Genomic DNA, 56,212 nt, shown 5'->3' on the forward strand with positions numbered 1-56,212 from the left:
GGGGGTGGGAAAGGGTGGGGCCAGGAGATAGCATAGGGCATTTTTCCATTCCTTAGCGGAGTAGCGCCTCGGGCGGAATTTTGGTTAGCAACTGGAGCAGAGCATCCCGCTTGGCGGGGTCACGTAAATCGGAGAGCATATCGGTCCCTATTTCATCGGCCAGATGTTCCAAAAGCCCCGGAGTATTGGGCCGCATAGGGCACCTCACCTCTTCCTTATGAAAAAAGTTCTGGTATTAGTTGATTACTCTACTATAATGTCTAAAAAATATAATGTCAAGTTTATAAATAAACTACAAAACGATTCTTATTTCTCTTGGGTTAAGGATATGATACCCCTGATAGGAAATGAGAGGAGGCACACAGATGCAGGTGGATTATGGCACCATAGGAGGCCGGGTCGCCAAGCGGAGAAAGGAGCTGCGTCTGACCCAATCCCAGGTGGCGGAACGGTGTGAGATCAGCGATCAATATCTTTCCAACATCGAGCGGGCAGTGTCCATCCCCTCCACAGAAGTGGTGATGCGCCTGGCCATGGCGCTGGATACCACCCCAGATGAATTTTTGGTAGGTGCGGTCCGCTCCTCCGACGAGAGCTGGAAGAGTGTGGCGGAGGGGCTGCGGGGCCTGAATGACAAGCAGCTGGAGCTGGTGCATCGCTTTATTACTTGGGTGGCCGAGCAGACGATCGGATAGTGCCCCACTCCATGCTATGAGGCAGGCAGGAAGATTGCTCCTGAGGCCTGGCCGTTGACAGGGCGGAGCGGGATAGCTATACTGGTCAGGACGAACAAGGAGGGGACGGGATGACCAAAAAAGAGCTGCTGGACCGCTGTGCCCGCAGCGGGGAGGAACGGGTGCTGTTGGCCCGGGTATTGGACAAGCTGGAGCAGGCCCAGAGCCGGGGCATTCCCGCCCATACGCCCTTTCTTTCCGCGGGAGAAGGGGCGGCGGTGACCGGCCTGCTGGCGGCCTGGGGCCATCCCCGCCACTGCTTTTGGGGCGGGTACCCGGAGGCGGAGCGGCGGATCTGCGCCTTTCTGCCCGACTGGCAGGAGGAAGAGGACCTGATGAACGACCCGGAGGGGCCGTTGGCGGCGGTGGAGGCTGTGTTTCCAGCCAGCGCATCTCTGGGCCACCGGGACATCCTTGGCTCCCTGATGGGTCTGGGACTGACCCGAGAGAAGCTGGGGGACATTCTGTTGCCCCAGGAGGGGCGGTGCCAGGTGGTGGCACTGCGTTCGGCGGTACCCATTCTGCTGTCCCAGTGGGGGCAGGCGGGGCGCTGGGAGCTGTCGGTGAAGGAGCTGCCCCTGTCCCAGCTGGAGGTCCGGCCCGCCCAGGTGAAGACCATCCGGGACACCGTGGCCACCCCGCGGCTGGACGCGGTGCTGGCGGCGGGCTTTTCTCTGTCCCGGTCCAAAGCGGCTGGTTATATCTCTGCGGGGAAGGTGGCCCTCAACCACCTGGAGTGCCTGAAGGGGGACAAGCTGGTGGAGGAGGGCGACGTCCTTACCTGCCGGGGCCTGGGGAAATGCGTGGTAAAGGAGGTCCCTGGCCAGTCCAAAAAGGGCCGGACCATGCTGGTGTTGGAGCGGTATATTTAAGTAGAAGTACAAAAAGAAAGGGGGCAGACCCTGTGCTGGAATACGATTTTGTCTCCCTGGACACCGACTGGGGAACAGGCTACAGCCTATTTGGCGGGGTGCGCATTGACACCAATGGCCACCGGGAGGTCATCGCCCAGCGGGCGGCAGAGGGGTGGCGGTATGTGGGCTGGCTGCCTACCACCCAGCGGGCCACTGGCCAAATCGACCGGATCGACTTGATTTTTGAGCGGGAGGTTAAGAGAGGATGACCCAGGAAAAAATTGACCGCATCAATGCCCTGGCCAAGAAGGCCAAGAGCCCGGAGGGGCTGACTGCGGAGGAGACGGCGGAGCGGGACGCCCTGCGCCGGGAGTACATTGAGGCCTATAAGCGCAGCCTCACCGCCCAGCTGGACAACACCTACATCCAGTACCCCGACGGAACCCGGCGAAAGCTCAAGCAGCGGTAAGGGCTTCCGGTTGACAACCAACCTTCTTTCTGGGATAATAACAAGGATTAGGCGACAAGTTCAATATCCGCCCACCACATAAGGAGGACGACATGGCACATATTAAATTTTCCACCGATTCCGCCTCAGATATCCCTGTTTCTCTACGGGAGGAACTGGGGATTCAGGTGCTGCCCTTCCCCATTGCCATGGGGGATCGGGAGCTGGCTGACGGAGTGGATTTTACTCCTCAGGAGTTTTACGACATGCTGCTGGCTGCTCCCCAGATTCCCACCCACGCCCAGCTCAACCCCTATCTGTTTTCCCAGTGCTTTGAACAGGCGTGGAAGGAGGGGTATACCGATCTGATCCACACCTCCATCAACTCCAAGGGGTCAGCGACCTATCAAAACGCCATCCAGGCCCGGGAGGAGTTTTATGAGGATCATCCCCAGGCCAAAGAGAGCTTCCATATCCACATCATTGACTCCCGTAACTACACCATGAGCTACGGCTGGGCTGTGGTGGAGGGTGCCAAGATGGCTGCCGCCGGCGCCCAGGCCCAGGAGATTGTAGACTATATCCAGGACTGGATGGACCATGTGCGGGTGGTGTTTGCCCCGCTGGACCTGCGCTTTGCAAAAAAGTCGGGTCGGGTATCCGCCGCAGCGGCCTTTGTGGGGGAGGCGCTGGGCCTGAAGCCCATTATGACCTTTGAGAACGGGGACTCCAAAATCCTTGCCAAGGTGCGGGGGGAGAAAAACGTGCTGTCCACCCTGGTGGATTTGTGCCGGAAGGAGCGACAGCCGGGCAGTCCCTATCTGTTGATTCGGGCGGGAAACGCCGAACAGGCGGATAAGCTGGAGGAGGCCTGCTGCCAGGCGCTGGGGGAGAAGCCCGCAGCGGAATGTTACATCGGAGGGGTCATTGCCATCAATGCCGGCCCCAACCTGGTGGGGCTGATTTACCGGTCCTGACAAAAGAAGAAAACCGCCGTCCTGGAAAAAACAGGACGGCGGTTTTAATTTTAACAGAATATTTACCTATTTTGTGCTATCCTAGTCTACAATAACAAAAAACCAAGGAAGGCGGAACACATGATGCTCCCTGAACAACTTACCTGGAAGGAACGGGGCTGGCTGTGGCTGCGGCTGGGGATCCGACTGGTGCTGTTTCTTCTGGCAGCCTGGATTTTGGTCCGGTTTGGCCCCCCGCTGTTGTCGCTGTTTGCCCCCTTTTTGGCGGCATTGATCGCTGCTGCCCTTCTCAACCCTATGGTCAAATGGCTACAGCGCCGAGTGGGATGGTCCCGGCAGGGCATTACCCTGCTGTTGCTGGTACTGCTGTTGCTGCTGCTGGGCGGTGCTCTGGCTTGGCTGGTTCGGGCTGTCGCACTGGAGTTGGTGAGCCTGGTCAACAACTGGGATGCCCTGGTCCAGGCGGGAATGGAACTGATGGAGCAGCTGGATGGGATGTTCCGACAGCTAGTGGATAGGCTGCCCATCTCCATTGCGGCGCCCAACCAGGGACTGCTGGATTGGCTGGTGGGCCTGCTGCCTACCGCCGCGCCCGATTTGAGTATTCTGACCAGCTATGCCGGGGACAAGGTGGTCTCCATCTCCTCCTTCCTGCTGGGCGTACTCTTTTTTGTCATGGCCACCTATTTTCTCACCGCCGATTACCCCTACCTGCGCACCCGGGCCATCCAGAACCTGGATGAGAGTGTGCTCTCCTTCCTGGGGCAGCTGCGGTCCACCGCCCTGGGGGCCTTTGGAGGTTATTTGAAGGCGGAGCTGCTGTTGTCCGTGGGGGTATTTTTTATCCTGTTGGTGGGTTTCTTTGTGGTCCACCAGCCCTATGGTTTGCTGCTGGCCCTGGTGCTTTCCATTATGGACTTCATCCCCATCATTGGAGCGGGAACGGTCATGGTCCCCTGGGCGGTGATCGCCCTGTTTACCCGGGACTACTCCACCGCCATCGAAATGATGGTGATCTGGGGCATTATCGCCATGTTCCGCCGGGTGATGGAGCCAAAATTCGTGGGAGACCAGACGGGATTGTCCCCCATTTTGTCTCTGGTGAGCATCTATGTGGGAATGCGGCTGGCCGGAGTGCTGGGAATGATTCTAGGTCCCATTGTGCTGCTGGTGCTGCTGAATCTGGCGGGAATGGGGCTGTTCCGCGGCGTCCGTATGGATGTGATGGCGGCAGTGGGAGACCTGGCATCCATTCTCTCCCAGCGGCTGGGGCCTAAAAACCATGGTCAAAAATAGTTTCGGGAATGTTTAAAATTAAGACCCGATTTCTTCATGCTTTTTTCATAATTTCGCGTTATCATATCGTCAGTTCAAGGGAACAAGAACAAAAGAACGTGTTTGAAGGGAGCATGGACCATCATGGATGACTTCAATTTTTATAACAGTGAGAATGACGGATACCGGGGCGGTTTCGGAGATTACACCGATCCCATCCCTACCACCGGCGGCCCTGTCCAGCCGGATAAGAAGCCGAAAGGCCATAGAAACGGCAAACGCATTGCCGCGCTGCTGCTGGCCTGTGTGATCGTGGGCGGCGGCGCCGGTGTAGGAGGCGCAGCCCTCTATGCCCGGGCGACCCAGCCTGAGACCGTGATCTACGAGGGGGAGCGCCCCCAGGTGGATACCATGGTCAATTCCAACAGCGGCCAGCCCATGACGGCTGAGCAGCTCTATGCGGCCAATCTGGCCTCCTGCGTGGGCATCACGGTGAACACCGAGGTGAACATTTTCGGCCAGGTCACGACCTCTGCTGCCAGTGGTTCCGGTTTTGTCCTCACCTCGGATGGCTACATCGTCACCAATTACCACGTGATCGAGGACGCGGCGAAGGACTCCTCCGTCACCATTGACGTCTCCTTCGCCAACGGCGACAAGTATACCGCCAAGCTGGTGGGCGGGGAGCCGGAAAATGACGTAGCCGTCATCAAGATCGACGCCACCGGCCTGCAGCCCGTTACGCTGGGCGACAGCGACCAGCTGGTGGTGGGCGAGACCGTCTACACCATCGGCAACCCCCTGGGCGAGCTGACCTATTCTCTGACTGACGGCCTCATTTCCGCTCTGGACCGGCTGATCACCACCTCCAGCACCAATGAGAATGGCCAGACCGAGACGGTGACCCTGAACGTGCTGCAAACCAACTGCGCCATCAACCCGGGCAACTCCGGCGGCCCCCTCTTTGACAGCTACGGCAACGTGGTGGGCATCGTCTCCGCCAAGTATACCCAGTCCTCCTCCGGCGTGTCCGCCGAGGGCCTGGGCTTCGCCCTCCCCATCAACGACGTGAAGAACATCATCTCCGATCTCATTGAGCACGGCTACGTCACCGGCAAGCCCTATATGGGCGTTCAGGTGAAGAGCGTCTCCGACGAGGCCCAGAGCTACGGCATCTCCGCCGGGGCCGTGGTGTCCTATGTGGCGGAGGGCTCCTGCGCCCAGAAGGCGGGGCTGCAGATCAACGATATCATCACCGCCATTGACGATACCGCCATCGACTCCTCCACCGCTCTCACCGCGGCCTTGTCCAGAGACTACAAGGCCGGGGACACCGCCACCCTCACCGTGATCCGGCAGCAGGAGGAGATAAAGCTGACCATTACCTTTGACGAGAAGAACGAGCAGACCGAAGCGGCCAACCAGCCCCAGCAGGAGTCCAACCAGCAACAGCAGTCCGGCCAGGGCAACAGCGGCTATTACTACCAGTGGCCCTTCGGCAGCTTCTTCTGGTAATTTGAGTTTACACCAACCTTTTTCTCTCTTCTTTTCTCATTTGGTCCCTCCGACCACACAAGCGGGACCGGTCCGTTCCGGACCGGTCCCATTCCTTTTTGCGGGGCGGGAAGGGGATGGACAAACGGGAAGAAATGGGTATAATATAACATGGAGTAATATGGAAGAGGGCCAAAGCCCTCTTGAGATTCGGGGCCGCGTCGGGGAAAACGGCGTTCCAGACATCATCTGTGTCGATTGTGGGGCCTTGGATCACAGGGACGCAGAGAGAAAGAAGGAACGAACATGGAAATTAACGGACAGACGGTAAATGACCAGGCCCGCTATGACCAGCTGGGGCTCTCCCCCCAGGTGATGCGGGCCATTGAGAAAAAGGGCTATGTCCAGGCCACCCCCATTCAGACCGGGGCCATCCCCTATTTTATGGACTGGCAGGATGTCATTGCCAAGGCGCCCACCGGCACCGGGAAGACCTTTGCCTTTGGCATCCCCATGGTGGAGCATGTGGACCCGGAGGTAGGGGAGATCCAGGGACTGGTGCTGGCCCCCACCCGGGAGCTGGCCATCCAGATTCAGGATGAGCTGCGGGACCTGTGCGCCTTCAAGGAAGGGGTGCGGGTGGTGTGCCTGTATGGGGGACAGCCCATCGACAAGCAAATCACCCAGCTGAAAAAGAATCCCCAGATCGTGGTGGCCACTCCCGGCCGTCTGATGGACCATATGAAGCGGCGCACCGTCCGCCTGGACAAGGTGCAGACGGTGGTGCTGGACGAGGCAGACCGCATGCTGGACATGGGCTTTGTCCAGGATGTGACCCACATTCTGGATAAAATGCCCCACCGGCGGAATCTGGGTATGTTTTCCGCCACCATCTCCCGGGAGGTGCTGGACATCTCCTGGGTGTACCAGCGCACTCCGGTGGAGATCACCGTCCATGCCGACCAGGAGAACCGGCCGGACATCGCCCAGTACCGCCTGGACGTGGACCGGGGCGAGAAGGCGGACACGGTGGCCCGGCTGCTGGACATGGGGGGCTATGAGCGGGTGATCGCCTTCTGCAACACCAAGAACATGACCGACCGCCTGGTGGGCCTGCTGCAAATGCGGGGCATCTCCTGCCAGGCCATCCACGGGGATATCCAGCAGTCGGTGCGGGAGAAGACCCTACAGAAATTCCGGGATGGAAAGATGCGGGTGTTGGTGGCCACCGACGTGGCCGCCCGGGGCCTGGATATCGACGATGTGGACGCGGTATTCAACTACGACGTCCCCGACGAAAATGAGTATTATATCCACCGCATCGGCCGAACCGGAAGAGCCAAGCGCCACGGCGTGGCCTTCTCTCTGGTGTCCTCCGTGACAGAGAGCGTGCGGCTGGATGAGATTATCAAGCTCACCGGCAGCCAGATTCGGTCTGTCCACTTCAATGAGAAGGGGGACCTGGTGGCCGCGGTGGAGCGGAAGTAAGGACCGGAGTCCTTTCAGGGAATTTTAATCTTCTTTCCATGGATTTTTGGCGGGAAGAAGCGTATGCTGAACATAGAGAGCAGTTCTCCTTCCCGCCAGGGATGTTCTGAAACAGGAGGGACTATATATGGGAAAAAAGAGACTGTACCGGACCGAGGGCCCCTATAAGATGCTGTGCGGCGTGTGCGGCGGGCTGGCAGAGTATTTTGATGTGGACCCCACCTTGGTGCGGGTAGGCTGGGTCATTGCCAGCTTCGTCACCTTCTCGGTGGGATTTTGGGCCTATGTAGCCTGTGCCATCATCATGCCCACCAAGAGTACCATTTATCCGGACTATTAAGCAGCAGGCCCCCGCGGGAAGCGGGGGCCGCTTGTCATATGGGCGTTTTGGCCCAACGGGAAAGGAAGTGGAGTAACATGGAGACCATCCGCGTCTCAACCCCCGAGGATATTTCCGCCCAGCGGGAATTGTGGTCGCTGTGCTTTGGGGATGACGGAGCCTATGTGGATAACTTTTACCGTACCTATTACCGCCCGGACCGGGTACTGGTGCTGGAGGAGGGGGGCCAGGTGCGGGCCATGACCGCCTGGTTTGACACCCGATTTGTGATCCCCGGCCAAGCCAGTGTCCCCACCGCCTATCTGTATGCGGTGGCCACCCACCCTCGGTGCCAGGGACGGGGACTGGCGGGGGCTCTGCTGGCCTGGGCGGATCAGCACCTGGGCGAATTGGGCATGGAGGCGGTATCCACCGTGCCGGCCCAGCCCAGCCTCCACCGATTTTTCGCCCGAAACGGGTTCCAGGAGTGCTTTACCCACAGCCAGCGCACGGTTGTACCCAGAGAGGATGGGCCGGGGGCCGGAGGGCTGTCCCTGGTGCCCCTCTCCCCCCGGCAGTACGCTGCCCTTCGGGAGGAGCGGCTGAAGGGGAGGGCCCATATTACCCTGGACGAGGAGGCTCTGGCCTATCAGGCGGGAGCCAGCGCCCTGTGTCCGGGCGGAGGGCTGTATGCCCTGACCACCCCCTGTGGTCCTGCCGCGGTATGTACGGAGGGAATGGAGAACGGACAGCTACTGGTGAAAGAGTTTCTGGCCCCGCCGGGGGTGGAGGAACAGGGGGAGCAGGCCCTGTTTCCCCTGTTGCCCCGGTGGTCCGGAATCCTCCGCTGTCCGGGGGATGCAGTCCTTTTTGGGATGGTGAAATGGCTCTCCCCCAAGGGACAGGCCGGTTGGGACGGGAGCCAAACCGCCTATCTGGGCCTGGCCTTTGACTGATTTCTTGCGTTGTATACAAAAACAGCCGTTTTCTTTTGTGAGAACGGCTGTTTTTTGTTTTTGACAGGGGAAAAATAGAGGCGATTTTTTCCACCACAACTATTTGATTGTGGCAGCCCCCACAAAAATTCTGATTTACTCTTTCAGTTTTTGTGGTATGCTATACATATAAAGCGACACAGCCGGATGATTCCGGAAAAAACGGCACTACCCCCAGAAAATGAAGGCAATCCGTCAAAACGTGTTCCAATAATCCATACAACAGGAGGAAAAACGTCATGAACAAGTACATCGAGAGAGTCTTGGCTGAGACCAAGGCGAAGAACGCCAACGAGCCCGAGTTCCTGCAGACTGTGGAGGAGGTTCTGTCCTCTCTGGAACCTGTCATCAATGCCCATCCCGAGTACGAGGCGGCTTGCCTGCTGGAGCGTATGGTGGAGCCTGAGCGCACCATCGAGTTCCGTGTGACCTGGGAAGATGACAACCACGTCTGGCATGTCAACCGTGGCTACCGCGTGCAGTACAACGCGGCCTTGGGCCCCTACAAGGGCGGCATCCGCTTCGACCCCTCCGTCAACCTGTCCATCATCAAGTTCCTGGGCTTCGAGCAGGTCTTTAAGGACGCCATGACCGGCCTGCCCATCGGCGGTGCCAAGGGCGGTTCCGACTTCGATCCTCGCGGCAAGAGCGACGCTGAGGTCATGCGTTTCTGCCAGGCCTTTATCAGCGAGCTGTACCGCCACATCGGCCAGGACATCGACTGCCCCGCCGGCGACCTGGGCTGCGGTGGCCGTGAGATCGGCTATATGTATGGTCAGTATCGCCGTCTGGTGGGCGCTGCTGAGTTTGGCGCTCTGTCCGGCAAGGCCGTGTGCACCGGCGGTTCCATCCTGCGTCCCGAGGCTACCGGCTACGGCGCTGTCTACTATCTGGTAGAGGCCCTGAAGCACGACGGCGAGGACATCAAGGGCAAGCGCATCGCCATGTCCGGCTACGGCAACGTGGGCTGGGGCATCATGAAGAAGGCCGCTGAGCTGGGCGCCAAGGTCACCTACTTTGCCGGCCCCGACGGCTACATCCACGATCCCGATGGCGTGAACACCGAGGAGAAGCTCAACTACATCCTGGAGATGCGCGCCAAGGATCCGATGCACTGCCAGCCCTACGCCGAGAAGTTCGGCTGCGAGTTCGTGCCCGGTCAGAAGTGCTGGGGCGTCAAGGACGTGGACATCTACATGCCCGCCGCTACCCAGAACGACGTCAACTTGGATTGGGCCAAGAAGATTGCCGAGTCCGGCGTGAAGTACTACATCGAAGTGGCCAACATGCCCACCACCAACGAGGCTCTGGAGTTCCTGAAGAAGCAGCCCAACATGGTGGTTGCCCCCTCCAAGGCTGTCAACGCCGGCGGCGTGTCCGTGTCCGAGCTGGAGATGGCCCAGAACGCCGAGCGCCTGTACTGGACCGCTGAGGAAGTGGATGCCAAGCTGAAGGGCATCATGAAGAACATCTATCACTCCTCCGTGGAAGTGGCCGAGCGCTATGGTCTGGGCTACGATCTGGTGGCTGGTGCCAACATCGTGGGCTTCCAGAAGGTGGCCGACGCCATGATGGCTCAGGGCATTTTCTAAGCCGAAACCGAACCTGAAAGGATATCGATAAAAAAGGAGCCCCGCAGATGCGGGGCTCCTTTTTTGTGCCTATAAGCCGTATTTCGTTCGCATCCGCTCCAGCTGTTCCAGCAGAGGGGGGCCGCCTGCCCAAAGGAAAAAGGCGGTTCCAGCCCCGTGGACCAGGTCCATGGGGAAACCCAGAGTCCAGGAGGCGACGATCATGGAGAGGGTGGGGTGGGGCTGAAACATCAATAGGGAGGCGGGGTTGAGCAGTCCCCCGTAGAGGAGAATGACGGAGAGGAAGCCATATAGGGCCAGGGAGAAGCGGCTGCGTCCCACCCAGCGGCTCAGCCAGCCGGCCAGCAGGCCCACCAGGCCCATGGCGGCCATCTGCCACGGGGTCCACGCTCCCTGAACATAGAAAAAGTTGGAGAGCAACATGGACAAGGCTCCCACCAAGAATCCCGCCTGCCCGCCAAAGGCCACCCCCGCCACAATGGCGATGGCAGCCCCCGGCTTGAACTGGGGCAGCATGAAAAAGGCGGCGCGTCCCGCTGCCGCCAGAGCGGCCAGGGCGGACAGGAGCACCAGCATCCTGGCCTGTGGACGGGAGCCCTCCAGGGACAAAAACACAGGAGCCAGGGCCTCCAAAAGAACCAGAAGGGAGATAAAGTAATACTTCCGGTCCTGGAGGAGGTATACCCCTGCCAGGAGGGTAAGGGGGATCAGGACCAGCAGGCACACCCCAGTGAGCAGGAGTGTAGAGCGGCGGGGCCTGCCTGGAGAGCGGGGAAGGCGCTGGAGGGGGAGACGGCCCAGGCCCAGCAGCCACAGGCCGCCGGCGGCCGTGAGTAGCCACAGCAGGGAGGACAGCCAGCTCCCCCCTGCCAAACCGGCCAGCCAAGGCACGCCCTGCCAGGCCAGCAGCCCGGCAGCCAGACACAGCCCAATGAGAAGCAGCCCCAGCCACCGGGGCGGGGAGGAGGTAGAAGAAGCGGCGGGTTCCCGTTCCGGGTGCCGGGAGACGGAGGGCTGAACATAGGAGAATGGGGTAAGCTGAGGCTCCCGGCCGCAGCAGCAGCCAATCAACTCCTGAGAGGTGATGGCCTGAGGGATCAGGTCCCGGGCCATGCGGCTGGCGGCGGTGGTGTAAAACCGGTTTTGGGAGAAGAAGGAGTGGGGTTCCCCCTGGGCGGTGAGAATGCCGCCGAACAGGAGGGCACAGTGGGTGGCGTGGCTGGCACAAAACTCAATGTCATGGCTGACCAGGACCACCGTGATGCCCCGGGCGCTGAGCGCTTCCAACAAAGCGGCAAATTCCTCCTGGAAGGGCAAGTCCATGCCCTTGGTAGGCTCGTCCAGGAGAAGGACCTGGGGCTGGGCCAGCAGCACCTTGGCCAAGGCGGCCCGCTGCTGCTCCCCTCCGGACAGATCGTAGGGGTGGCGGCCCAGCAGCCCCTCCAGATGGCACAGGGTGATGACCTCCTTCAGACGGTCAGGAGGGGGGGCGGCAAGGGATAGCTCCTCCTCCACAGACCGGGCGGAGAAGAGGGCCTTTGGGTTTTGAGGCAGTACCGCCAGTCCGCCCTGGTAAAGCTCCTCCTTCCCCCATTGGGATAGGGGACGGCCCAGGAGGGAGACGGACCCCCGCAGGGGGCGGTTCCCACCACCGAGTAGGGAGAGAAGGGTGCTTTTGCCCGCCCCGTTTCCACCCAAAATGGCAAAGCGGCTGCCCCTGGGGATGGACACCGACAGCCCCTTGAGAACGTCCTCTCCCTCCTTCTGATACCGGAACCAGAGCTCCCGGGCCTCCAGGGCGGCAGGAGCGGGGGGAGGAGAGGAGACCAGGGGCAGAGGGGAGAGCGGATGACGCTGGGCAAAGGAGCCCAGCCACTGCCGGCCCTCGCTCACCGTCACCGGGCAGTCCCCCTGTTCCCCCACCGACATCCACACCCGCATGGGGGTGGGCATAGCCTGGACCATGGGATGCTCTTGCTGGCGCAGAAAGCGGCCCAGCTCCTGGGGGGAGCCTAAAAAGCGCAGCTGGCCGTCCTCTAAAAAAAGGCAGCGGTGGGAGAGGGGGAGGGCCTGCTCCAGCCGGTGCTCCGAGAGCACGATGGTGGTGCCCAGCTCCCGGTTAATTCGGCTCAGACAATCCAAAAAGGTCTGGGCCGCAATGGGGTCCAGCTGACTGGTGGGCTCATCCAGCAGCAGCACCTGGGGGTCCATGGCCATGATGGCGGCCAGATTCAGCAGCTGCTTCTGTCCCCCCGACAGGGAGGCGGTGTCCCGGTCAAACCAGTCCTCCAGACCAAAGAAGCTGGCCATCTCCGCCACCCGGGCCCGGATGACCTCCCGGGGCAGCCCCAGGCTCTCCAGGCCGAAGGCCAGCTCATGCCAGACCTTGTCCGTGACGATCTGATCCTCCGGAGATTGGAGGACAAATCCAATTTGGCTGGCCTGCTGGGCGGGGGAGAGCTGCTCCAGGGGCTGGCCCAGAAAGAGAATGTGTCCCCGGCGGCTGCCGTGGGGGGTGAGGGCGGGCTTGAGCTGGCGCAGCAAGGTGGTCTTTCCGCAGCCTGAGGCCCCCAGAAGGGTGAGCCACTCTCCGGGATGAATGTCCAGCTGGATGGAGGACAGGGCGGGCTGGTCCTGACCGGGGTAGGAGAAGGTCAGTCCTTGCAGTTGATACAGTTCCAAGTCCGTTCCTCCTTCCAGGCCAAAATCAGGGGCAGAGCGCACAGAACCGCCCAGTCCAGCCAGGCGGTCAGAAACCACAGGTCCAGGGGGATCCACTTCACCGTGGGGTAGTAGCGCCAGGAGAGGCTGCCCCGCAGGAGCATGAGAAATAAATAGCTTCCCTGGGCGGCCAGCAGGACCAGCAGCTGGCGGTCCCGGCGGTCCAGGGTGTAATTGGTGTAGGCGGTCCGTCCGGGCAGACCGTACCCCCGGCTCTCCATAGAGTCGGCGGTGGTCAAGGCCTCCTCCAGGGACCAGGAGGTGAGAATGGACAGCAGGCGCACCCCCTGCCTGGCCCGCCCCAGAATCCCGTGGCCGCTTAGCCCCACCTGTCGCTGGGCCAGCCGGGCCTGAGACAGCCGGGCGGAAAAGCGGGGCAGGGCACGCAGGGACATGGAGAGCAGCAGGGATAAAACGGGAAAGGATTTGCCCAGCAAGCACATCCATTTGTCCGCGGTGAGCACCCGGCAGGCGCAGCGCAGCAGGGCCGTGGCGGCCAGCAGCATCAGACCGGCTCCCAGTCCAAAGAGAATGGATTCCAGGGTGAGAGGGTTGCCGTTGGGGAAGTAGGCCAGCACGGTGGCCCCCGCGTGGGTGAAGAGGGGGTTGCAGAGGGCGGCGGTGAGAAAGAGAATCAGCAGCACGCCCACTCCCCACCGGGTACCCAGACGGAAGCCCCAGAACAGGGCGCAGACCAGGGCGGTGAGCAGAAGCAGGGGGTGAAAGGAGGTGACGGTGACCGCTAGCACCAGGGCAAACCAGAGGGCGTTGACCGCCGGGTGACAGGAGGAAAAGGCGTCTCTCATTGGGCCGCCCCCACATCCTGGCCCAGATCGCAGGTGTAGAGCCACTCCACCCGGTCCCCGTCCGACAGGACGTATTGGGAGCTGGAGTAGCCGGGCGAGGAGCCGTTGACCCGGTAGAGCCATCCGGACTGCTGTCCGCAGTCAAATTCATAGAGGTTGTCGATGCCCTCCACGTAGCTGGAGTTGTAGCCCGGGGTGAAGGAGGCCTCCATGTGGATGCCCTCTTGCCGGGTCAGACGCTGGAGGAGGTCAAAGACAGTCTCCCCCTCCTGGAAGGAGGCCTGAGTCTCAGCCAGGATCACCCCGTCAGCGGGGATGAGCTCCGCTTTGTCCGGGTCCAACCAGTCCATGTGCTCCAAAACCGGGTCACAGCGGATGGAAATGGTGCAGGTGAGAGAGACGGGCTCTGGGTCCGTCTCCTGGGGGACGGAGCTGTCCCCGGAGGAGAGAGAGGCGGAGGGGGAGGAGGACGAAGCGGGAGGCGTGTCTGCCTTGGGGTCCTCCGGGGCCTGGGGGGCGGAGGCAGAGGCGTCGGTCTCCGGAGAGGACTGAGAAGGGGACTGGTCAGGTGCAGGGAAATCCAGAGAAGAGGTGTCCGGCTGGGTGGAGGCACTTTCCAGGTCAGCCAGCGAGGAACCCGATGAGCAAGGGCCCGAGGAGGCGGCCGACTGGGAGGGAGAGGAAATCTGCCAGCCCTGCAAACCGGGGGCGTTTCCGCCATACCAGAAGGCGGCGGCCAGCACTACCACCACAGCGGCCAGGGTTAGGATCTTTTTCTTTGGAGTCATACCATCACCTCACCGGTTAGGGCTGGCCCAAGCCCAGCACACAGCGGGGGATGAGGGCCAGGGCGGAGGGGAGGAGAAGGGCCAGGGCGTCCATGGAGGGGAGGGAGGAGGCGGGTTCCCCGCCGCCCATGGAGTAAAGAGGGGATTGACCGGCCTCCCACCGGGTCAGGGACACCAGGGCGCACAGGGCCTGTTCGGTGGCCATTCCGTCCACAGAACCGTCCGAAAGATGGCGGAAGCCGCCGTTTGGCAGCCGATAGGAGAAGAATCCCTCCTGCAGGCGGTCGCTGGGCTGGCGCTGCAAGGTACAAAGGGTGATGATCGCCTGGGCGTAGCTCTCCAGCGTGGTAAAGGAGCCCTGCTCCAGCATGGCGTCCAGGTCGGCCAGCCCCCGGTCAATGGCCTCGCCGGCCTGGGAGGAGTAGGGGGCCAGAGCCTGAAGAGCCTGGGCAGTAATGTCCGGGTCGGAGCGCTCTCCGGCCAGGGCCCAGCCGCCGTCGGGGAGTTGGGCGGCCATCAGATAGGCCAAATACTGCTCCCGCACCCCTTCCGAAACGGCATAGTTTCCGCTGTCCAGGGCGATCAGGGCGTAGATGGCCCCGTTGACCCCCTGGCGGACAGTGGCTTCCACATCCTCCAAAGGGGCTAAAAGGTCATACCCCGCCACGGTTCGGGGGTCTTTCCCCAGGGCGGTGAGGGCCAAAACCACCCGGGCGTACTCGGTGTATTTCCGGGTGGACAGCACCCCTTGCTGCTGGACGGTAAAGGAGGTCAGGTTGGTGTAGTAGGTGTCATACCAGCTCTGGGGCACCTCCAGACCGCTGCGGGCCAGACCGATGACCGCCCATTCCCCGCCCACCGAGGCCACCTGGGGGTCGGTGACGGTGGTTTGGACATACTGGGCCGTCTGATCCAGGGCCTGCTTGGGCTCCAGGGCCCAGGCGGGGAGAACGGTGGAGGCGGCCAAAAGAAGAAAAGCAAGGAACATGGACATAGAACGCTTCATGGAAAACTCCTTTCTGGGGAAGACAGACGGCCGCGGCAGCTCAGGCTGCCGCGGCCGTTTCCCGCGTGACCAAAGACCCCGTCCGGAAGGAGGGGCTGTGTAGCTCCAAGCAGGTCTTCTGACTTGCGGGGCGGGCCAAGAAAAGCCCGGACAGGTCCTGCCTTCTCAGGTTTCCCCAATGACCGGCTTTCACCGAAAGGGCCTATCCATCCCCCGCTTACAGCGGCGGTACCGTCCGGGAATCCCACCCGGTTTCCTATTCTCTCCCCGGGGCTGCGGGCCAGGGGGAGCACTTGGAGCAATCATTCAATTGTAGTTCAAATATTACGGGAAAACCCCGGCCTTGTCAACCATATCCTGTTGCCCCATTCCCTCTCTTTACAAGGAGAATGGGCCCGATTATAATGGATTTTGTCGAATCATAAGCCCCAAACCATTCCAAACCAGAGAGGGTGGTACCATGCATTCCTTTTTGCGCTGGAAGCTGCTGATTGGTTTGAGCCTTGCCGTCTGTCTGACTGGCTGCGGCGCTGGGCAGCCCGAGACCTCCTCCTCCCAGGAAGTACGGGAAGAGGACCAATCCACGGCCCCAGTGGTAGAGGTCATAGAGCCCCAGGAGGAGACGGGGCCTAAGCTCACCCAGAATGACATCAATGAGGCCCTGGCCCAGGTCTTGGAGGGATACTCCGCCGTAGGGGTGTCGGTAGCTGCCATTGAGCACGGCCAGCCCAGCGCATCGGGCGCCTGGGGCTGGGCGGAGAAGGGCCAGCGGGAGATGACGGCGGATACCAAGGTCCGCATCGCCTCCATCAGCAAGGTGGTGGTGGGACTGTGCGCCCTGGCCATGGAGGAGGACGGCCTGGTGGACCTGGACGCCCCGCTGAGTACCTATTGGGGAGAGGGCGTGCGCAATCCCTACAGCAGCGGCCAGCCCTCTGCCCGGACTCTGATGACCCACACCTCCTCCCTGAAAGACCTGGAGATCAGCCGGGGGCTGTCCAAGCTGACCGGAATGCTGAGCCAGTCCTCTGCCTGGCGGGACATGGAGCCGGGAAACGGGGGATACTGGTATTACAGTAACTTTGGCTTTTGCGTGCTGGGCACCACCCTGGAACTGGCTTCCAACCAGCTGCTGGACAGCTATGCCCAAGGGCGTTTTTTTGAGCCGCTGGGAATGGAAGCCTCCTTCTGCTCCGGAAATTTCCCGGAGGAGGAACTGGCTACCCTATATACGCCCCAGGGAGTGGGGCGCAGCGCCGCCTCCTGTGCCGCCCAGCCGGTGCCGGATGAGATCGGAAAAGGAGCCTCCTTCTACCCTGGCGGGCTGACCATCAGTGCCCGGGACATGGCCAAGCTGGTGGGTGTCCTGGCAGGCGACGGGACCTGTGAGGGGCGGCAGTACCTCAAACCGGAGACGGTGGCGGACATGGAGACCCCCCGCTTCTCCGTAGACCCGGAGGAGGGGACCCCCTTTGACCAGTGCCTGGTGCTGCGCCGGCAGGAAAATCTGTTGGGACAGTCCCAGCTGTACTACCATACTGGAAGCTCCTACGGGGTCTATTCCCTGATGAGCTACAATCCCGATACGGGCAACGGTGTGGTGGTCATCACCACCGGAAGCCCCCGCCAGACCGACGAATACGGCCTGTATGCCCTGTGCGCGGAGCTGTCGGAAGATCTATATGAGAGAATGGAGAATGCAGTTTGAGAGCTTATCTGGCCTTGTTGTTGTCCCTGGTCCTGGTCCTCACAGGCTGTTCCCCCGCCGCTCCGGTGGAGGAGCAGGAACAATCCTCCCAGCCCCCGGCCCAGTCCCAGCCGGAGCAGGAGCCGGAACCGGAGCCCGAGCCGGTGGTGTCCCATCTCATGGTGGCCGGGGATGTGATGAGCCACATGCCCATCACCAAGGACGCCTATGTGGCCCAGACGGGGGAGTATGACTACAGCCACATGCTCCAGTTTGCCGCCCAGCAGCTGGAGGGGGCGGACTATGCCGTGGCCAACCTGGAGACGGTGCTGGCCGGGGGCCCCAACTACTCCGGTTTTCCCGCCTTCAACTCCCCCGACGCCCTGGCCCGGGACGTGAAGGCGGCGGGCTTTGACCTGTTGTCCACCGCCAACAACCACAGCCGGGACCAGGGGCTGGACGGCATCTACCGCACCCTGGACGTGCTGGACCAGGTGGGGCTGGCCCATGTGGGGACCCAGCGCTCCCAGGAGGAGCTGGAGGAGAACCGGGGAATCCATGTGGCCGATGTGGGGGGCATCTCGGTGGCCTTTTTGTCCTACACATACGGCCTGAATGGTTTCCGTCTGGACTCGGACAAGATGTTTGCCGTCAACCTATTTAACCTGGACTACTACACCACCCTGGCAAACCCCGACTACGACCGGCTCCGGTCCGACCTGGAGGCGGCCCGGGAGCTGGACACCGACCTGATCGCCGTGATGATCCACTGGGGGGTGGAGTATCGAAACGCCCCCAACGCCCACCAGACCGATCTGGCCCAGTTCCTGGTGGAGCAGGGGGCGGACCTGGTGCTGGGCGGACACCCCCATGTGCTGCAGCCCTATGAGACCATCACCGTCACCGGCTGGGACGGGGCGGAGCGGGAGGGCTTTGTGTGTTACTCCCTGGGCAACTTCATCTCCAACCAGTACGACCCGGCCCCTGCCACCATGACCACTGCCGTGCTGGACCTGGAATTGACCCGGGACCCGGTCACCGGAGAGACTGCCGTCACCCAGGTGGGCTACCAGCCCTACTATATGCTCCACCGGGACAGCGCCCCGGTGGGGGAGAAGCGGTATCTGGTGAACATCCACCAGGCCATGGCGGAGTATGAGGCGGGGGAGAGCACCCTGGTGGACGCCGCCTCTTACCGGGAGCTGGAGGAGGCCCTGGAGCACTGCCACGCTATTTTGGGGCCAGAGGGGGACTTGGGAGGGGAAGATACCCTGTCCCAGGCCGCCTGAGGCAGAAAATGGGGCCTTTCCCCTTGCGGCGGGCCGGGCCCTGTGGTAGAATAATTTGATTAGCATTCTATCAAATTTGCAAGGGAGTGGACCCTTTTGTCACAGTATGAAGCGGAAATCAAGCGGAGAAGGACCTTTGCCATCATCTCCCACCCAGACGCGGGCAAGACGACCCTGACAGAGAAGTTCCTGCTCTACGGCGGAGCCATCGCCCAGGCCGGCCAGGTAAAGGGAAAAAAGAACACCCGGGCGGCCACCTCCGACTGGATGGAAATTGAGAAGCAGCGCGGCATCTCGGTGACCTCCTCGGTGATGCAGTTCCAGTATGAGGGATTCTGCATCAACATCCTGGACACCCCGGGCCACCAGGACTTCTCGGAGGACACCTACCGCACCCTCATGGCGGCCGACTCCGCCGTCATGGTCATCGACGCGGCCAAGGGCGTGGAGGCCCAGACCCGGAAGCTGTTCAAGGTGTGCGCCATGCGGGATATCCCCATCTTCACCTTTATCAACAAGATGGACCGGGAGGCCCGGGACCCCTTTGAGCTGTGTGAGGAGCTGGAGAAGGAGCTGGGGATCGACACCTACGCCATGAACTGGCCCATCGGCTGCGGCAAGGAGTTCAAGGGCGTGTATGACCGGCAGAACCGGAAGGTCATCCACTTTACCTCCAACACCAACGCCAAGGCGGCCACCGCCACTGTCATCGAGCCCGACGACCCCGCCCTGGCCGACCTCATCGGCCAGGCCAAGCGGGACCAGCTGGTGGACGAGATCGAGCTGCTGGACGGAGCCAGCTGCGACTTTGATCTGGACCGGGTGCGCCACGGCAAGCTGTCCCCCGTGTTCTTCGGCTCCGCCCTCACCAACTTTGGTGTGGAGCCCTTTCTGGAGGAGTTTTTGCGCATGACCACCGCCCCCCTGCCCCGGAAGGCGGGAGAGGAGATCATCGACTCCTTCGACGACAATTTCTCCGCCTTTGTCTTCAAAATCCAGGCCAACATGAACAAGGCCCACCGGGACCGCATCGCCTTTATGCGGGTGGTGTCGGGCAAATTTGAGGCGGACCGGGAGGTCTACCACGTCCAGGGGGGCAAGAAGATCCGCCTCTCCCGGCCCCAGCAGCTCATGGCCGCCGAGCGGGAGATCATCGAGGAGGCCTACGCCGGAGACATCATCGGTGTGTTTGACCCGGGCATCTTCTCCATCGGAGACACCCTGTGCACCCCGGGCAAAAAGTTCCAGTTCGACCCCATCCCCACCTTCGCCCCCGAGCACTTCCAGCGCATCCGCTCCATCGACACCATGAAGCGCAAGCAGTTTTTGAAGGGTGTGGAGCAGATCGCCCAGGAGGGCGCCATTCAGATCTTCAAGACCCCCTATACCGGCATGGAAGAGGTCATTGTGGGCGTGGTGGGCACGCTGCAATTTGACGTGCTGGAGTACCGGCTGCGCAGCGAGTACAACGTGGAGCTGTACAAGGAGGGCCTGCCCTTTGAGTACCTGCGCTGGATCGTGAAGGAGGACGAGGACGCCCCTGCCTTGAAGGAGGAGGACCTGCTGCTGCCCAACGACGCCAAGCTGGTGGAGGACTACAAGGGCAACCAGCTGCTGCTCTTTGCCTCCCAGTGGTCCATCCAGTGGGTGCAGGACCGGAACAAGGGACTGAAGCTGGCGGAGTTCGGCGGAGCCCGGTTTTAAGAAGGGGAGAGCATGAAGCCAAAACTCATTCTTACCGACCTGGACGGCACCCTCCTCCGCGACGACAAGAGCCTCTCCTCCGCCAACCGCTCCGCCCTGGAGCGGGCCGCCGCCCAGGGGGCCCAGGTGGTGGTGGCCACAGGGCGGTTTTATGGGGGTGTGCCCCGGGAGCTGCTGGAGCTGCCCTTCCTGCGGTATTTTATCTTAATGAACGGGGCCAAGGTCTACGACCGGGTGGCGGACCAGGTGCTTTACCGCCGGGAGATCCCCCGGGAGACGGCGGAGCAGGTCTTTGCCCTCATCCGGCCCCTGGACGCCACCGTGGACTGCTATCAAAATGACCGCGGGCTGATGGCCGGCCGGTACTACGACCGTCTGGACTACTACATCCCAGACCCCGAGTCCCGGAAGCTCACCCGGAACAACCGGGAGCGGGTGGAGGATTTTTTGGGTGCGGTCCGTGCCGGAGGGGATACGGTGCAGAAAATCCAGTGCTTCTTCCCCCACCCGGAGCTGCGGCCCCAGGTGATGGAGGAGCTGGAGAGGCGGTTCCCGGAGCTGGTGTTGTCCCACTCCCTGCCGGCCAATTTGGAGATGAACCATCGGGAGGCCACCAAGGGGGCGGCCCTGCTGGCCCTGTGCCGGGAGCTGTCCCTCCCAGTGGAGGAGAGTGCCGCTTTTGGGGACGGCACTAACGATCTAGACATGATCCAAGTCGCCGGGACCGGGGTGGCCATGGCCAACGCCGCCCCGGAGGTACTGTCCGCCGCTGATCTGGTGGCCCCCTCCAACCAGGAGGACGGAGTGGCGCAGGTGCTGAGCCGCTGGTTTAATTAAAATAAGAAAGCCCTCAGATTTTAACGTCTGAGGGCTTTTTGGTGCCTGGGGGAAGGACTGAGGCATAGGATAGGGGGCGAGGAGGTGGCGGGAAGTGGAGGAGGAAGTAAAACGGACGCTGTGCAGACAGCTGGGGGAGATTGACGGCTCACTGGAGCATATGTTGGTGCTGCTGGTGTCGGTGGGGCTCTCCTTCCGGGCAACTGCCCTGCAGCGGCGTGGCCTGTGTGATATCCTGGAGGGAAAGAAGTCGGCCATGCCCGACGTGTTCTGCCTTCGCCTGGGGGGAAGCCTGCTGGTGATCATGGCGCTGGGCTTTTTCTTTGCCCTGGCGGTGGAGAGCTGGCAGAACAGCCGCTCGGGCAGCTGCCGGGAGCGAAAGTCGGCAGATCTGAATGCCTGGGCCGCCCTGTTGGTGCTGTGTGCCGCCCTCATCCGGCTGTACGACCTGACCCAGGTGCAGCAGCGGGACTAAAACGTAAGCCGCTGCCCCCTCCGGGCAGCGGCTTTTCCATGTTAGCGAACATCAATAGCGCCGGTCTAAAATTTCCACAATGTCCCCGATGACCCCGTCGTCACAGTGGCACAGGATCTGGGCGCCCCAGTCCTTCACCTCCCGGGCACAGTTGGAGGGGGCGAAGGGGATGGCGGAGCGCTGCAACATAGGAATATCGTTTTGATTGTCCCCGACACAGTAGACATGGTGGGGGTCCAGCCCCAGGCGGGACACCATCTTGTCCACCATGCCCCCCTTGGTGCTCCCCTTGAGGGTGATCTCCAGATAGTATTGGTTGGAGAAAATGGCTTCGTAGAGCAGTCCGTACTTGCCCAGCAGCCAGGCCTGGGCCTGGAGCAGGACGGGGTGCTCCTGCTGGAGGATGGCCTTGGTCCAGGGGGTGGGGACCTGGGAGACGGGGCAGATGTGATAGTCGGTGCCCACCTTCTTCATGTGGGCGTCGGTGATGGGATTGGGGTTCCAGACATAAATGTCCTCCTGGTGGTAGGCCTCGATGCCGATGGAGGGGAACTTTTCCAGCAGCTGGGCGAAGTTCTCCGGGGCAGAGGGGGGGAGGAAGGTCTGCTCCAGCATGCGCCCGGCCTGGAAATCATAGAGGGCTGAGCCGTTGGACAGCACCACCGGTGCGTTGATGGGGGTCAGGTGGACGTGGGGGGCGAAGGTGCGGTGGGCCCGGCCGGTGGCCACCGTAAAGCGGCCGCCCTGGGACTGAAAGTAGGCGATGGCCTCCAGGTTGCGGGGCGGGATGCGGTGGTGGGAATCGTATAGGGTATCGTCAAAGTCGCTGACCAGCAAAACGCCGTCAAATTTCCCCATGGTCAAAGGCCTCCTTTCCAGTCGAATGGGCTCATTTTTTGAAAATATGGGTAAATAAATTGTATGCGCTGCCCCCTCGTTTGTCAAGGAGGGGAGCAGCGCAGGGAGGGGCTAGTCTTTGTGGTCCTCGGTGACGGCGCCCGACTTGTAGGCCTCCAGCAGCCGGCGCAGATCATTGGCCTGGGACTGGAGGGTGCGGCCAATGTCGGTCTGGGCGATCTTCACCCGGGACTCCATCCGTTCAAAGATGAGGGAGTCGTTGGCAATGTCGTGGTTGTAGAGGATGGCCTCCTGCCGCCCGGCGAAGGGCTGGTGGGAGACGATGCGGATGTTGTGGGAGTTGTAGATGAGGGTGTAGCCCGCGATGCCCGAGGTGGGCTGGTAGGCCTTGCAGAAGCCGCCGTCAATGACGATGAGCTTGCCCCCGCCCTTGATGGGGCTCTCTCCCTTTTTGGCCTTGACCGGGATGTGGCCGTTGATGATATGGCAGTGGGGGCCCTCCAGGCCGAACTCCTTCAGGAGCATATCGCAGACAGCGGGGTCCTGGTAGAGGGTGTAGTAGCAGTTTTTGGGCTCGGTCCAGGCGCTCTCGTCCTTGATGAGCCGCCGCTCGAAGGTGGTCATCCGGTCCCGGCCGAAGATGGGACTGTTCCGGCCCGCCCACAGCCACCAGAGGAAGTCCATACCCTGCTGACGCTCCGGGGAGCCGGGCTTGTCGTAGTAGGCCTTCCGGGCGGTCTTTTCGGCGTAGTCCAAAAACTCCTTGCCCCAGCGCTCCTTGCCGCCGATGGTAAAGTGGAGGAGGGTGCCGTCAGGGGCCATGGGGATACAGCCGTGGAAGAGCAGGTTGCCGTTGAAGGTCTTGTAAAGTCCGCCCTTGGAGTAGAGGAAGCGGATGTGGCTTTGGAGCTTCTCGCTGCGCTGGAAGGAGGCGGTGAGCTGGTCGATGACCTGGCTCTCCTCGGGGGTGAGGGCGTAGGGATCGGCGGGGTCCACGGTGGGGAAGTCGCAGTCCTCCAGGGGGTAGGTGGTGTCACCAATGGTGATGGACTTGTGCTCATAGTCGATCTTGTCCAGCAGCAGCCGGTCGGCCATGGCAAACTCGGGGTGGCGGACGATCTTCTGCCCCTCCAGTTTGAAGAGGATGATGGTGATGGCCTTGTGCATCCGGGCGGAGAGGAGCTTATCCTTTTCCGTGTACTGCTCGGCGTCGGGGCCAGTGAGCTTGACGGCAAAGCGGTGGGTATCGCAGTCCTTGTACACCTCATTGGCGAAGATGGACAGGGGCCGCAGGGAGATGCCGTAGCCCGTCTCAATGACGTCCAGGTTATTGTAGTGGATGGAGTTGGCCAGCACGGTGGCCACCAGGGTGCGGGAGCCGGAGGCGGCCCCCATCCAGAGGATATCGTGGTTGCCCCACTGAATATCCACACTGTGGTAGTTTAACAAAGAATCCATTACAATATCCGCCCGAGGGCCCCGGTCAAAGATATCGCCCACGATGTGCAGGTGGTCCACCGCCATGCGCTTGATGACGGAGCACACCGCCTCAATAAAGCTGGGGGCCTGGTCGATATCGATGATGGTGTTAATGATGTTTTCGTAGTAGTCCCGCTTGTCCGCCTCGTCATAGTGGGTGTGAAGCAGCTCGTCAATGATGTAGGCGTAGTCCTTGGGGAGGGCTTTGCGGACCTTGGAGCGGGTATACTTGGAGGAGATCCAGCGGCACAGCTCGATGAGCCGGTGGAGGGTGATCCGGTACCACTCCTTCAGATCGTCCGCCTGCTTGCTCACCAGCTCCAGCTTCTCTTCGGGATAGTAGATGAGGGTGGCCAGCTGATCCCGTTCCGACCGGGGTAGGCTGGTGCCGAAGAGCTCGTCCAGCTTTTCCTTGATGACACCGGAGCAGGAGTTGAGAATATGGAGAAAGGCCTCATATTCTCCGTGGATATCGGAGATAAAATGTTCGGTGCCCTTGGGCAGGTTTAAAATGGCCTGGAGGTTGATGATCTCCGTGCTGGCGGCCTGGACGGTGGGGTACTGTTTGGCCAGCAGCTTGAGATAGCGCAGTTCCTCGGGCTTGAAGGTGCGTTTTGTCTTCATAGCGATCTCCTTTGCATGGCGGGCGGCGGTCCCGACATTGGCCGGCAGCCCCAAAATGAACATGGTACTGTTCTCATTGTACACCAGACGCGCGGGAAAAAAAGAGCGGATGCGGCAAAAATGTTTGCAGAAGTTGACGAGATGGGGGAGGAAAAGCTTTACAATTTGTTCGTTCTTTTCTCTAGGGAGTGTGCTATAGTAGACGGACAGAAAGACTAGGAAGAAACGGAAAGGAAGCGTTCGTGTGGCAACCCATAAGGATGAAGAGGCGCTGGCAACAGCGCCCATTGGCCGTTTGATGGTCAAGCTGGCGGTGCCGGCGGTGGCGGCCCAGCTGATCAACGTACTGTACAACATTGTGGACCGAATCTATATCGGGCATATTCCGGTGGTGGGCAAGACGGCCTTGACCGGGGTGGGAGTGACCTTCCCTATCTTGATGCTTATTTCCGCCTTCGCCGCCTTTTCCGGCATGGGGGGTGCGCCGCTGGCCTCCATCCGGCTGGGAGCGGGGGACCGGGAGGGAGCAGAGCGGATTTTGGGCAACTCCACCGCCATGCTGATCGGTACCTCGGTGGTGCTGACGGTGGTATTTTCCATCTTTAAGCGGCCTATTCTGATGGCCTTTGGCGCGTCGGAGGACACCATTGGCTACGCTCTGGATTATATCTCTATCTATCTGCTGGGGACGGTGTTCGTCCAGTTTGCCCTGGGTCTGAATACCTTCATCAGTGCCCAGGGAAAGGCACTGATCGCTATGCTCAGCGTGCTGATTGGAGCGGTGCTCAATATCGTACTGGACCCGGTATTTATCTTTGTTTTCGACCTGGGTGTGCAGGGAGCGGCCATTGCCACCGTCCTCTCCCAGGCGGTCAGCGCCTGTTGGGTGGTGGTGTTCCTATGCTCCCGCCGGTCTGGCCTGCGGATTAAACCCTCTAATCTCCGTCTGGATGCCCGGGTGGTGGGGAAAATTGCCGCCCTGGGGGTGGCCCCCTTCATCATGCAGTCCACGGAGAGCCTGGTGACCGTGGTGCTCAACACCGGGATGCAGACCTACGGCGGGGACCTGTATGTGGGCAGCATCACTATTCTGCAAAGTGTGATGCAGATGGTGGTCATGCCCGTGCAGGGGATTGCCCAAGGCGTGCAGCCCATCATGAGCTACAATTTTGGGGCAAAGAATTACCGCCGGGTGCGGGAGACCTTCCGAAAGCTGATTGCTGCCACCATGACGGTCACCGTGCTGGCCTTTTTGCTGGTGATCCTGGCCCCGGAGGCTATGGCGCGGCTGTTTAACAACGATCCGGAGCTGGTGGCCCTGGTGGGCCGGGTCATGCCCATCTTTTTCGCAGGGATCTGGGCCTTCGGTGCGCAAATGGCCTGCCAGGTCTCCTTTATGGCCCTGGGACAGGCGAAAACCAGCCTGTTTTTGGCGCTGCTGCGAAAGGTCATTCTCCTGGTCCCTCTGGCCATTGTACTGCCCTGGGCGACGGGCAGCGTCATGGGTATCTATGTGGCAGAGCCCATCGCCGACTGCCTGGCCTCCGCTACAACCTTGACCCTGTTCCTGTTCCAGCGGAAAAAGCTGCTGCCGCTTCAGGAGGATTCCTCTCCAAAGGGGAAGGGGCGGTCATAGTCCCAGCAGCTTCTGGGCGTTCCCTCCCAGTATAGCCGCCTGATCGGCGGGAGATAGGGGCAGAGCCCGAATTTGCGCCAAGCTCTCCGCCTGACCGCCCCAGGGGCTGTCGGTGCCGAAGAGGATGCGTCCTGCCCCGAAGCGTTCCACCAGGGAGACAAATTGTTTCCCGGTCATCAAGTCCAGGTCCCTGGGGCCGTAGTAGCCGTCTCCGTTGGGCGTGATTTGGCCCAGGCAAAAGGCGGTGTCCAGGCAGACAGAGGTCTCGGGCAGCAGCTGTTCCACCTCGTCCCAGTTGCGCCAGCCCCCCATGTGGGCCAAGATGAGTTTGACCGGTCCCACCTCCCGCACCGCCCGCAGCACCATGGCGGGGGAGACGTTGACCTTGCCGGGGAAGCCGATGTCCAGTCCCGCGTGGGTGAGCACCACCAGTCCCAGTTCTCCGCACCGGTCCAAAATCCGCAGGTAGCGGGGATCGTCAAAGTTGACGCCCTGGTAGACCGGGTGGAGCTTGATCCCCTTCAGACCCAGCCGCTGGATGCGGGAGAGCTCCTCCTTCCAGCCGGAAAAGTCCGGGTGCATGCACCCCAGGGAGTAGATGCCGGTCTGGGACCCCAGGTCATTGATGCGGGCGGAGGAGTCGTTGACGTGCTCCACCTGCCGGGTGTTGGTGGCCACCGGAAGGACCAGGGAGGCATCAATGCCAGAGTGGTCCATGGAGGCGGCCAGTCCGCTCTGGGTGCCGTCGGTAAAGGGGCAGCTGTGAGACAGGGACTGGAGCTTATCCAGGGTGGCAGCGGCGATTTTATCGGGGAAAATATGGGTGTGAATGTCGATTATCATAGGGAAAAACTCCTTCCGGTTCCAGCGCAATTGTGCCGAACCAGAGATTGATCAAAGGAAAACTGTGGTATGCCTAGTGTTAGCATACCACAGTTTTTTTACCTTTGAAAGGGGAATCACTGGTGCTCGCCCAGGGCCTGGCGCTGGCGGACCAGCACCTTTTCCTCATAGCAGGAGAAGGACTCTTCCACCAAACGCCGGTCGGGCTTGGGGGTGAAGAGGGAGACCAGAGGGACGAGAATGAGTCCGGCCACCATGCAGAAGGCTCCGGCGTTGATGGGAGACTGGAGCATGGGTGGGAAGTGGCTGCCCAGGAAAATGTTGGCCAGCATTACCACGGTGGAGAAGAGGAAGCTGACCCAGCAGGCGGCCTTGGTGGCGCCCTTCCAGTACAGACCGTAGAGGAAGGGGGCCAGGAAGGCGCCGGCCAGGGCGCCCCAGGACACTCCCATGAGCTGGGCGATAAAGGTGACGTTGGATTTGTACTGGATGATGGCCAGCACCACGGAGATGGCAATAAACACTACGATGAGACAGCGCATCAGGAACACCTGGCGCTTTTCATCCATGTCCTTGATGAGGTGTCCCTTCAGCAGGTCCAGGGTGAGGGTAGAGCTGGAGGTGAGCACCAGGGAGGAGAGGGTGGACATGGAGGCGGAGAGAACCAAAATAACCACCACAGCCAGCAAAATGTCGGGCAGACCGGAGAGCATGGTGGGGATGATGGCGTCGTAGCCCTGAGTGGCCACGTCCACCTGGTCGGAGAAGAGCCGACCAAAGCCGCCCAGGAAGTAGCAGCCCCCGGCCACCACTGTGGCGAAGAGGGTGGAGATCACCGTGCCGGTGTCAATGGCCTTCTCGCTTTTGATGGCGTAAAACTTCTGTACCATCTGAGGCAGGCCCCAGGTGCCCAGGGAGGTGAGGAGGACCACCCCCAGCAGGTTGATGGGGTCGGGCCCAAAGAAGGAGGCGAAGATGCCGGGCGTCTGGGAGACTGTGGGGTCATTGACCTGGGCCAGTCCTTCCAGGGCGGCAAAGAAGCCACCTTGGCTTTGGAGCACAGCGGCGATGACGGCACAGATGCCGAAGATCATGATAATGCCTTGGATAAAATCGTTGATGGCGGTAGCCATGTATCCCCCGGCGATGACGTATATGCCGGTGAGCACCGCCATGACCACTACGCAGATGGTGTAGTCAATGTGAAAGGCCATGCCAAACAGCCGGGACAGGCCGTTATAGAGACTGGCGGTGTAGGGGATGAGGAAGATAAAGATGATCACAGCGGCAGTGACCTTCAACGAGGTACTGCCAAAGCGCTTGCCAAAAAACTCCGGCATGGTGGCACTGTTGAGGTGTTGGGTCATGATGCGGGTGCGGCGGCCCAGAACGACCCAGGCCAGCAGAGAGCCCAAAAGGGCATTTCCGATGCCAGCCCAGGTGGCGGCGATGCCGTATTTCCAGCCAAACTGGCCAGCGTAGCCCACAAACACCACAGCAGAGAAGTAGGAGGTTCCATAGGCGAAGGCGGTTAGCCAGGGCCCCACAGAGCGCCCGCCCAGCACAAAGCCGTTGACGTCCGCAGCGCTGCTGCGGCAGTACAGTCCGATGCCCACCATGACCGCAAAGAATACGATCAGCATGGCAGCCTTAATTACCATTGGAATCCGACCTCTCTATAGCGACAATTTTTTGCTTTGATGTGTTGCAGTTTAACGCAGAAAAGCGATAAAGTCAATAGAGCAGGAAGAAAACTGGAAATAAAAATAAAAACCGAAAAAAGCAACTTAAAATTTTGGGCAATACAGACAAAAGGCCGCCTATTTGGGCGGCCTTTTGTCAAACTAGGAGGGTCAAAACCCAATAAAGAGCCAGAAGAACCAGCAGAAATATCACGTTGGCAGCAGTAAACCAGAGCAGGTAACGGCTGCGCAGGAGGGGGTAGTTACGGGCCACCTGCTTGTAGGAGATCAAGCTGGCCATGGAGGCGATCAGGGTGCCCAGTCCTCCCAGGTTGGTGCCCACCAGCAGGGCCTGGGCGTTGGAGGTGAATCCGGAGAGGAGGAGGGCGGCTGGGACGTTGCTGATGACCTGACTGGCCAGGACGGCGCAGGCCACCTCATGGTGGTCCAGCAGGGACTGGAACAGGTCGTGGAAGGAGGGGAGGCGGCCCAAATTGCCCACGAAGACAAAAAAGCCTACGAAGGTGAGCAGTAAAGACCAGTCAATCCGACTCAGGACAGAGCGGTCGGCAGCCAGCAGGGCAATCAGGATAATGAGAGAGAGGACCCACACAGGAACCAGCTTGGCTACAGCTCCCAGGCACAGCACAAAAAGCAGAAGATATAAGGCAAGCCGGGAGCGGTCGGAGGGAGGAGTAAGGTCCCGCCCCCGCCAGACCGAAGGTAGCAGGGCGGATTTTCCAAACAGAAGGAAGAGCGCCAGCAACAGGGCGGAGGCTGCGGTCAGGGGCAGGAGGGTGGAGAAGAAGTCCCCCAGGCCCAGGCCATAGTGGGAATAGAGGTAGAGGTTTTGGGGGTTACCAATGGGGGTAGTCATGCTGCCCAGGTTGGCGGCAATGGTCTGCATCGCTACCACGGGGATAATCCGGCGCTGCTGTTTGGCCAAAACTAATACTTCTAGGGCAAAGGGTACAAAGGTGATCAGTGCCACGTCGTTGGTCACAATCATGCTGGAGAAGAAGGGGAGGAAAATGAGAACTCCCTCCAGCTGACGGGAGGTGGCCGTCCGCTCCAGCATGGCTTCTCCCAGGTATCGGAACAGTCCCAGCTTTTGCAGGCCAGCCATGACGGACATTAAGGAAAACAGAAGTCCTAAGGTGTGCCAGTCGATGTAGTCCCAGTAGTCCAGGCTGGGAGGGACCAGAATAGCGGACACAAGGGCTAGCCCCCAGGCGGCGCACAGGACGGTCTCCTGCTGAAGAAAGCGTTTCCAGTTAGCCATGGGCAGGGTCGCCCCCCTCTCCAGGAGCGGTGTAGGTAAATTCAGCTCGTCCGCCGTCCAATACGGTGAATAGCTCCTCTACCACCCGTACTCCAACCCGCTCCAGAGCCTCCTCGGTATTGGCTCCCAGGTGGGGGGTGGCCAGCACGTTGTCCAGTCCCACCAGGGGATGGTCGGGCGTGGGCGGCTCCTGCTGCCACACATCACAGGCTGCTCCCGCCAGCTGCCCCTTCTTCAGCGCATGGAAAAGGGCGTCCTCATCCACCACGCCTCCCCGAGCGGTGTGAATCAGGATGGCCTCCGGTTTACACAGGGCCAGCCGGGATGCGTTGATCAAATGTTCCGTGGAGGGAGAGAGATGGACGCTGACGTTGATAATGTCGGCTTTGGACATCAGCTCCTCCAGGGTCTGGCAGGACTGAATCCCCAGAGGATCGGCCAGGTCATGGGGGAAGGCGGGGTCATAGCCGATGAGGGAGCAGCCAAAGCCCTGGCCGAAGATCCGAGCGGCTCGGCGGGCGATATCCCCCACGCCCACCAGGCCCACCACCTTACCGCCCAGCTCGTGCCCGTACAAAAAGGCGGGAGCGGTCTGTTTGATTTCACCGGCGATGACCTTACGGTCAGCCAGGGGGAGGCGGCGGAGAAGAGAGAGGGTAAGTGCCACAATGAGCTCCGCTACGGAGTCGGAGTTGCGGTAGGGGACATAGAGAACGGTAATGCCCTGTTCCCGACAGTAGTCCAGGTCCACGCCGTCGCCCCCTGTGCCGTGAATGGCAATTACCTTTAAATAAGGAGCCTGAACAAGGAGGGAGTGGGGCAGCTTTAAATTGCGGGTTATAATGGCGTCTGCCTGTCCCAACTGCTCCCAATCAGAGAGAATCTCCGCCCGGCTGTGCAGCAGTTCCAAGGCCTTGGGGTGAATATTCTCCCGTAAAAATACCTTCATAACGTGCCTTCTTTCTTAAAATAGAAATAGCAGGAGTGACACAAGAAAAAATTATAGCCCCGGGGAGCGGATGCCGTCAATATACCCGGAGTAGAAAGATGCGGCAAGTAGAACTAACACGGTTATAAAATATATAATAATATGCAGCAAGAACAAAATAGTGAAATATATACAAAAATGGGGGAGAAAATAAGGCGGAAATTTTTCTTATATTTTGAACGAAAAAACCGAAAATGTAACCGAAGATGTAACCGAGGTATGGTAACTGCCGTCATAGCAAGAGAGAACGAGCTCAGCCCCCAGGGTGAGAGGAGGGGCAGAACATGAGAGAGGAATATTTGAAAAGGGCAAACCGTCTGAAAGGGCGGGACGCAAAGCCATGGGGGCTAAGGCGGAAGACGCTATGCCAGCCCGACCGCCAGTATTTCACTTTTCCAACTTTGGTTGAAAAGGAGAAGGAAATGATGGCAAAGAAGTTTAGAAGGATGTTTGCCTATCTGTTGACGGCAAGTATAATGCTCAGCCTGTTCTCGGTCAACGGGTTTGCGGGGAACCGGCGGAAAGAGGCTCCGATCACGTTGGACGTGGGGGAGACCATCTCCCTGACCTCCGGCACCGGCACCGATCTGGAGGAAGAAACGGTGGATGCCCCTGAGGAGGAGTCTTGGACCAGCAGCAATGAAGGGGTAGCCGCGGTTTCCGCGGACGGCAGCGTCGAGGCGCTGTCCTCCGGAGAGGCCACCATTTCTCACAGCACCTACCGGTATCGCTCCACCTATGTGGAGGATGGCCAGGCCGTTCACGACTACTATGACCTGGATGAGGTGAGCGACCTCTCTGGTCTGGACTGCATCCGGGAGACGGAAGTTTGGACGATCCAGGTGCTACGGCCCGTTGTAAATACCCTGGATGATGTGGTGGTTTTGGACGAATACAGCGTCTTTGGAGGGAATATCACCGAGAAGAATGAAGGGGTGTTCTATTCCACCGGGTCATGGAACCCTCCCTATGCGTACACTGTGACGGGAAGCAATCCGGATCAGACCGCTGTCATTACCATCGAGGGTTACAACGGTACCGACACATATGCGGCCATCACCGCCAGCGCGGATGTTTCGGTCAGCGGAATTGCGGTCAAGGCATCCAAGTACTACCGTCTGTACACCGTTCCCAACGGAGTCCTGGAAGCTGGGGTCACCTATGTGGTGGAAAGTGTGAGCAAGGGTGAGTCCGGCGCCGGCGGCGATCAGGATACATTGCATGAGATCAGCCATGTGGCTTTGCTGGGCGGCGGAGCCCTGATCCCCTCTCAGCCTGAACTGATCAGCGTGGCGGTGGAGAAGGTGTGGAAGAACGCCGACGGCACCGTCATGACCCAGCCCACCGAGGCCTCTGTCCAGGTGCAGCTGTACAAGGACGGCGCGGCCGAGGGCAGCGCGGTGACCCTCTCCTCCGCCAACAGCTGGAGCCACACCTGGAACGGTCTGGACAAGGACGCCGCCTGGACGGTAGACGAGGTGGCCGTGCCCGATGGCTACAGCAAGTCTGTCACCCACACTGATAACCAGTGGACCATCACCAATACCAAGCAGGGGGGCTATGACGGCGGGAGCGACGGCGACACGGATACCACTCCCCAGCCTCCTGTTGAGATCCCCGAGGATCCCACGCCCACCACTTCCGCCCCCGACCCCCAGGATCCCGTGATCCTTCCCGAGGAGAATGTACCCCTTGAGGAACTGCCCGAAGAGCCGGTGCCTATGGCGGAAGTACCCCAGACCGGCGACTCCTTCTTCCTCTGGGTAGGGGCTCTGGTAGCCTCCGGCATGGCGATCCTGCTTCTGGCGGACAAGAAGAAGGCAGACAGTCATTCATAATGGAGCAAATTAACCGTTTATTTCATGAAAAAAGTGGACCGGGTTTCATCCCGGTCCACTTTTTTGCCTAAAACGGTCAGAGAGACAGCAAAGAGCTGGCGATGTTGAAGTAAACGATGAGGGAGATGGCGTCTACAATGGTGGTAATAAGGGGGGCGGCCATAATGGCGGGGTCGGCCTTGCACAGCTTGGCGGCCATGGGCAGGACACCGCCCACCGTTTTGGCCAGCAAAACGGTGACAAAGAGAGCGGCCGCCACAGTGAAGGCCACCAGGTTATTGCCGGGGTAGGTGAGGATGAGGCGGATATAGTTGACGGCGCTGAGGACAAGGCCCACCAGCATACTCACCCGCAGCTCCTTCCAGAACACCCGCAGGAAGTCTGTGGGCTGGATTTCTCCCACGGCCATCCCGCGGATGACCAGGGTGCTGCTCTGGCTGCCCGCATTGCCTCCGGTGTCGGTGAGCATGGGGATAAAGGTGACCAGCAGAGGCATAGCGGAGAAGGCGGCCTCATACTGCCCCAAAATTCCGCCGGTAATCATGCCGGAGATCATGAGAACCAGCAGCCACAAGAACCGGTGCTTGGCCAGGGAAAATACGCCGGTTTTCAGGTAGGGTTTCTCCGAGGGGGCCATGGCGGCCATCTTCTCAAAGTCCTCGGTGGCCTCCTCTTCCATAACGTCCATGACGTCGTCTACCGTGACAATGCCCACCAGGCGTCCCTCCCGGTCCACCACTGGCAGAGAGATGAAGTCGTAGCGCATCATCCGCTCCACAACGGCTTCCTGGTCCTCAGTGGTCTCGGCGGTAATGACGTCCTGCTCCATCAGCTGGCCAATGAGCTGAGCATCCCGGGCCAGGAGAAGCTCCCGCAGGGTGAGTACGCCCTCCAGACGGCGCTGATCATCGATGACGTAGCAGGTATAGATGCTCTCGGAGCTGTCTCCGGTGCGGCGAATATGAGCAATGGCCTGGGAGACCGTCATGTCCTTTTTCAGGTCGGAAAATTCGGCAGTCATAATGCTGCCCACGGAATTATCCGGGTAGTTTAAAAATTGATTGATGAGCTTGCGGGTGTCTGGGCGGGCATTTTTCAACACCCGCTTGACCACGTTAGCGGGCAGCTCCTCCAGCATATCCACCGCGTCATCCACATACAACTCCTCAACAATCGCAGCGACCTCCTGGTCGGTGGCGGATTGGATGATCATCTGCTGGGTGTCCGGGGAAAAATTGGAGAAGACCTCGGCGGCCAGCTCCTTGGGCAGCATGCGAAAGACCAGCAGCGTCTGCTCCTGGGATAGGGTCTCCAGAAACTCGGCAATATCTACCTCATTTTCCTGGGCCAGGGCGGCTCGGAGGGCGTGATAATCCCGGCGCTCCAGGAGCTCCCGCAGCGCCTCCATGTTCAGCTTCTTTTCCATTGGATGATTCCTCCTGTTCTAAAAAATACAGCGAGGAAGCCGCCAAATGGACATACAAAACCGCGGCAAAGCTGCCGGACATCGTCCAGCTGCAATTCCGCGGTGATACTCAGCTATGGAACGGCCAGGGGCCGGTTTCCGCTAAATAGGGAACCAGGGGACCTGGACAAACCGGTCCCATAAGTGAATATCACTGTCCAATTGGGTACTTCGTCCGCATAAGTCCACCTGATGTCCCTCCTTTTTAAAAGAATAAAATAGGTTAGGTGGAAGGGGTTCCACCTAACCTAGGGTACCATATTTGAAAAAAGCTGACAAGTGCAAAATATTTAAAAAATTATTAAATAAGAGTTGCGTCCTTATCCGGATATAATGGAGTCGGCCGCTTCCCGGTCGTTGGCTACCACCAGAAGGACGGTGTCTGACCGGCGCTCCAGGATGGCATTTTCCAGCTTGGGAATTTCAGTGGGACGATAATCCTGATTGGAGGAAATTTGGTTTTCCAGGTAATCTGTCAGGGCCTGTTCGGCCTTCTCCGCGGATTGGGAGCTGTCCAAAATCAGTACGGCTGCCTCCTCGCAGGTGGCGCCAGAGGAGCGAAGCAGGGCACAGTCGGTCAGTGCATCCTGGCTCAGACCATAGTCAGACAGCCGGTACAGTGCAAATGCCGTATCGGCGGGCAGCTCCTCCAGCTCTTCGGAAAAGACGCTGCCATCAGCCAGTTTTTGAACCAGGTCTTTCGAGAAGGGAGACTGGTCGTTTTTACCCTGGCAGGCCGTCAAAATTGTTACGCAGCAGAGTGCCGCTGCAAGCAGCCGTAGCTTGGATCTCATTGTTCCACACTTCCTTCCTGAGTTTCCCCTTGGGCAGACGCGGGCTGAGGTGCGCCGTTGGGGTAGAGAGTGTCATAGTCCACGGTGTGAGTTTCCAGATAGGCCAACCACTGTTTGCACCAGGCGCTGCGCAGGTGGACGCCGTCCTTGCTGGCATCTGCGGGGAGTGAACCATTTTCATCCACAAACTCGCTGTACAGATCTAAGTAGACCGCCTGCTTTTCTTCTGCGGCCTTCTTCATCAAATCATTGTAGACCCTGAGATGGTCGTTGGTCAAGTAGGTACGGCCGGTGGTTTGGGCTATGAGAGTCTCATTGACAGGGATGAGCCCCTGAATGTAAATAACAGCGTTGGGTTGGAGCTCTCGGATGTGGTCAATGGCCTCACAGTAGTTGCGGTAGAAGCCCTCGTCATCATAATAACCCAGCTCGTTGATGCCCAGGGATAGATATACCTTTCCGTACTGCTCCAGAGCCAGAGCCTCCATCAGAGTATAGGATTGACCGTCAATGGTAATGGCCTTTTTTGTCTCCAGCTTAAAGATGGAAAGACCGTTGGAGGTGAGATTTTTCCCTCGGCCGATTCCACTGTAGATGAGGAAGCCGTCTGTCCGGGAATCCCCCACGAAGGCGGCGTCGTCAAAGTAGCTCACGTCCACGGCCTCGCTTTCTGGAGCGGGCTGGGAGAAGTCGTAAGAAGAAACTGCCTTTTGGTTTTCCTCTGACAAGGATGTATCCGGAGCCGCTCCATCTTCTTGGGAGTCAGAGGTGGTGTGGGTGGGCTGAAGGGCGGCAGAGGCAGAGTCCTGGGGGGAGGAGGAGCCAGATGCATTTTGACTGGACGAGGAGGTAGTGGAGGAGGAAGTGGAGCTCTGGGAAGAGGAGGCAGGGGGGGTGGAGCAAGCGGTAAGTGCGCTGAGGACCAGGGAAGAGGAGAGGAGAACCGCCGCGGCACGGCGGGGGAAAAGGAAATTGAACATGAGAGAAACCTCCAAGGATGGGATCAGGATGTGGATGTCCCTTCCCGGCGCAGTCTGGGTAGCAGGGCGCAAAGAAGGGAAGTGATGAGCATAGCGCCCACAGACAGGGCGGCAGCGAAGCCCAGGGTGTGGAGCAGGGTGGATAAAAACAGGTTGGTGTAGCCGCCCACGCAATATACCATGGCGTGGTAGATGCCGGCGCCGGGCACAAGGGGGAGAAGGGCCACCTGCAAGTAGCCGGTGACGGGACAGTGGCGGACCCGAGCCATGATCTCGGAATAGGCACCCACCGCCATGGCGGATAGAAAAGCGCAGAGGATATCATTCTCCCACAGGGAGAGGGTGAGCAAATAGACCAGCCAACTCAGAGCGGCGCCCAGACCGCAGATCAGAATGCCCCGTCCCTGGATATTGAAGGCCAGGCCAAAGCCCACACAGGCGCAGAAGGCCCACAGGCAGGAGAGATAGCCGGGGCTGAGGGGATCGCTGGCCACCGCGGCAGAGCCGGAGCCTACCAGTAGGGGCAAGGCGGTGCCCAAGGCGATGGCAGTGGCCACCAGGATCACCTCAGCCGTGCGGGTCAGGCCGGAAATCAGGTCGCCGGCCATAATTTCCCGCATGGCGTTGGTGAGGGCCATGCCGGGGACAAGGACCATCAGGGTACCAATGGTAATAGCGTCCAAATTCCGCCCGCATCCCAGAAATACCAGAAGCTGAGCCAAACCGGAGGCGGCTGCGGAAGAGATGACGGTGCGGAAAAAGAGGTTAGAGCCAGTAAAAAAGTGGCCGAACAGGCCGCAGAGTGCCACGGCCAGGCCGCATAGAGCGGCACTGAGGCAGTCGGGCAGACTGCCGCCGAAGAAGAGGGCGAAGAAGGCAGAGGTGACCATATAGCTAATGGGTAGCACATAGGCGGGGAAATGGCGCAGGTCGTCTTGCAGGTGGTTAACCAGGGACAAGGCCTGGTCAATGGGGGGAACCTCCCGGCACAGGCGGCGGCACAGGGCGTTGCACCGTTCCAGCAGTTCAATGTCCGTCCCGTGAGCAGGGATGCGGCACATCCGGGTCAGCGGATGCCCTTCGGGGGTGTTCACGCTGACGATCAGGCAGTTGGGAATGGCAAAGACCTGGGGCTGCAGCCCATAAGCGGTGAGCAGCCGGTTTATCGATTCCTCTACCCGATAAATTTCGGCGCCGCTGGCCATCAGCTGCCGGCCCAGTTCTGCGCCTAGGTTAAGAAGTTTGTCGTGATCCATGATACCCTCCTGATTGTCTTTTACAGGATATCATGTTTCCCATAAATTGCAAGTGTGAAAAGCGATTGGATGCCAGTGCCCTCTTCTATGAGAGAAGACGGGGAGCAAGTAAAAATAGTTTTTCAGGAAAGGACATAATTCACCAAAATTTTTATAAAAAAATACGCCAGACAGAGGATGCTCTGTCTGGCGTAGGAGAAGGCGAAAAGGGTCAGCAGCGGCGCAGGATACCGACTCCGATGGGGGTGGGGCCGGTGTGTACACCGATGGTAACACCAATCTGATAGACCGGGGAACGGGGCACGGAATACCCCCGCTGGGCCAGTCCGTCGAACAGGGTGTCGGTAAAGGAGTCGTATTCCTGTCGGTCTAGACCAAATCCAGTGACCACTTGCCACTGGGACAAGTCCAGCTCCTGGTGTTGAACATAGCGGTAAAACAATTCCTGGACCCGTTGAAGGGACTTTTTTCGTCCCTGGGCGATGCCATCTGAAACCAGTCCGCAGTCCTGATATCCGATTAGGGGCTTTACTTTTAGCAAAGAGCCGGTGGCGGCTGCTGCCTTTCCAATTCGTCCGCCGTGGCTGAGATAATCTAAGTCGTTGGTGGTAAAGAAGATACGTCCAGTGGAGCGGATGGGCTCCAGGGCTTCCACCGCCTGCATGAGAGTAAACTCCCGATCCCGCAGCTGAACGGCCTGCTCCACCAGCAATCCCTGAAGCACGGTAGCCAGCTGGGAGTCCATTACATATAGCTGTGCCTTGGGAAAGTCCTCCAACAGAGCGTTCCGGGCATTTTGCGCACACTGGTAAGAACCACTGAACCGGGCGTTCAGGCAGATGCACAGAATGGGGATGTCCTGCTGAGCCAGGGGGCGAAATACATCCAAATAGTCCTCAATGGTGGGCATGGATGTTTTGGGAAACACGCCGGGATGGTCGGCCATGCGCTGGTAAAAGTCGTGGGTGGAAATGTCCCGTTCCTCTCGGTAGTACACCTCATCACCCAGCGCCACATAGTAGGATACCAGATCAACGCCCAGACGCTGGGTTCTCTCCAAACCCAAGTCGCAGGAGCTGTCACTGACGATATGGAACTTCATACCTCTCTCCTTCGCATTCGGGACGTCCCTCCTCTCCGCCGGAAGAGAGCGTCGTGACCGGGCAGCGCCCGGTAGGGGATACTGGTATGATACTGCGAAGCGGACCAAAGCTCAACAAAAAAACAGAAAGTTTACAGATTGTTTTCAGCTTCTTTGACGGACCATCTGCGCCGAAAAACGTACAAGATCAGTAGTAGGAACGCATATCCACACAGGCGGCAATGTACTCCAACAGCTGGTTAATGCCAAATACCGGGACCTTGGCGATGTCCTGCACCTGACGGCTAAAGGGGCCGAAGTTGGTGCACTCAAAGACAATGGCGCCGGTGTTGGGGTGCTCCTTCATGTGGCGGCGGGTCATCTCCTCCATGCATTCCTGCAGCACCTCCCGATCCTCCTCCAGGTGGTTGTCAATGAAGAGGGAGGGGAAGGGGGAGCCCTCTGGCATGCCGCTGACCACCACGGGGATGTCCTTGGTGGAGAAGCCGGCCTGGTTAAAGTGGTCCTCGGTGAGGTTCCAGGGCCGCTCGGTGAAGATGGCGATTTCCAGGTCGGGGTTGATCATATTGCGGACCAAGGGGACCAGCATCAGAGCGGAGGTAAACACCGGAATATGGACACAAGCTGCCAACTCCTTTTGGAATTTAGCCAAAAAGCCGCAGCTGGTGGTGATGGCCCGGCAGCCCTCTGCCTCCAACTCCTGAGCGGCCTGGATAAAGGGCTGTAACAGAGTGGGGTCGTGGTCCTGCCCCATGATGCGGTGGCAGAATGCATCTTTTACCACCTTGTAGCGTACGGGAACGTTAGGGTAGCTTTTGGCATTGCCAATGTCGCCGGGGATACGGGGGAAAATGGTGTCCAGCATCAAAATTCCAATGTCCTGTCCGTAATTTGTGTAACCGCCTACTAAATGCATAACCACTTCGCTCCTTTTCACATATTTTTTGGTGGCTGAACCGCTCCTCATGAGCGGAGAGGGAACAAAGGAAAGCGCCGATAGGAGGAGGGTCAGCGGCCGACCCGGCGGGGCTTGCACCGCTGACAGGGGGAGTATCCCGCCTGTATGGCCTGCTCCCGGGTATCAAAGAGCACCTGGTTGTCGGGGGACATGTCCAAGACCGAGGAGCAGGAGGGAAGGTGGAATTTCATGGAGTTGGAATTTCCTACATAGCCCTCTCCGGCGGGCTGGGTAGGGTTGGTGGGGAGAGAGGACTGTTTTTCCGTCTGGAAGGTGACGGTGGTGCCGTCACTCTGAGCCACAATGGTCCCCTGCAAGTCGGTACGATAGACCTGGACCTCGGCGTCCCGCAGGCGGCTGAGGGTGTCCTGGGAGGGGTGGCCGTAGGAGTTGTCCGTCCCCACGGAAATGACGGCGTATTCCGGCATCACCTGACGCAGGAAGGGGTAGCTGGTGGAAGTTTCGCTGCCATGGTGTCCCACCTTCAACACGGTGGCCTCCAGGGCGGCACCACTTTGAAGCAGATCCTCCTCCGCCTCCCGCTCCATGTCGCCGGTAAAGAGAAAGGAGGTCTGGCCATAGTCCACCCGGAGGACGATGGAAGTGTTGTTGGCGTCGGAGTAGTCCTTGACAGGGCCTAAAATCTCCACCTGGGCGCTGCCCAGATCAAAGGTGTCCCCCGGAGCGGGAACGGTGAGGGATTTGTCCTGGGCAGAGAGATACTTGACCAGATTGTCAAACACCTGAGTGGTCCCCTGGGTGACGGGACAAAGGGCGGTGTCCACCGTGGCGTAATGCAAAGCGCCGGGCAGTCCGCCGATGTGGTCCTCGTGGATGTGGGTGGCCACCATGTAGTCCAGGTGGGAGGCCCCCTGCTGTTCCAGATAGGAGTAGATCAGGTCGGAGTCGGCGGCGTTGCCGCCGTCAATGAGCATGTAGTGGCCGTCACACTCCACCAGGGCGGCATCCGCCTGGCCCACGTCGATGTAGTGCACGGCAAAGGAGCTGCCCTCCTCCGGGGCCTGATAGGCGGGAACGGGGGCGGCACAGCCGGTGAGCAGGGTGAGCAGCAGAAGAAGGGAAAGAAATTTTTGTTTCATAGGGGTCCTCCAAGGAAATGGGTTCAGCGGGAGAAAAAGGTGGCCGCAAAGCAGACTTTGCGGCCACGTGGCGTCCCAGAAGGGATTCGAACCCCCGGCCTTCCCCTTAGGAGTACGGTGCATAGGGTATTACGGAATTTCATGCGTTCTCGATAAATCCCTGCAATCCATTGTACTCCAATGGATTGCGGGGATTTGTCTGTTTCACGCTCTTAATAATTCTTAGTTGGAATTCAGCAGTATTTCGGTGCTTGTAGGCAGAAATGTTGGTAACGGAGGATATGGCATAACAGGACGAGAGATTGCGAATTATCTCGAAAGTGAACTGTTAATTTTATCACAGCATATCAACTGGAAAGAATCTGCAGTTTGAAAATGTGTTGCGCTCAAATTTCCGGATAAGCGCCACTGCAGCTCCTTCAAAACACCAGTAGCCGCAGTACGTATCATCCGTCCGCTTGTCCGAATCAAACCACGCGGATTCTTTGTTGTCCTCGTACCACTGTGACTGAATATACTCCCGCAGATCTTCCGCAGATCTTTTTTCCTGCAGGGTCTCCATAAATACAGAAGTCGTATCCGGAAAGAGCAGCTTGCTATCTTCGGGCGCATCCTCGGTGCGGCCGTTCTGATAAGAGTAAAGCGTCTGTAGCAGTGCATCCTGTGGAATATATGCAGCAGGCAGCGTGCTTTTGAGGTCAACTTGAAATAGGACCGCAAGAGAAAGCGTGTCCAATACTTCTTGATACGTCAGAGAGCCTTGCGTCTGGACATGTAGCAGATACGCCTGGAAAGTCTGCATGAGGAGGCTTTTTTCGCAGCCCAAGGAGTACTGGGCATAGAACTTATCGTGCATCAAACTGGACAAAAAGCGATGGCATTGTTGAATTTTAGGTAAGGGTTTTTGGTCTGATACCAACTCCTCCAGTTTCTTGCTGAAACGAACGATCCGCGTCTCTTGCTCCCGAAGATAACGCTCAAAATAATCCTGTGTTTTCCTACAATCACGAAGCACTGAAACTCTCCCCTTTCGATACAACGTTTGCGTTATCGTCCAATTTTTCAAATATGACCGGAGTATTGACGTCATCGCCAACACCGACCCGCACCACATAACATCCAACATTGTCATCCAACATGGCTTCCCGAATTTCATCTGCCCGTTCTTTTCCAACTGCACTGTCTAAACGGGCGTTAATCCAGTCTTTGCTCATCTGTTTTCCACCTTTTGTTTCTGCCAACTGAGCGGTATTGTATTTGGCGTCTACGATAATATAAGGCGGCTTCCCTGCTGGGTTATAGTATACTGCGTCAATACCTCCGTGCCCTTTATCGTCCAGACCAGTGACCATGTCAAGGGAAATGCGTTCGTATCCCATCTCACGAAAGATCTGATCAGAGTACATTTCAGCAAAGTTTCCTTTTTGCTTTGTGTCTTCCAATGGAGTGTCCCCCGATTTCACCGCTTCTATCACATCATCCTGCTTCTGGATGTTTTCTAGTTCCTTGGAGGGACACTCCCCGGAGTCGTCAGGCAACTCTGTCTGATACGGCACATCTCCAGAGTCATCCGGAAGATCAAAAGTATCCTTATTCTGGATTTCGGAAGACTTTATCTCGCCAGCGGGAACGTCACCTCTTTCAAAATTGGCCATTATTTCACCCCCCGAATTTCCATCAACTCTTGATACTGCTTCCGGTCCGTTTGGACTTCTTTCGCTGCATAGGATAGTATAATCTGCCGGATCTCCTGCGCAGTATGTTCTGATACCAATAAGGATTCCGTAATTTTACGATCTGCCAATGTTCGGGCCTCTTCTACGCTTACTGTGTCGCGGCGAATTTCCTCCACCAACCGTTTCCCATGTACCAAGCAGTAGAGGACATATCTCTGCTCGGCCGTTGAAAGTGGTTTTTGGTCGATTATCGCATGATACAGTAGCTTTTTTGCCTCTCGACCTGTTTCGCGACGGTCGATCCATGTCCGGATATGGTCTATGCCCTCCCGCTCCAGCAGCGTGCCATCCGGCGCATTTTGGAGTAAGACTTGACACACAGACTCTGCCAGCTGATTTTTGCAGGCTAAAGTGGGCTGATAAGAGAAGCATCTGGCCTCGCCAAAGTAGTCAACTTTGCACAGTACCGGCTCCAGCCAGTGATTTTGATACACCGCGGCCACACCGGTATCCAAGCGGGACAGTTCCACAATTTGGTCGTCGTTTAGTCCCGCGGCCTTCCCCACCAGCATACGGTCGCTCTCATCTGGCAAGCGCAGTACGATCTTGGTATTGGTATTACGAATCACCGCCATATCTAAAAGGCCGGGCGACTGGTCAGCGATGATAAACCCTTCGCCATAAGTACGCATCTCTGCAATGGCATTGGTCAGCATCTCTACCGACTTCCCCTGGAGGTTGGAGCTCTCCTGGCTCTGCTCCATGGAGGTACGCCGCAGCAGGTTATGCGCCTCCTCCAGCACCGTAATGTGGCGCAGACCGCTGTTTGGCTTGTTTGACCCATCTGCCCGCTGTTCCATGCGGTGTTCCTGAAGTTTTAGGATCAAAACACCCATAAGCAAGGCTTTTGTTTCGGAAGAACCCACTCGGCTCAGATCCGCGATGACATTTTTGTCAAATAGCTCACTGTCAGGAAGTTCATCGTAGGCACAAAGAACTTGCCCGTTGATCCCGTTGGTCAAGGATTCCAGCCGGGTCAGTAGCGCGCCCTTATAGTCTCCCTGCGTATCATTGGAAAAGCCCTTGCTGTCCACAACAGTCGGAAGAGCCTTCATTACATCGCGAAAGGTAGGAAACTTCCGCATAGGGCCTGTACAGGTGGAGGAATTTAAGCTCCATCCGCAGCCCTTGTACGCCTGCTCTACAGAGGCCTTCAGGACCGCGGGCATGGCAGCGTACATAGGCCAGCAGGCGTTGAAGATCTCAATCAGCCGGTCGATATGCTCCAGCACATGGGTGTCCTCCGGGAAAGAAAACGGATTCAGGCGCAGAAGCGGTGCCTTATAGGGATTGGTGCCGTAAACCTGAACATTGGAGCAGCCTCCCAGCGCCTCCTTATACTCTCCCTTCGCGGGTTCAATTACAAGGAAATTGGCATCTGCGTCTCCTTCCAGGCACAGCTGATTCAACAGGGTATAAATTGCATTGGATTTGCCTGCGCCAGTAGAGCCGGTAATGAACACATGTGCAGTGAGACTATCCCGGTCCAGGCATACAGGAGCCTTTTCCTCTTGCCGCATGTGGTAGATCCGTCCAAATGGAACGACCGCCTTTTTCGGGTCCTTTGCATACTGGACCACTTCCCGGCCAAAGGGGACGCACTCATATACAGGCAGACCACTGACTGATTTGCGGGGAAAATTGAGGGCATGGGCCAGCTCTGCTCCGGTAAGCGCAGTAGTGACAGATACCTGGGACGGATAAATCAGTTGCTCTGGCTCTTTTTGTACCACTTCCCGGCTCAGCGCGAACTGTGGATGCCGGAGCGCGCGCAGCCAGGGGAAAATTGGAACCGCCTTTCTGGGTTCCCACACATTAATGGCAGCCTGTTCCAGATAGGATTCCTCCCCCTGGGTCAAGGAGAGATACATGTGGGCGACATTCTTGGCCATATCGTAATTGTGAGAGAAAATATACGCTGCAAAATCCCACATCCCGAGGGCGGTGCACTGATCCATGCGCTTTATCTGGCTCTCCAGCATATCCTGAATATGCTTTACACCATAGTCCACATAGGTCTCTGTTGATCCACTGGTGGTACCGCTGGTTTGGGCTCGATTTGAGGAACGGCCAAGGTTGAAGGGCAACAATGTATCTAAAGATGCCCCCACACTTGCGCTTGCGCTTTCCGACAGAGAATCTATAGAACCACGGCTTTTCTGCCAAGTGGCGTAGGGGCTCAACTCGGTGTAGAGCTGGCACAGACGGTTTTGACGCTCCCACAGATTGTCCGCAGGTGTAGCCAGCAGCACAATGGAATACTCGTCAGCTCCTCTCTGTGGGACAACGCCGTCCAGTAGCTTCTCGATACTCTGACTGACAAAATTCTCCGATTTTTCAGACGGCAGATTGGAGACCGCCGCCACAGCGCAGCCGGATAGCCGCTCCCGCAGGGCAAGGGGAATTCCGTCTTGTGTCTCCCCCAATTCTGCGCCGGGGAAATTCCCATAAAATGCGCTCCGAAAACGGCGGCTCAGTCCGTTGACAACCGCGGGCTGATCCAGCTCGTCGCAGTTCTCCACGGCCATGGTGACAGTGCAGCCGGCAGTGGTTCGGGTGTAAATCAGTGCGATGACGCAGCGTTCCTCCGACAGAGCCTGATATACGTTTACCAGCTTGTCCAGATTGTTTTCATTGGAATCCACCGTCCACTTGGTAATGTCAAAAAAACGGATGCGATTTTCCGGAGAAAAATTCTCGTCCGGCCAAGTGACGGGCCAATAGGAGGAGCTTACCAGCGGCAGATAGGTCTGGGTGACCTCCGCGTGAATGGCGTTCAGGCACTTTGAAACGATGTCCAACTTGTCCTGCTCACCGGCGCTCTCTGACTTCAGATAGTTTTTTCGCGCCTGGTCGATCTCGGCGGCCTGTGCCTGGCTTAACTGCGCGGCAGTGGCGATGCCATCCGCCGCCATGGTGAGCGCTTGTTGGGCTACCTCCTTGGCCTGATTGACTTTCTTTTGTATGAAGCCCATGAACGTTCCCCCTTTTTAGGAGTGAAAAAGTCGCACGAGGGCAACGACGGCTACCACCAGCGCAATTGCCGCCGCAATTCCTCCGAAGATGGCAAGCTTTTTCCTCTGGCGCTTCTTCCGATAGACCTCCTCGCTCATCTCCGCCATGTACTCAAAGAATTTGCGGGAGCTGGCGCTGGCCATAAAATCGCGCTCCAGATCCTTCAGGTCCTCCATCGACCACGGCTTGGATTTGCGGGTAACTTTCCCAGTGGTAAAGGCGCGTTCCCCGAACTCCTGCTCCATACGATCCAACTCCGCCTCGGCTTCCGCGCGGCTATACTGCCCCTTCATGACCTTGTCGACAAAGTTAATCCTGGCCTGAATGTTGTCCATAACTCATACCTCCTCATTGTCAAGCTCAAATAGGCGTCTGATCTCCTCTTGGTTTTGGGTAAAGCGAGTATTTAGATCCTCAAGATGCTGGATCTCCTGACTGCACGCCTCCTGCTGTCGTACCAATTCTTGCAAGGTGGGATTGAAGTCCGCAATGCGCGACTCTAGGGCACTGATAAAGGAATCATACCATTTATTCATCATATTTTGCACATTATCCAGATAGCTGTTTGATATTAGGGTTATATTTTCCTTCAACACCGTCTGCATATTATCTGCGCAGGTTTTTGCGTTAAATTCTCTCCCATGCCAGAAGAGAAAACGCCATTCTGATTTGCCTAAATCATTAAAATCAAAAGATATTTCTAATATTTCTGGCTGAGGAAAATTTATAATATGCTCTCGCAGAAATTCCTTTTGTTGTTCGGAAAGTCCCTTGCTCTCGGTAACGAGCTCCGCACAATTCGACGTGAACCAGTTTAAATACATTCTCCAAAATGCGCGACTCTCAGAATATAGGCTATTTGCAATCATCTTCTGCATTTTTTGCATCTCTTTTGTGATCCAACGCTGCATATCCCCATCATTTTTCTTCAACTGCTTCCATTGTGCTGCAATTTGAGGCTTTAAAACATTGGGAGCCATACTGGATTCAAATTTTTCGATTTGTGTGCGGATTTTTTTCTTATATTCAACCGGATCGTCTTGAAGCCTCTTTTCCTTCTCGGCCTCAAGCGCACGAACCAATTCCTGCTCCTTTTCGCTCATTTTGTCCACAATCTGTGCTAACAGCTCCGCTTTTTCCACTTTCTTACGCTCTGCGCAGTCCCTCAGTGTGCGGATTGCTGAGGACAGATAGGTCTGTGCCTGCTGACTTTTATTATAGGCGGCATATTTTTCTGCAAAACGTGAAATCTCATTCTCAACAGCCCATAAGCCACTGTTATGGAGTAGCCGCTGCTGCATATCTTCCCCTTCATTAGCTCTCTCTCCCGCCTCGCAGATAGGTTGGAGGCGGTATTCAGGTAGTTTGTCTGCAAGGAAGAGTTTCGGGTCTCCATCTTGAAACAATGGTGCTTGAGTTTTATATACACGCCGAGTATTGGTATCTACGCAGCAAGTCATATCTGCTTTTTTTGCTCCCAAACCCACCACGGAAGAGACAAAAATCACACTGTTTTGTATGCTGAAATTATCATCTTTGCGGAGATTCTCCTTGAGCGAATCCAAGTCGGTTCGATCTGCCTTGCTAACTACAATCATTGTATTGCTAGTGTCCAGAGCCTCGATACCGGATAACTGTTCCCGGAGCTCCTCTACAGTAGTAGAACTCATATTGTCCGGATCCGTGAGCAGCAGGGGGAGACCGTTGGTCTGTCCTTCCAGCGCTTTCTCCATAGCCTCCTTGTGTTCTTTACGTTTAGCAGCGTTGGGTCCCGGCGTATCGCAGATGGTAAACTGGTAGCGGTCCAGCGGCAAGGTCGAGCCTACGAACGGGGTATCAATCTCGATCCAGTCTGAGATCAAATGGTCTGCAGCGCCGTTTTTCAGGCTGTTGAATTCGTTTAATACCGAGATCAGCCGGCAGACATACGCAGGAGAGGGCCTTACATCTCGAAGCGCAGTGTCCAGGCACCGCTTCAGCTCCAGCTCCGGCAGGAAGGCGCTGTCTTCCAGGTAGTACCCATCCTGGTTAAAACAAATCTGCACCGATTGGTCGCCGTACTGGAACCGAATCACGGTATCAGACCAGGTGCCCCGGGGCAGAGAGGTCACTTTGAATATTTTTGCCGTGGTGGGGCTGGAGGCGGTGGGCAGCAGCTCCTCGCCAATGAGGGCATTGATAAAGGAGGACTTGCCCGCGCTGTACGCACCGGCTACAACAAGTACGACTCCGGAGCGGGACGCGTCCAAATACTTATCAAGATCAGCCTTGATTTTGGAGTCATCTGCGAAGTCTTCGGCCAACCCTTTAAAAATCTCGTCAATCTTTTCCAACACAGCCTCAGACGAGATCATACGGCCGCCGCCGTCGCAGCAGCAGATCTGCTGTTTGACGTCCATCCGCCGGACAATTTCTTTCAGATCCTCCCAGTCTGTATCTGTACCCGAGAAAAATAGGTCCACGCCTTTCCCGTCGGTGCAGCAGTCCTTCAAAATGTAGTCAATGATCTCCTCCGCACAATTTTGCAGGGAACCTTGCTGATACTTTAGGTCGCTAAAAAGCGCGCTCCCTTGGTATAGATCTCCCCACGCTTGGCCTGGTGCGCTGCGGTATCGATAGCGAATCGTCTTCTGATACGGGTTGTAAATGATCTTGACCTGGTTGTTCATCTCTATCTCACTCTCTTTCCAACGCTTAACGCTGCGTATGTTCTATTTTCAACTAATATACGAACCCTGGCTTCGCAGCCACATTTCAATGCCCCTGCCAAACACTTCGGCCTCTACGGTCCATCCAGTTTCATCCCGCTCCACGATTTCCGCTGTGGGCAGCCGGTCCAGCACAGCCTCAATGGACGGCCCTGTATAGTGAAATCGAATCCGTTCCAGCTTTCCGCCGTACATAAACTGTACCCGTTTGCGGAATTCCCCCTCCTGAAAGCGGTCCTTATAGGGGACCTTAAAATGCTCATCCAACAACTGAACATTTCGGATGCGGTCGATCCGGTAGATGGTGGGAAAAAGGTCGTCTGGATTTTCAAAGGTGTCCTTGTCCTCCAGAAATGCGGTCAAGTAAAAATAGTACTCTGAAAACATGATTCCCACCGGCTTTACCCGGCGGCGCACCAGCCTGGGTTCTTTCAGACGTTCATACTCAATTTCCATCATCTGATGGTTCTGTACTGCCTGACTGATCTCCCATAGGCCTGGGAGAAGCCGTTGCTTGTGGTGGGGTTCCACATAGTGGTGTTTCTCATTGGCCAGTAACTCCGTTATCGCCTTTTTGCTCTTCTCTGGTACGCAGCAGGCGATGAGCTTGTCCAGGATAGGAAGCATCTCGTCTTTTCGCATGGAGCGGCTCTCCAATAGGATTTTGCAGACGGCCAAGATCTCGCTGTTATTCAGCAGCGCGCGAGAGGGACTCTCCAGCCGGTAGCCTCTTGCCGCTCGGTCGTAGATGATATCCTGTTGTAGCCCTTCCTCTGCAAAAAAACAGCGCAGCGCTTCCATGTCACGTTGGATGCTCCGCTCCGTGACATGGAAGCGCTGCGCCAGTTCTTTTTTGCGCAAAATATCCCCATTGACTAACTGGGAGTAGATTTTTAAGATGCGGTCAGTCTTTAACGCCGTGCCGTCCATAAACGATCCTCCTACAGAAAGTTATGCGCTATGGAACATATAAAACTATCTTGAAGTTATAATAATATATTTATAGGCTCATGTCAATTTTTGTCGCAATTCGCTACCATAAAAGGGACTTGGAGGAATTGCACATGAAAGACATCTATAAAGAACAATACCGCCAAATCGGCCTGAAAATCGCTTACTACCGTAAGCTCCGGGGCTTGACCCAGGAGGAGCTTGCAGAGCAGGTGGGTGTAACGCCGGCCTTTATTGGCCATTTAGAAGCCCCCAATATTTCAAAAGCCCTGTCACTGGACACATTATTTGATATTGCCGCGGCATTGGATGTGCCTCCCTACAAATTTCTCTACTTCGATGATTTTTGATGAGACCATTATACCATATTGAGTGGACAGCAGTTGTCTCCCTTCCCTAATTTTTCGACATTTTTGACCTCCTCGCAGCCAAATATTTTCCGGAGACGAGGGTGACGCACTATACTAAAGAGCAAAAGAACAGTCAGAGGAATGTTTTCCCCTGGCTGTTCCCCTTCTCAGTGGTTAGCCCCCTGGCTCCGGACATGCCGGTAAAAGGTGCTGGAAGTCATGTTCAGCCGCTTCATGGCCTCTACTGCTGTGAAGTCTCCTTTCCTCCAGCGGGCGACCACCGCATCAAAATTTGGGGGCGAGATGGGCTTTCGACCCGTGTATTTCCCCTGTGCCCGGGCAATGGCAATACCCTCCCGCTGCCGCTGGAGGATGTACTCCCGCTCCAGCTCCGCCACCGCGCCGAATACAGTGAGCATAAACTTGCCGGTGGGCGTGGTGGTGTCGATGGCCTCCTTCTGGGAGACAAATTCCACCCCTTTCTCGGTGAGCCGCTCCACCAGCTCCAGCAGGTCGCGGGTATTGCGTGCAAACCGGCTGATGGACTCCACAACCACGGTATCTCCTCTGCGCACATACTCCAGCATCCGGCGCATCTCCGGCCTGTCGGCGCTCTTCCCGCTCATGCGGTCAATATAGACCTCATCGACTCCGAGCGCCTCCATCAGAACCTCCTGCCGGGCGGTGTTCTGGTCCAACGTACTAATTCGGATGTATCCAATTTTCAATGATTCGACTCCTTTCCTCTTGTGAATGGAGAATGGCCGTGGTATAATATGGCCACAGGAGGTGGGCGTATGCCAAAGATCATTCCCATTCGTGATTTGAAAAATACCACCGCCATTTCCGAGTGCTGCCATGCGGTGGGCGAGCCGATTTTCGTCACAAAGAACGGATACGGCGATATGGTGGTGATGAGTATGGAAGCGTACGAGGAGCGCATGCGAATGCTGGACGTGTACGCGAAACTGGCCTCCGCCGAACAGCAGGTGGCATCCGGACAGGTTCTCTCCGCCGAAGACTCTCTGAAAGGGCTGAGAGAGAAGTATGGCCTATAAGCTCATTGTCACCCAGAAGGCGCACCAGGATCTGGACGATGCTCTGGGGTACATTGCCCGGAAGCTGGCAAACCCGAAAGCCGCCGCTAATCTGTTGGATCAGGTGGAAAAGTGCTACGGCCAGCTGCGCCGGTTTCCATTTCTATATGAGTGCTGCCAGGATACGCGCTTGAAAGAGATGGGCTACCGGAAAACCGTGATTGGAAATTATATCCTGGTTTTTCGCCCCGTGGAGCAGGAGCAGATGGTCTATGTGCTTCGCTTTTTCTACGGGGGACAGGACTATCCAAAACAGCTATGATGATTCCCATTGGGGCCGGTTTTGGATTTGGCATGTGTCAAATCTTTAAAACCAACCCCAATGGGATACTTTTATGCCCTGCCAATCGGGTACACCCCAATGGCACAGAGATTCCTCTGATTTACAGCTCGCCGCAGTAGGGGTACTCCTCCAATTCTTCCGGGGAAAATCCCTCCGACAGCAGAAAGTCGATCTCGTCCGGGGAGCAGCCGAAGGCGCCCGCCACCGATTTCAGTTCCTGAATGTACTCCGACTCCGCAGGATCAAGAGCCGGCGTCGCGTAGCGGGAGGAAGGAGACCAGGAAACGCCGTATGGAACGCGCCACTGGGGAAACAGACGGCTGGCATCGAATGCCGCCTGGGAGAAGCAGCCGTCAGAGGACACTTTCAGGATGTCGCCCGCTCGGAGCATCACTTTCTCCGGGCGTAAATTCGCAGGCAGATTCAGCATCCGGACACTACCACGCAGAATTGCCTCTGTGGAGGCATAGACCAAAAGCTTTGCATCTGTATAGTGGTAGATACATAGGGGGTTGTCCCCCTTGACAAAGTAGAGGTTGTCCGCACCGTCCAGTACGGTGAAGGTGAAAGAGCCGGATACTTGCTCGGCCATGTTACGCAGGCTGGAGAAGTCAAGCCGGTTTTGCCGCTGGAGCAACTGCACCGCAATATAGCTGTCCGTCTGGATTTTAGTCTTTGGAAGATGGAGGGAATCGCGCAGCGCCACATCATTGTACAAAACCCCGTTGTGAGCCAGAGCGAAATCCACCGCACCGGTCCTGCCGGGGAAGGGGTGGTTGTTATAGTTTCTCCGCGCACTCCCCTGCGTCGTCATACGGGTATGGCCCATGATGACGGCGGCGTCCCCCGGAATGTGGAAGCGCATCCTGTGCGCGACCACGGGCCGCTTGTAGATACGGAGCCTTCCTCCGCTGTTGTAGGCGACTCCCGTGGCGTCTGTGCCCCGAACCTCACAGGCCGACGCGAGGTTGTACAGCGCCAGAGATTTGTGCCGTCCACTCATCCGGCGTCCGTAGTCCATCAGGCCAAATAAGCAGCACATTATAGCTCCACCTCGCTCTCTACCGCTTCATTGACATACAGACGTCTCTCTTTCAGATACTGGACCAGCTCCGGGGCCGTACATCCGGCAACGAATGTGGTCCAGGACAAAGCTTTTACCTCCTCATCAGACAGAAAAAGGGCCACATCGCAGATTCGGTCAACGAGCTGCAATGTGGCCATCACCGTATTATATTTCAATGTCCCGCGGAACATCCGGAACTCAATGGTGCTGTAATTCTGGAGGTTGACGCAAGTATATCGTCCGCCGTGATACCCCTTTTTGGCGTGATTCAGGATCTCACGGGGCTGTTCCTTGTACCCATATCGAGCAGCCCACTGCTCTAACTGGCGCGGGGTCCTCCGGCTGAACTTGAGCAGTTCCTCCCAGTGTTTTTCAACGAAGTACAAGATTCTGGCAATGCAGGCGTCCTGCTGGCCCTCTGCTTCTCCAAATGCACGGCGGCTTACATGGATATGCAGGCCGCACGTCCCTGCCTGATGGCTCTTGTAGCCCAGCTCCGCCGCTTTGCGGAGAAGCTCTGCCCATGGTACTTCGCTCTGGTGATAGGCCAGCGTCATCGGATGGGTCACCAACTCAAACCCATCGTTCAGAGAGCCGTCGTGCTTGCAGTAAAAATACTCCGCGCCGCTTCCGTTTGCCGTCTCCAAAATCGAGCGGGCATTGTGGTCACATTCCCCGCCCTCGTCAATCTCCAATTCCACACCCATGAAGCGCTCTCCCTCCCCGTAGAAAATCGGAGTGGGCTTATAGTAGTAGTCCTGAATGATCCGCCCATGGGTGTGATTTTCATGGCAGTCATAGCAGAGGGGGGCGTCCTCGTCGTCATCCTCATAGTAGACGTCATCCACATGCAAGATGCGGCCGCACCGGTCACAGGATGTGTAGTAGCGGTCATAGCAGCTCTGGCAGAGCGGCGTATCCTCGTCCCCGGCGTTATCGTCGCGCCAGATGCGGGTATAGCAGTGGGAGCACAAAACGGTGTTCTCCTCCGCACAGGTTGCGCACAGTTCTTCCTCATCCAGACAGCAGCATTCATCTCTCGGAGTGACCTCGCCACAGTGGGAACAGATAAAGGTGTTTTCACGCATAATTTAGTCCTCCCTTAAAATCAAAAGGCCGGAGTCTGTCTGTAAAAACAGCTCCAGCGAGTGGAAATAATGTTGAAAGCGGGTCAGCTGACCCGGCGTCAGGTCTGTAAAAGAGTCTGAATCGGGCGTGATCCCACAGAGAAAGCAGGGGCCGTATACGACATCGTATACGCCCCCTGTTTCCGGATGGTACAAGACCCGGTTTGGCGGCAGATTGAGCAGTTTTCCCTCATCGTTGCAGATCAGGGCCACGGGTTCCTCGAAGGGATAAAGGGCCTGGATTGTTCCCCCAACGGCGGCCTGCATTGCAACAAGCGTGTTGGGGATCTGTTCTGTCCTTGGACGTTCTCCCGGTTCAAGTTTCAGAATTTTCGTTTAGTTTCTCCTCCTTCAAAATCAGATCGATGGCGGCACATAATGCAGCAGCCGCACCAGCGATGAGAACCGCCCATATATCGCTGGGGGTAAAGGTCAGTTTATCATTGGGGATCGCCCTCCTTTCGCATAGAGATGGGTACGCAGGTCAGGCGCTGCTCATAAGCGTTCCAAGCAGCCGCCACAGGATCGTGCGGATTGCCAGTAAAATTGTGCGAAGCATGTTTGTTTTCCCTCCTCTTTTCGGTATATTTGGGGCAGTGGGATGAAAAAGGTATGTGCTTCTCTTCAAATCCGCCCCAAAACAAAATAGGCCCCAGTTCCCGTCAGCGACTGAAAATACGGGAACTGGGGCCTATCTGTTCAATAATATATGATTACAGAAGGACAAAATAACGCCAAACAAACTGATAAGGGAAGCGGCTTTAGTGCAGGCAGTTTCCCGCCTACAATTGTTTCGCGAAAGGAGAAAACTTATTATGAAAGGCACTGATATGAGTTTTGAGTTTGAGGATAAGATGACAGAAGTTGAATATGAGTACTTGACCCCCAAGGAAGTAATGGCAATTTTATGTATTGGCCGTAACAAATTTTATGAACTCGTTAACTCAGGAAAGCTCCCTGCGTCTCGTATAGGAAAACTGTGGAGAGTCAAACGGAATGATATCGAGGCGCTTTTCACTTAAATGGGCAGATGGGCGGATGAGCAGAACAAAACTGATTTTTGTCCTAAAAGGGACATGATAACGAGGCTATTTTAAAAGAGATTTCCAACTGCTCATCCGCCCATCTGCCTTTCCTCAAATCACGGTATCAAATAACGATAACAGAACGGATTAAATCGTGCGGCGGTTATGATAGCGGCGTTTATATACCATTCTTTTGATGGATAGTCTGCCCAAAACGGCGGACCCTGCAAATCACATATATTTATTCCAAAGCAGTTCTGAAATAGATTTTTCTCTTGCTGAGGAAAGTCAGAAACTATTTTACAAAAAACTTCAATACTGGCCTGCCATGATGATATGTCGCTAAAGCTATCATAAATAGTGAAGTTCCACCGCTCAATGTCATCATCATCATCGTCATCATCGTCTAGGTTAAAAAGCGAAGGGGCAAGATAGACTGTCTGAAACGCTGCCGTGTGTTTATTAAACAGCTCGAATGAAGCTCTGTAATCTACTTGGCTATAAATATCATTTGTACTCGTATGTAGGCACGCGAGGACACAGGTAGAGTATACCAAAGCGTTTAGTATGCTCTGATAATGTAAATCTGTAAGGTGATAATTCTGCAGCTTTTTCGACCTGCCAATTCTTTGCGGAAACGAAAGAAATTCGACAAAGTCCTCATGTGTTTTCAGTTTTTTGATCGCATTGGGATATTGGCTTCTTTTTTGTTTTAAGAAATCCGTTATATACGACTCGACTGAAAATCGTTTGGAAAATGTGGTAATAATTCGAGACTGATTGTCAATTGTTTTCTCGTGTGAATCGCAAACTGAGAAAATGTCTGCCGGGCAACCGCCATCAATCTCACAGTTGTTATAAAATGCAAACAGTAAATATGGTAGGAGCGCAACTATCTTTGGCTTGTTGCTTAACCCATACATAGCATAACGAGGTTGAAATTTGCGCATTTTGAAATGATCGTTTATATGAGAATAGCTCTTGCGGGACTCTGCGGTAGACCAATGGAAATCTTCATTTTCAAAGTTCCAATTTTCAACAAGCGCTTTTTGTGTTACTTGTGCTTCCTCCGCGGTTGCCGGCCTCACTTGATACTCATGGCATTCGATGAGTGCCTCCAAATATTTTCCGCAGCGTTCAATTACAGGTGACAAAGAGTCATTTGGCTCATTCGCTCTTCTGGTATACTTTACGGTTTCCTTTATTTCTTCCATAGCTTCGTTGAGAATATCAGATTCTGTAGCGGCAATATTGTCCTTCAATTTTTTCTTTAAAATGGTCGCCTCCTTGTCAATGTCAAAATTTTTGGAGTATTGTGTATCCGCGTATGGTCCTGAACTAGAAAATAATCTTCCGTTATTGTACCATCAAGCATGTCAATGGCCATGACAACAGCTTATCAACCAATAAGGAGGATATGACAATGTCAATTCCCAATATGGATCAAATTGTGGGGGCTCTTTCGAAAGGGAACCGAAATAGGCTTGGAATCATCTCTCAACCCGCTGGCGGCCCGTTATTTCTGTGGAGACGCTGCCGCTTTCAAATTGTCAGTCTTGATATTTTTCTCAACGGGACTCATTGGGATAAGTCCAGCTTTACGGAAAATGTGTTCCTGAAACAAGCTAGGGGCAGCAAGCCCGCATGGTATGTGTTAGCGGACGCTGATTTAAACTGTACACGTTCTTCTTTGGACGGTGTACAATCCGACCTTACGATTTACGCCATGATGGTGCCGACAAAGCCGAACAGCCATGACCCGAATAATAGCGATGTGGAGCAAAATATTCCCATTTGTCTTAAAGCGCTATTCAACCAATTTGGTTCAGCTGCCGCACTGATCCAAGATCAGAACATTGCGCTGTTGTGGCAAGCGGAAAGGGATGCTCTATTAAGCAAGTATTCCCACATGGGTATCCAAACAAAAAAGGTGCACGCGGAGGATACGACTAATGAAGGTGGACTTTTGGAAGACGTTCAATACTGAGCTATCGCCAAATGAAGCTCATTGGGAAATACCCAGAAGCATCGAAGACGTTCGTTCAGTGGAAGACCAAATGGATGTTCTCTCCTGCCTCGCCCTACTGACTCCTGAGCCTGAGGCTCCACCCCCGCCCCCTAAAGGGGCTGTGCTCAGCAGCGCAAGAGAATGTATGTATCCTGTACAAAGTCTTTTGCTGCTCACCGGTACAGCCAACGATCCCCCTATGGGTGAATTATGCTGTGAACCCGACATAGACTGCGGGGATCCAATTGAATGCACAGATATGCTGCTTCCACTGCCCGGCCATGTACTCCGGCCTCGACCGCCAGATATTTCTGGCGGCCTTGGTCGGAACCGGCAGAAGCGCGATATCGTGGACCTTGCTACGAAAATAAGTAGCGAGGGCGTGAACCTTGACAAACAGGCTTTCAACGCCTCATGAAAAACCATCGCAGCACAAAAAGCGGCAGGCCAAAACCTGTCGCCGGCCGAAGTA

At 57.2% G+C, this 56,212-nt stretch carries 52 protein-coding genes and 2 riboswitches; of the genes, 23 read left to right on the top strand and 29 right to left on the bottom strand.

What is annotated here, in order from left to right; genetic code table 11:
* Positions 1-52 precede the first annotated feature (52 nt).
* Positions 53-196 (bottom strand): hypothetical protein, encoded by a 144-nt coding sequence (locus B5E43_RS15150; RefSeq protein WP_158099043.1) that lies wholly within the window; start codon positions 194-196, stop codon positions 53-55.
* A gap of 169 nt (positions 197-365) precedes the next feature.
* Between B5E43_RS15150 and B5E43_RS11470 the strand changes: the two genes are divergently transcribed.
* The 11 genes from B5E43_RS11470 (at position 366) to gdhA (ending at position 10,176) form a co-directional block, all read left to right on the top strand.
* Positions 366-695 (top strand): helix-turn-helix transcriptional regulator, encoded by a 330-nt coding sequence (locus B5E43_RS11470; RefSeq protein ID WP_087396839.1) that lies wholly within the window; start codon positions 366-368, stop codon positions 693-695.
* A gap of 110 nt (positions 696-805) precedes the next feature.
* Positions 806-1,606: a YlmH/Sll1252 family protein gene (locus tag B5E43_RS11475; RefSeq protein WP_087396841.1), complete on the top strand. Its 801-nt coding sequence runs from the start codon at positions 806-808 to the stop codon at positions 1,604-1,606.
* Between the two features lie 32 nt (positions 1,607-1,638).
* The gene (locus B5E43_RS11480; RefSeq protein ID WP_158099044.1) at positions 1,639-1,857 is read left to right on the top strand and encodes a DUF4177 domain-containing protein; all 219 of its coding nucleotides are present in this window, start codon (positions 1,639-1,641) and stop codon (positions 1,855-1,857) included.
* Positions 1,854-2,057: a DUF896 domain-containing protein gene (locus tag B5E43_RS11485; RefSeq protein ID WP_087396845.1), complete on the top strand. Its 204-nt coding sequence runs from the start codon at positions 1,854-1,856 to the stop codon at positions 2,055-2,057. Before B5E43_RS11480 ends, B5E43_RS11485 begins: the two co-directional genes overlap by 4 nt.
* A 92-nt stretch (positions 2,058-2,149) precedes the next feature.
* Positions 2,150-3,013, top strand: coding sequence for a DegV family protein (locus B5E43_RS11490; RefSeq protein WP_087396847.1), 864 nt, complete (start codon positions 2,150-2,152; stop codon positions 3,011-3,013).
* 120 nt (positions 3,014-3,133) lie between these two features.
* Positions 3,134-4,309, top strand: a complete 1,176-nt coding sequence (gene ytvI / locus B5E43_RS11495; protein WP_087396849.1) for a sporulation integral membrane protein YtvI — start codon at positions 3,134-3,136, stop codon at positions 4,307-4,309.
* Between the two features lie 123 nt (positions 4,310-4,432).
* The gene (locus B5E43_RS11500; RefSeq protein ID WP_087396851.1) at positions 4,433-5,803 is read left to right on the top strand and encodes a trypsin-like peptidase domain-containing protein; all 1,371 of its coding nucleotides are present in this window, start codon (positions 4,433-4,435) and stop codon (positions 5,801-5,803) included.
* A gap of 285 nt (positions 5,804-6,088) precedes the next feature.
* Entirely contained in the window at positions 6,089-7,270 is a 1,182-nt protein-coding gene (locus B5E43_RS11505) for a DEAD/DEAH box helicase (protein ID WP_087396853.1), read from the top strand.
* A 127-nt stretch (positions 7,271-7,397) separates the two neighbouring features.
* On the top strand, positions 7,398-7,610 hold the full coding sequence (locus B5E43_RS11510) for a PspC domain-containing protein (RefSeq protein ID WP_087396855.1): 213 nt from the start codon (positions 7,398-7,400) through the stop codon (positions 7,608-7,610).
* A gap of 77 nt (positions 7,611-7,687) precedes the next feature.
* A complete protein-coding gene (locus tag B5E43_RS11515) occupies positions 7,688-8,545 on the top strand; it encodes a GNAT family N-acetyltransferase (RefSeq protein ID WP_158099045.1) in 858 nt (285 codons plus the stop codon).
* 278 nt (positions 8,546-8,823) lie between these two features.
* Positions 8,824-10,176: an NADP-specific glutamate dehydrogenase gene (gdhA, locus tag B5E43_RS11520; RefSeq protein WP_087396859.1), complete on the top strand. Its 1,353-nt coding sequence runs from the start codon at positions 8,824-8,826 to the stop codon at positions 10,174-10,176.
* A gap of 69 nt (positions 10,177-10,245) precedes the next feature.
* Here the strand turns inward: gdhA and B5E43_RS11525 are convergent, their stop codons facing one another.
* Genes B5E43_RS11525 through B5E43_RS11540 form a run of 4 tightly spaced genes read right to left on the bottom strand, consistent with a single transcriptional unit; the run spans position 10,246 to position 15,497 of the window.
* The gene (locus tag B5E43_RS11525; RefSeq protein WP_087396861.1) at positions 10,246-12,858 is read right to left on the bottom strand and encodes an ATP-binding cassette domain-containing protein; all 2,613 of its coding nucleotides are present in this window, start codon (positions 12,856-12,858) and stop codon (positions 10,246-10,248) included.
* A complete protein-coding gene (locus tag B5E43_RS11530; protein WP_087396863.1) occupies positions 12,831-13,703 on the bottom strand; it encodes an energy-coupling factor transporter transmembrane component T in 873 nt (290 codons plus the stop codon). Before B5E43_RS11530 ends, B5E43_RS11525 begins: the two co-directional genes overlap by 28 nt.
* Complete coding sequence (locus tag B5E43_RS11535) at positions 13,700-14,491, bottom strand: DUF4430 domain-containing protein (protein ID WP_087396865.1); 792 nt, start codon at positions 14,489-14,491, stop codon at positions 13,700-13,702. Before B5E43_RS11535 ends, B5E43_RS11530 begins: the two co-directional genes overlap by 4 nt.
* 16 nt (positions 14,492-14,507) lie before the next feature.
* Entirely contained in the window at positions 14,508-15,497 is a 990-nt protein-coding gene (locus B5E43_RS11540) for a hypothetical protein (protein ID WP_087396867.1), read from the bottom strand.
* A 90-nt stretch (positions 15,498-15,587) separates the two neighbouring features.
* Positions 15,588-15,809: riboswitch (cobalamin riboswitch) on the bottom strand.
* Positions 15,810-15,957: 148 nt separating this feature from the next.
* On the opposite strand from B5E43_RS11540, the gene B5E43_RS11545 reads away from it, so the two are divergent.
* From B5E43_RS11545 to B5E43_RS11565, 5 genes are all read left to right on the top strand, one after another.
* Entirely contained in the window at positions 15,958-17,205 is a 1,248-nt protein-coding gene (locus B5E43_RS11545; protein ID WP_087396869.1) for a serine hydrolase domain-containing protein, read from the top strand.
* Positions 17,202-18,473, top strand: a complete 1,272-nt coding sequence (locus tag B5E43_RS11550) for a CapA family protein (RefSeq protein WP_087396871.1) — start codon at positions 17,202-17,204, stop codon at positions 18,471-18,473. The genes B5E43_RS11545 and B5E43_RS11550 overlap by 4 nt, the downstream gene beginning before the upstream one ends.
* Positions 18,474-18,569: 96 nt before the next feature.
* A complete protein-coding gene (locus B5E43_RS11555; protein ID WP_087396873.1) occupies positions 18,570-20,177 on the top strand; it encodes a peptide chain release factor 3 in 1,608 nt (535 codons plus the stop codon).
* 12 nt (positions 20,178-20,189) lie between these two features.
* Entirely contained in the window at positions 20,190-21,014 is an 825-nt protein-coding gene (locus B5E43_RS11560) for a Cof-type HAD-IIB family hydrolase (RefSeq protein ID WP_087396875.1), read from the top strand.
* A gap of 94 nt (positions 21,015-21,108) precedes the next feature.
* A complete protein-coding gene (locus B5E43_RS11565; RefSeq protein ID WP_087396877.1) occupies positions 21,109-21,489 on the top strand; it encodes a hypothetical protein in 381 nt (126 codons plus the stop codon).
* A gap of 51 nt (positions 21,490-21,540) precedes the next feature.
* On the opposite strand, the gene B5E43_RS11570 is transcribed toward B5E43_RS11565, so the two are convergent.
* Both B5E43_RS11570 and B5E43_RS11575 read right to left on the bottom strand, forming a co-directional pair.
* The gene (locus B5E43_RS11570; RefSeq protein WP_087396879.1) at positions 21,541-22,347 is read right to left on the bottom strand and encodes an HAD-IIB family hydrolase; all 807 of its coding nucleotides are present in this window, start codon (positions 22,345-22,347) and stop codon (positions 21,541-21,543) included.
* A 111-nt stretch (positions 22,348-22,458) separates the two neighbouring features.
* Positions 22,459-24,450, bottom strand: coding sequence for a fructose-1,6-bisphosphatase (locus B5E43_RS11575; RefSeq protein WP_087396937.1), 1,992 nt, complete (start codon positions 24,448-24,450; stop codon positions 22,459-22,461).
* 244 nt (positions 24,451-24,694) lie between these two features.
* On the opposite strand from B5E43_RS11575, the gene B5E43_RS11580 reads away from it, so the two are divergent.
* Positions 24,695-26,086 (top strand): MATE family efflux transporter, encoded by a 1,392-nt coding sequence (locus B5E43_RS11580; protein WP_087396881.1) that lies wholly within the window; start codon positions 24,695-24,697, stop codon positions 26,084-26,086.
* Here B5E43_RS11580 and B5E43_RS11585 read toward each other — a convergent pair.
* From B5E43_RS11585 to B5E43_RS11600, 4 genes are all read right to left on the bottom strand, one after another.
* A complete protein-coding gene (locus tag B5E43_RS11585; protein WP_087396883.1) occupies positions 26,081-26,929 on the bottom strand; it encodes an amidohydrolase family protein in 849 nt (282 codons plus the stop codon). The genes B5E43_RS11580 and B5E43_RS11585 overlap by 6 nt on opposite strands.
* 116 nt (positions 26,930-27,045) lie before the next feature.
* Positions 27,046-28,590 (bottom strand): sodium:solute symporter, encoded by a 1,545-nt coding sequence (locus tag B5E43_RS11590; protein ID WP_087396885.1) that lies wholly within the window; start codon positions 28,588-28,590, stop codon positions 27,046-27,048.
* 178 nt (positions 28,591-28,768) lie between these two features.
* Complete coding sequence (locus B5E43_RS11595) at positions 28,769-29,893, bottom strand: SLC13 family permease (RefSeq protein WP_087396887.1); 1,125 nt, start codon at positions 29,891-29,893, stop codon at positions 28,769-28,771.
* Positions 29,886-30,842, bottom strand: coding sequence for an NAD(P)-dependent oxidoreductase (locus tag B5E43_RS11600; protein ID WP_087396889.1), 957 nt, complete (start codon positions 30,840-30,842; stop codon positions 29,886-29,888). The genes B5E43_RS11595 and B5E43_RS11600 overlap by 8 nt, the downstream gene beginning before the upstream one ends.
* A gap of 336 nt (positions 30,843-31,178) precedes the next feature.
* Positions 31,179-31,265: riboswitch (cyclic di-GMP riboswitch) on the top strand.
* A gap of 41 nt (positions 31,266-31,306) precedes the next feature.
* Between B5E43_RS11600 and B5E43_RS11605 the strand changes: the two genes are divergently transcribed.
* A complete protein-coding gene (locus B5E43_RS11605; RefSeq protein WP_158099046.1) occupies positions 31,307-32,719 on the top strand; it encodes a Cna B-type domain-containing protein in 1,413 nt (470 codons plus the stop codon).
* Between the two features lie 76 nt (positions 32,720-32,795).
* Here the strand turns inward: B5E43_RS11605 and mgtE are convergent, their stop codons facing one another.
* The 13 genes from mgtE to B5E43_RS11670 all read right to left on the bottom strand — a co-directional run bounded on the left by mgtE (position 32,796) and on the right by B5E43_RS11670 (position 48,763).
* On the bottom strand, positions 32,796-34,145 hold the full coding sequence (mgtE, locus tag B5E43_RS11610) for a magnesium transporter (RefSeq protein WP_087396893.1): 1,350 nt from the start codon (positions 34,143-34,145) through the stop codon (positions 32,796-32,798).
* 359 nt (positions 34,146-34,504) lie between these two features.
* A complete protein-coding gene (locus B5E43_RS11615) occupies positions 34,505-34,978 on the bottom strand; it encodes a DUF4358 domain-containing protein (RefSeq protein ID WP_087396895.1) in 474 nt (157 codons plus the stop codon).
* Positions 34,975-35,958 (bottom strand): GDSL-type esterase/lipase family protein, encoded by a 984-nt coding sequence (locus tag B5E43_RS11620; protein ID WP_158099047.1) that lies wholly within the window; start codon positions 35,956-35,958, stop codon positions 34,975-34,977. Before B5E43_RS11620 ends, B5E43_RS11615 begins: the two co-directional genes overlap by 4 nt.
* Before the next feature lie 23 nt (positions 35,959-35,981).
* Entirely contained in the window at positions 35,982-37,214 is a 1,233-nt protein-coding gene (locus B5E43_RS15545) for a threonine/serine exporter family protein (RefSeq protein ID WP_242964817.1), read from the bottom strand.
* A gap of 211 nt (positions 37,215-37,425) precedes the next feature.
* The gene (locus B5E43_RS11635) at positions 37,426-38,316 is read right to left on the bottom strand and encodes a DegV family protein (RefSeq protein ID WP_087396901.1); all 891 of its coding nucleotides are present in this window, start codon (positions 38,314-38,316) and stop codon (positions 37,426-37,428) included.
* 187 nt (positions 38,317-38,503) lie between these two features.
* Positions 38,504-39,232 (bottom strand): aspartate/glutamate racemase family protein, encoded by a 729-nt coding sequence (locus B5E43_RS11640; RefSeq protein WP_087396903.1) that lies wholly within the window; start codon positions 39,230-39,232, stop codon positions 38,504-38,506.
* A 92-nt stretch (positions 39,233-39,324) separates the two neighbouring features.
* Positions 39,325-40,374 carry a ComEC/Rec2 family competence protein gene (locus B5E43_RS11645; RefSeq protein ID WP_087396905.1) on the bottom strand — a complete coding sequence of 350 codons (1,050 nt, stop codon included), beginning with the start codon at positions 40,372-40,374 and terminating at the stop codon, positions 39,325-39,327.
* A 337-nt stretch (positions 40,375-40,711) separates the two neighbouring features.
* On the bottom strand, positions 40,712-41,389 hold the full coding sequence (locus B5E43_RS11650) for a PoNe immunity protein domain-containing protein (RefSeq protein ID WP_158099048.1): 678 nt from the start codon (positions 41,387-41,389) through the stop codon (positions 40,712-40,714).
* Complete coding sequence (locus B5E43_RS15155; RefSeq protein WP_158099049.1) at positions 41,379-42,029, bottom strand: hypothetical protein; 651 nt, start codon at positions 42,027-42,029, stop codon at positions 41,379-41,381. Before B5E43_RS15155 ends, B5E43_RS11650 begins: the two co-directional genes overlap by 11 nt.
* Positions 42,029-45,085, bottom strand: a complete 3,057-nt coding sequence (locus tag B5E43_RS11655) for an ATP-binding protein (protein ID WP_087396909.1) — start codon at positions 45,083-45,085, stop codon at positions 42,029-42,031. Before B5E43_RS11655 ends, B5E43_RS15155 begins: the two co-directional genes overlap by 1 nt.
* 15 nt (positions 45,086-45,100) lie before the next feature.
* A complete protein-coding gene (locus tag B5E43_RS11660; RefSeq protein WP_087396911.1) occupies positions 45,101-45,460 on the bottom strand; it encodes a hypothetical protein in 360 nt (119 codons plus the stop codon).
* Between the two features lie 3 nt (positions 45,461-45,463).
* Positions 45,464-47,794: a dynamin family protein gene (locus B5E43_RS11665; RefSeq protein WP_087396914.1), complete on the bottom strand. Its 2,331-nt coding sequence runs from the start codon at positions 47,792-47,794 to the stop codon at positions 45,464-45,466.
* A 48-nt stretch (positions 47,795-47,842) separates the two neighbouring features.
* Positions 47,843-48,763, bottom strand: coding sequence for a WYL domain-containing protein (locus B5E43_RS11670; RefSeq protein ID WP_087396916.1), 921 nt, complete (start codon positions 48,761-48,763; stop codon positions 47,843-47,845).
* 134 nt (positions 48,764-48,897) lie between these two features.
* Here B5E43_RS11670 and B5E43_RS11675 point away from each other — a divergent pair, with 134 nt between their 5' ends.
* Positions 48,898-49,134 (top strand): helix-turn-helix transcriptional regulator, encoded by a 237-nt coding sequence (locus B5E43_RS11675; RefSeq protein ID WP_087396918.1) that lies wholly within the window; start codon positions 48,898-48,900, stop codon positions 49,132-49,134.
* Positions 49,135-49,301: 167 nt separating this feature from the next.
* Here B5E43_RS11675 and B5E43_RS11680 read toward each other — a convergent pair whose 3' ends face one another.
* On the bottom strand, positions 49,302-49,862 hold the full coding sequence (locus B5E43_RS11680; RefSeq protein ID WP_087396920.1) for a recombinase family protein: 561 nt from the start codon (positions 49,860-49,862) through the stop codon (positions 49,302-49,304).
* A 69-nt stretch (positions 49,863-49,931) separates the two neighbouring features.
* On the opposite strand from B5E43_RS11680, the gene B5E43_RS11685 reads away from it, so the two are divergent.
* On the top strand, positions 49,932-50,192 hold the full coding sequence (locus tag B5E43_RS11685) for a type II toxin-antitoxin system Phd/YefM family antitoxin (protein WP_087396922.1): 261 nt from the start codon (positions 49,932-49,934) through the stop codon (positions 50,190-50,192).
* Positions 50,182-50,493, top strand: a complete 312-nt coding sequence (locus tag B5E43_RS11690; protein WP_087396924.1) for a type II toxin-antitoxin system RelE/ParE family toxin — start codon at positions 50,182-50,184, stop codon at positions 50,491-50,493. Before B5E43_RS11685 ends, B5E43_RS11690 begins: the two co-directional genes overlap by 11 nt.
* Positions 50,494-50,614: 121 nt before the next feature.
* On the opposite strand, the gene B5E43_RS11695 is transcribed toward B5E43_RS11690, so the two are convergent.
* From B5E43_RS11695 to B5E43_RS11705, 3 genes are read right to left on the bottom strand one after another with little or no spacing between them, the layout of a single operon-like run.
* Positions 50,615-51,556 (bottom strand): hypothetical protein, encoded by a 942-nt coding sequence (locus tag B5E43_RS11695; RefSeq protein WP_087396926.1) that lies wholly within the window; start codon positions 51,554-51,556, stop codon positions 50,615-50,617.
* Positions 51,556-52,668, bottom strand: coding sequence for an amidoligase family protein (locus B5E43_RS11700; protein ID WP_087396928.1), 1,113 nt, complete (start codon positions 52,666-52,668; stop codon positions 51,556-51,558). The genes B5E43_RS11695 and B5E43_RS11700 overlap by 1 nt, the downstream gene beginning before the upstream one ends.
* Positions 52,669-52,671: 3 nt before the next feature.
* Positions 52,672-53,037, bottom strand: coding sequence for a DUF3846 domain-containing protein (locus B5E43_RS11705; protein ID WP_087396930.1), 366 nt, complete (start codon positions 53,035-53,037; stop codon positions 52,672-52,674).
* Between the two features lie 485 nt (positions 53,038-53,522).
* On the opposite strand from B5E43_RS11705, the gene B5E43_RS11710 reads away from it, so the two are divergent.
* Positions 53,523-53,729, top strand: a complete 207-nt coding sequence (locus tag B5E43_RS11710) for a helix-turn-helix domain-containing protein (RefSeq protein ID WP_087396932.1) — start codon at positions 53,523-53,525, stop codon at positions 53,727-53,729.
* 119 nt (positions 53,730-53,848) lie between these two features.
* On the opposite strand, the gene B5E43_RS11715 is transcribed toward B5E43_RS11710, so the two are convergent.
* Complete coding sequence (locus B5E43_RS11715; RefSeq protein WP_087396934.1) at positions 53,849-54,994, bottom strand: hypothetical protein; 1,146 nt, start codon at positions 54,992-54,994, stop codon at positions 53,849-53,851.
* A 161-nt stretch (positions 54,995-55,155) separates the two neighbouring features.
* On the opposite strand from B5E43_RS11715, the gene B5E43_RS11720 reads away from it, so the two are divergent.
* Positions 55,156-55,719: a hypothetical protein gene (locus B5E43_RS11720; protein WP_087396935.1), complete on the top strand. Its 564-nt coding sequence runs from the start codon at positions 55,156-55,158 to the stop codon at positions 55,717-55,719.
* Positions 55,720-56,212 lie beyond the last annotated feature (493 nt).

The organism is Flavonifractor sp. An100 (genome assembly GCF_002161175.1).
In the GTDB taxonomy this organism is placed as follows: Bacteria; Bacillota; Clostridia; order Oscillospirales; family Oscillospiraceae; genus Lawsonibacter.

Bases quoted from the DNA above. Each gene is read 5' to 3' on its own strand.
- B5E43_RS11575 (WP_087396937.1), bottom strand. From the start codon at position 24,450: ATGAAGACAAAACGCACCTTCAAGCCCGAGGAACTGCGCTATCTCAAG.
- B5E43_RS11690 (WP_087396924.1), top strand. From the start codon at position 50,182: ATGGCCTATAAGCTCATTGTCACCCAGAAGGCGCACCAGGATCTGGAC.
- B5E43_RS11600 (WP_087396889.1), bottom strand. From the start codon at position 30,842: ATGAAGGTATTTTTACGGGAGAATATTCACCCCAAGGCCTTGGAACTG.
- B5E43_RS11660 (WP_087396911.1), bottom strand. From the start codon at position 45,460: ATGGACAACATTCAGGCCAGGATTAACTTTGTCGACAAGGTCATGAAG.
- B5E43_RS11655 (WP_087396909.1), bottom strand. From the start codon at position 45,085: ATGGGCTTCATACAAAAGAAAGTCAATCAGGCCAAGGAGGTAGCCCAA.
- B5E43_RS11585 (WP_087396883.1), bottom strand. From the start codon at position 26,929: ATGATAATCGACATTCACACCCATATTTTCCCCGATAAAATCGCCGCT.
- B5E43_RS11505 (WP_087396853.1), top strand. From the start codon at position 6,089: ATGGAAATTAACGGACAGACGGTAAATGACCAGGCCCGCTATGACCAG.
- B5E43_RS11485 (WP_087396845.1), top strand. From the start codon at position 1,854: ATGACCCAGGAAAAAATTGACCGCATCAATGCCCTGGCCAAGAAGGCC.
- B5E43_RS11620 (WP_158099047.1), bottom strand. From the start codon at position 35,958: ATGTTCAATTTCCTTTTCCCCCGCCGTGCCGCGGCGGTTCTCCTCTCC.
- B5E43_RS11530 (WP_087396863.1), bottom strand. From the start codon at position 13,703: ATGAGAGACGCCTTTTCCTCCTGTCACCCGGCGGTCAACGCCCTCTGG.
- mgtE (WP_087396893.1), bottom strand. From the start codon at position 34,145: ATGGAAAAGAAGCTGAACATGGAGGCGCTGCGGGAGCTCCTGGAGCGC.
- B5E43_RS11590 (WP_087396885.1), bottom strand. From the start codon at position 28,590: ATGGTAATTAAGGCTGCCATGCTGATCGTATTCTTTGCGGTCATGGTG.
- B5E43_RS15150 (WP_158099043.1), bottom strand. From the start codon at position 196: ATGCGGCCCAATACTCCGGGGCTTTTGGAACATCTGGCCGATGAAATA.
- B5E43_RS11615 (WP_087396895.1), bottom strand. From the start codon at position 34,978: ATGAGATCCAAGCTACGGCTGCTTGCAGCGGCACTCTGCTGCGTAACA.
- B5E43_RS11510 (WP_087396855.1), top strand. From the start codon at position 7,398: ATGGGAAAAAAGAGACTGTACCGGACCGAGGGCCCCTATAAGATGCTG.
- B5E43_RS11605 (WP_158099046.1), top strand. From the start codon at position 31,307: ATGGCAAAGAAGTTTAGAAGGATGTTTGCCTATCTGTTGACGGCAAGT.
- B5E43_RS11560 (WP_087396875.1), top strand. From the start codon at position 20,190: ATGAAGCCAAAACTCATTCTTACCGACCTGGACGGCACCCTCCTCCGC.
- B5E43_RS11645 (WP_087396905.1), bottom strand. From the start codon at position 40,374: ATGAAACAAAAATTTCTTTCCCTTCTTCTGCTGCTCACCCTGCTCACC.
- B5E43_RS11685 (WP_087396922.1), top strand. From the start codon at position 49,932: ATGCCAAAGATCATTCCCATTCGTGATTTGAAAAATACCACCGCCATT.
- B5E43_RS15545 (WP_242964817.1), bottom strand. From the start codon at position 37,214: ATGGATCACGACAAACTTCTTAACCTAGGCGCAGAACTGGGCCGGCAG.
- ytvI (WP_087396849.1), top strand. From the start codon at position 3,134: ATGATGCTCCCTGAACAACTTACCTGGAAGGAACGGGGCTGGCTGTGG.
- B5E43_RS11490 (WP_087396847.1), top strand. From the start codon at position 2,150: ATGGCACATATTAAATTTTCCACCGATTCCGCCTCAGATATCCCTGTT.
- B5E43_RS11570 (WP_087396879.1), bottom strand. From the start codon at position 22,347: ATGGGGAAATTTGACGGCGTTTTGCTGGTCAGCGACTTTGACGATACC.
- gdhA (WP_087396859.1), top strand. From the start codon at position 8,824: ATGAACAAGTACATCGAGAGAGTCTTGGCTGAGACCAAGGCGAAGAAC.
- B5E43_RS11635 (WP_087396901.1), bottom strand. From the start codon at position 38,316: ATGAAGTTCCATATCGTCAGTGACAGCTCCTGCGACTTGGGTTTGGAG.
- B5E43_RS11695 (WP_087396926.1), bottom strand. From the start codon at position 51,556: ATGTGCTGCTTATTTGGCCTGATGGACTACGGACGCCGGATGAGTGGA.
- B5E43_RS15155 (WP_158099049.1), bottom strand. From the start codon at position 42,029: ATGGCCAATTTTGAAAGAGGTGACGTTCCCGCTGGCGAGATAAAGTCT.
- B5E43_RS11675 (WP_087396918.1), top strand. From the start codon at position 48,898: ATGAAAGACATCTATAAAGAACAATACCGCCAAATCGGCCTGAAAATC.
- B5E43_RS11700 (WP_087396928.1), bottom strand. From the start codon at position 52,668: ATGCGTGAAAACACCTTTATCTGTTCCCACTGTGGCGAGGTCACTCCG.
- B5E43_RS11470 (WP_087396839.1), top strand. From the start codon at position 366: ATGCAGGTGGATTATGGCACCATAGGAGGCCGGGTCGCCAAGCGGAGA.
- B5E43_RS11500 (WP_087396851.1), top strand. From the start codon at position 4,433: ATGGATGACTTCAATTTTTATAACAGTGAGAATGACGGATACCGGGGC.
- B5E43_RS11595 (WP_087396887.1), bottom strand. From the start codon at position 29,893: ATGGCTAACTGGAAACGCTTTCTTCAGCAGGAGACCGTCCTGTGCGCC.
- B5E43_RS11710 (WP_087396932.1), top strand. From the start codon at position 53,523: ATGAAAGGCACTGATATGAGTTTTGAGTTTGAGGATAAGATGACAGAA.
- B5E43_RS11540 (WP_087396867.1), bottom strand. From the start codon at position 15,497: ATGAAGCGTTCTATGTCCATGTTCCTTGCTTTTCTTCTTTTGGCCGCC.
- B5E43_RS11475 (WP_087396841.1), top strand. From the start codon at position 806: ATGACCAAAAAAGAGCTGCTGGACCGCTGTGCCCGCAGCGGGGAGGAA.
- B5E43_RS11670 (WP_087396916.1), bottom strand. From the start codon at position 48,763: ATGGACGGCACGGCGTTAAAGACTGACCGCATCTTAAAAATCTACTCC.
- B5E43_RS11535 (WP_087396865.1), bottom strand. From the start codon at position 14,491: ATGACTCCAAAGAAAAAGATCCTAACCCTGGCCGCTGTGGTGGTAGTG.
- B5E43_RS11545 (WP_087396869.1), top strand. From the start codon at position 15,958: ATGCATTCCTTTTTGCGCTGGAAGCTGCTGATTGGTTTGAGCCTTGCC.
- B5E43_RS11640 (WP_087396903.1), bottom strand. From the start codon at position 39,232: ATGCATTTAGTAGGCGGTTACACAAATTACGGACAGGACATTGGAATT.
- B5E43_RS11515 (WP_158099045.1), top strand. From the start codon at position 7,688: ATGGAGACCATCCGCGTCTCAACCCCCGAGGATATTTCCGCCCAGCGG.
- B5E43_RS11665 (WP_087396914.1), bottom strand. From the start codon at position 47,794: ATGAACAACCAGGTCAAGATCATTTACAACCCGTATCAGAAGACGATT.
- B5E43_RS11720 (WP_087396935.1), top strand. From the start codon at position 55,156: ATGTCAATTCCCAATATGGATCAAATTGTGGGGGCTCTTTCGAAAGGG.